Genomic DNA, 54,195 nt, shown 5'->3' on the forward strand with positions numbered 1-54,195 from the left:
GAGAAGTCCGACATCGAGGGCCGCATCTCGCAGATCAAGGCGCAGATCGAGGAGACCACCTCGGACTACGACCGCGAGAAGCTCCAGGAGCGCCTGGCCAAGCTCGCGGGCGGCGTCGCGGTGATCCGCGTCGGCGGCGCGACCGAGGTCGAGGTCAAGGAGAAGAAGGACCGCGTCGACGACGCCCTCAACGCCACCCGCGCGGCGGTCGAGGAAGGCATCGTCCCGGGCGGCGGCACCGCGCTGCTGCGCGCCACGGCAGCTGTTCGGGCTCTTTCGAACGACAACCCCGACGTGCAGGCCGGCATCAAGATCGTCCTCAAGGCTCTTGAGGCCCCGCTCCGCCAGATCGCCCAGAACGCGGGCGTCGAGGGCTCGATCGTGGTCGGCAAGATCCTGGCTGATGCCTCCTCGACCTTCGGCTTCGACGCCCAGACCGAAGCGTATGTTGATATGCTTCGGGCCGGCATCGTCGATCCGGCCAAGGTGGTCCGTGCGGCCATTCAGGGCGCGGCTTCGGTCGCCGGCCTGCTGGTGACCACCGAGGCCATGATCGCCGAGGCTCCGCGGAAGGAGGCCCCGCCGATGCCGAGCGGTGGTGGCATGGGCGGCATGGACTTCTGATCTGCCCGACTAAGTCTGGGTGATACTCGATGAGCCGGATGCCGGCTCGTCGGGGGCGCTTCACGTGGGCCGGATGAGGGGACCGGCCCCGCTCCGGTCCTGCGGGTGCACGGGATCGAGGCGTTCCCGTCTATCGGCGCTGTATCATCGAAATCGAAGCCCGCGTCTCGCGCGGTGAGGCGGCTCAAGTCGCGGGAGGCTGCGGCGGCCGATACCGAAATAAGTCTGAGGGCAACGCACATGCGCATTCTCGTCGGCTGCGAGATGACCTACGAGTTCCCGCAGCCCACCCCCATCATCGCGACGCTTAACATCCACGCATCGCGCTTCTCGGATCTCGAACGACCCGACTACTTAATCACGACCCCCGCTGTACCGGTCCAGGGCTACCGTGACAGTTTTGGGAACTGGTGCAGCCGCATGGTTGCCCCGGCTGGCCGCTTCAAGCTGCGGACCGACACGATCGTGCGGGACCCCGGCGGCGGCGACCCGGAGGTCTTCAACGCTGGGGAGACCGCCATCGAGACGTTGCCGTCGGACACGGTGCTGTTCCTCCTCGGCAGTCGGTACTGTGAGACCGATCGTCTGTCATCGATCGCCTGGGATCTGTTCGGCCACCTGCCGCCGGGCTGGGGGCGTGTGCAGGCGATCTGCGACTACGTCCATGATCGAATTACCTTCGGATACGAGCATGCGCGGGCAACGCGGACGGCCTTCGATGCATTCGAGGAGCAGCGGGGCGTCTGCCGTGATTATGCGCATCTGGCGATCGCGTTCTGCCGGTGTCTCAACATCCCGGCACGCTACTGCAACGGATATGTCAGCGACATCGGTCTGCCGCTGCCCCATGCGCCCGGCGATTTTGCCGCCTGGATGGAGGTCTTTCTCGGGGGCCGCTGGCACACATTTGATCCGCGCAACAACAGTTCACGCATCGGTCGGATTCTGATCGCCTATGGTCGGGACGCCGCGGATGTCCCGTTGACGCTGACCTTTGGCCCCAACGAACTCGTCGCGTTCCACGTGACGACGGAAGAAGCGCCTCCAATATAACCGCGGACTTCTGAATGAGGCGTTGGCTGCTTGCAGCCGTTGACCGTTTGACTACAAAAGCTATCAAGTCGCATCCAAGATACCGCGAATTCGTGTCGCGTCCTCGATGCAGGTCGATAAATGCAGCACTGATGTCTGCTTGTCGGGCGTTCTTCAAACAAGTTGAATGGCCGACTTGGGCGCAAAGCGGAACGGCCGCTTTGCGATAAGAATTTCAGGGTTGAATGTGGCACACGGCCGGTCAACCCGTGCGGAGACTTCTGACCCGTTGCGGACTCTCAGGAGGTCCGCTTCTGAGCAGGCGCCCTCGAGTTGGTGGGCGGCCTAAGACCGGCATCGCCGGGGGCGGCAACGATGACCGAGGATACGGCCGAGTTTCCCTTCGTATTCACCTTACGTTCTGCTACAACGGAGCGGCGCGAGGAGTCTCACCACCCTTGAACGGCTCGTCTAGGGCCCAACCCGGTGGTGCCGAGGTTTGGTGAATGAGTAACGCTGGAGCACGTAGGACGGCGGCACCTAGAGCCTCGGCTATGCGGACATCCTCGTCTGGCCGGCTGCGATCGCTCCTGATGGATAGCGCCGAGCCTGTTCTGCTGCTGGGTGCTGGTGCCTCGATAACATCCGGTATTCCGGCGGCCGGCAAAACGGTTGAGAAGGCAGCACGCTGGGCCTGGTGCAAGGAGAACGGCCGCAACCCAGACGACTTCACCATCCGCCGGTCCGATTACTGGCCGTGGCTCACCGCCCAGCCTTGGTACAAGCCGGAGCTCTCGCCTGCCGATCTCTATCCTGACGCTATCGACAACCTCTTGGGGGTCAAAAGCGACCGCCGCGAATTCTTCGAAAAGCTCATCAACCCGCCCGAGGTGCCGCCCTCCCGGGGCTACGTCGCCCTGACGCAGATCCTCCACCAAGGATGGATCTCGACCGTCCTGACCACCAATTTCGATCAATGCCTCGAGCGAGCCGCGATCCAGCAGAACCGGCCCCACCGTCTAGTCAGTATCAGCACGCCAGCTGACTACGTGATGTTCAATTCTGCGCCTCACGACCCGCAGCTCGTGTTCCTTCATGGGTCAGTAAAACATTACACGGACAAGAACCTGACCGATGAGGTGCAATCGCTCGATCCTCTGCTGGTCGAGCGTCTGCGGCCACTGCTCCGCGACCATCCCGTGATAGCGGTCGGCTATCGCGGCGCTGAAGCGTCCGTGATGAACGACTTGTTCTTGGCGCAGTCCCAGTCCGGCGGCTTCCTCCACGGCGTCTACTGGTGCGTCCTCGAAAACGACCTGGCCGGCCCTCACTCGGCTTGGGTCGAGCAGTTGGCGGACGCGATCGGTTCCAACTTCCAGCTCGTACCGATCCGAGGGTTCGACGACCTGTTCGAGAAGGACCTGCTGGCCAGCATGATTGCCGCTGGAGCGCGGCCGACGCGCCGGCCTTCCGGCCACAGCGTCGCCGGCATGCCTGCCGACATGCGCCCACTCGACGGCCTCGACGTCTCAGGGTTTGAGCAGCCGCTGCTGCGAGCGCGCTTGCGGCAGTATGCGGACCGGACCGACCTGTGGAGGCCGGGCGACGTTGACGCCGCCTGGGTAGAAGAGATGACTGACCGGCTCGACTTGGTGCGGCCAGTCGGCGGAAGCGTCGCCCCGACGCTCGCGGGTTGGCTGCTGTTCTCGCGCAACCCCTCGATGGAATTCCCTCAGGCCCGGGTCGAGTTCCACGCAACGGGTCCTGGCCATTGGCTCCAGAGCCGCTTCGGCGATGATGTTGAACTCGAACCGGCGGCTCGCGATGGCCAGTTCACCGTCCGACGGACCATCACCGGCAATCTTTGGAACCAACTCGACGGTCTGATCGAACTTCTGGCACTGGTGAACTTCCAGTTCCGGCTCAAGGCCGAGGTATCGCGCACGGTGAATGCATACAACGCAATCGCTATCAAGGAGATGCTCGTCAACGCTATCGTGCACCGCGACTACGACCGAGACGAGGCCGTCCGGGTCGTCGTTGAACCGAAATCAATCACGGTCATCAGCCCTGGTGGCCTTATCGAGGAAATCGCGGCCCAGGTCGGCGAACAGTCATTCCAGGACGCGATCGCGGAGCGGGCAAGCCCGATCAAGGGCTATCGTAACCCCGCCATCTCGGACCTTTTCTATGGCGGCGGCCAGATGGACCGTCGGGGATCAGGTCTCTCCGACATGGTCCTCGCGACTGTGAACAACAACGGGTCAATTAACTTTGGGCCTTCAGCCGATAACAGTCGGTTCACGGTCACCATCGAGGCTCGACCGGAAGCCGTCGATGAGATCACTAATACAGCGCTGCCGATCGCGGAGGAAACGGTCCGCTACTCGTCGAACCTGATCCCCATCGAGACCATGCCGGCGAAGGTCTGGCATGCCGCAACCAGCGCCGGGTCCAACCGAAGCTTCTATCGGGCCGCCGAGGGTCTGGCGGTTCCACCGGGTCATGTGAGCGACGGCCGATTCTACTCCTTCTACGACCTGGAGGAGCTCGCCGAGGCGATGGTCACGCCATTCGATCCCGGCGAGATCGAGGCCTTAGACTTCGACGAGCTGATCGCGTTGCCGAGCGGCGAGTCGATCGCGTTGAAGCTGCTTCATGACCTTCTTTTCGAGCACCTGAAGACTAAGGGTCTCCAGATCGAGTACGACCGCCGACGCGCCTACTTTGCGCGGGGTGACGAGCCGGAGCTTAAGGTCAGCTATCAAGGGCGCCTCCGCAAAGCGACCCGGACTGTAGTCAAGGCGCGCACCAAGCGCGAATCCGATGACATCGTCTACTACGAGCACAAGGCGGTCAGCTTCTCGGTCATGCGGTTCGGCGGGGACTGGGCTGTCGTCCTGACGCCTGGATATGCCTTTACGCGAGACGGCATGCGCAAACCGATCAGCCGGGAGCGGACCAACGCGCTCTCCACCCGCCGCGCCGCCCGCGACTTCAATCCGAGCGTTCTCCAGGACGTGTCGTTCTGGCTCGCGATCCTGTCCGGCGAGGCCGAGGGTCTTTTCGCCATCGAGCATCGCTCGGACAACGACCTCGCTCGGTTCGCTCCGTCCGTGCTCCTCTCCCACCGCACGCCGACGATCTCGTTTAATGTGTCGGCCTTCGACGAATTCGCCCAACGCGAAACGGAGATCGATGAGGATCTCCAGCAACTCGACGCCGAACTCGAAGCGCTCGCGCTGGAGCCCGACGACGAGGACGGGAAGGGGGTTGGCCGGAACAGGGAAAATGCCGGGGAAGGTGAGCCCGAAGATGCCGATTGAGCTCGCCATCGTAGAACTCGCGCCGCCGCGGCTTCAGTTCGGCGGCGCCAGCACGCACACCGATCCGAAGATCGGACTCCTTTCCGCGGGTCCGTTCGACCTGCGTTTCGGATCGGCCCGGAAGAACCATGTCCATGTCGGGATTATTGGCCCGGCCGAACAGGTGGCCGCAGCGCGGCGCTGGCTGGAGCGCTGCAGCCGGGAGGTGCCCATCCTTGGCGAACCCAGCCTGCTAAAGAAATCGTTCCCCGGCTTCGAAGAGGCGTTCCATAAGAAGCTGGTCGCTCCCGACGCGTCCTCCATCGCTCTTAACTCGGCGAACCACGACGATCTCGCTCACGCCTTGCAGGGCGACGCCTACCAGGCGTTCCAGCGCGTGGTCGATCTTTATGACAACGCGCATGCGCGGTTGGCGTCGCGCGACCTAAACCGCCCCGACATCGTGCTGATGTGCATCCCGGACGATGTCTTCAGCAAGGTCAGCTCGGTCGAGCGCAAGGCGACCGAAACAGAGCGCAAGCGCGCCAAGGAGATCCGGCGCGCCCGCCCGAGCAATCAGCTCGACCTGTTCGACACGCTCGATGAGATCGAGCAGACGCCCGAGGACTTCCTGAAGCGGGACCTCAGGCTAGCGCTCAAGGCGCGCGCCCTGCGCAACCGGCTACCAATCCAGCTGGTCACCGACGCCCTACTCAGCGACACGGCGAAAAATCAGGACCCGGCTACCCGCGCGTGGAACTTCGCGGTCGGCCTCTATTACAAGGCCGGCGGCGTCCCCTGGCGACTGCCGCCGACGGGCCCGGACACGTGCTTCGTCGGGATCAGCTTTCACCATTTCCGCACGACGCAGCGGGCCATCGTCCGGTCTAGCCTAGCTCAGGCCTTTTCGAGCGACGGTGAAGGATTCGCCATTCGCGGTGAGGGCGTTCCCGTCGAGCCTGAACAGGGTCGAAATGTCCATCTCTCCGAGCAGCAGGCGTTCGATCTCGCGCAAAACGTCCTTGCCGAATACGAGCTGCGCACGGGAGGCGCGCCTCTCCGGGTCGTGCTGCACAAGACCTCCTACTTCGATCCCGCCGAGCAGGCGGGCTTCGCCGCCGCTCTCAAGGACACGCCTATCGTGTCCATGGTCACCTTGGTGCCCAGCCTGTTCCGGCTCCTGCGGTACGGGGCCTATCCACCGAAGGTCGGGACAGTGTGCACGGTCAACAGCGATCGATCCTTCCTTTTCACGTCCGGCTTCATGCCTGAGCTCGGCACCTACCCGGGTCCGCATGTGCCTCAGCCGTTTGAGGTCCGCTGCCTCGGCGCCGAGAGCGCGGTCAGCGCCGCACAAGATGTGCTCAACCTTACCCGGATGAATTGGAACACCGCCGATATTCGAGGAAAATGGCCGGTGTCATTGTCCTTCGCTCGCAGGGTCGGTGGCATACTGGACGAGTACGGCGACGACGATCTCGCTGAAACCTCGTTTCGCTATTTTGTATAGGCGCCCCGTGTCACAACCCGGTCGGACCTTGGGCACCTCGTTGCGCTAAGCTTTGACTTGCCTCGAAATCATCAGCCGCAACGCAGAGCTTCAGACTGATCCCCTACGGCCAGATCTGGATAGGACTAGTGGTGAACGACTGTTTGGCGTCCAACTCGGTAACGAATTCGTTCCAAACGGATCGTCCAAGGCGCCGAGCACAAAACGCACCTGCCATTGTCACGAAGGCCGTTAGCACCGACGATAGGTCATCCACGTATCTGGTCAACTGCTGCGGGACCGTAGTGCCGTAACCGAGGAAGATGGCGTCCCTGTAATTGGCCTTTCCCCGGAAGCGGAAAGCTTCGTGCAAGAACCCTATGCTTCTTGCGGCGAGCCGCTTGTCCCTCAAATCGCGAGCGGCAGCCGTGCGAAAATCCGTGAAGCCGAGTTCGCGAAAGTCCTTTGCACCTTTGACGGAAGTCTCAATCCTCCACCGCCACCAGTTCACAGATCCAGAGAGGTAGGCGTGAGCGGCTGCCTCCGCTTCGTCAAGGCTGACGGGAGCGGTCTTTGACAGAGGACGCTTTTCGACGGTCAGCACGTTGAGGAGCTCTCGGTCAGCGTCCCTCTTAACCAGAGTGAAAATTAGCTTCTCGAAAGGCGCCATGACGAGCCCTCGCTCAGCGATTTGCTTATCCCATTGTGTAGCTGTCCCCGTGTGATCGTCCTGGAATGATCCGTCCTGCGCTGCAACCATTGCGGAGCCGGCCGCGTAGATGCCGTAATACCAGGCGACGATCCCAACGCGTGCGACATCAGCCTTGTTCGGCACGCCACAAAGGGCGTTCAGGGCCGAACACTGGTGCAGTGCGAATAGCAGCTGCTCAAGGACAGTGTTCTCCTGGTGGCCGTCGAGCTTCGCCTTCTGCACCCCCGAGTAGAAGGCTCGTGCGCTTAAAGCCGCGACCCCGTGATAGCCGACCAGCAATGCCAGCCGCGCATCCAGTTGATGGTCGACGGGAAAGCGAACAGGGGGTCCGGGTTTCCTTTCGGCTCCGAGATGGTACCGATCCTCGTGATCCGTGAGTAAATTGACACTGCTGACACCTGCCGAATTCGATACGCCAGATAGCTACGCTCCACGTGTAGCGGAACTTCGCCACCGGCGCAGAGGGCTGTTGAGCACACGTGGTGGTTGGAGCTACCTCGCTCTTGTTCTGGCCGGCTTGGTCTTGCCGGTCACCGTCGACATCAAGATGCCGGAGTTGATGAGGAGCGAGTGAGGGCTGAACTCAAGTGTTCTGCCCGGCTACCGGCGAGCGCGACCGATGGGGCTCGCCAGCCTGTGTGACGCCAAACTCTACCGGAGCCAGCCGCCAATCTCAGGGGCAGCTGCCATTGCGCGCTGCACCGTGGGCTGAGTGTCGGCCTTTCGGATGAGCTCGTTCAGTACGCTGGGATGGGGCATGGCGAGAATGCCCGCACGCACCTTGGCAAGTTCCTCGTCAGTCGCGCCGGCCTGCTTGTCATGCCCGTACTCAAGCAGGCTCGCGCGATAGGACTGGGGCGCCGTCGCCCGCGCCTTGCGGACAACTTCGCGATTGAGCCGAAGCACCTCAAGTGTCCACTCCCCACGCGCCTGCGCCAGGGGCGTAAGTCTTGCCCTACGGCCCAAGAAGGTGCTTAGCCGAATGGCTAGGAACTTCCGCTTTCGGGTACGCATCTCAAGTCGGCTTCTGTGAAGGTTTTCGGATGGCGGCCCCTGCGCGCGGATCGTGCCGGGCCGGGGGCCGGCGTTCGAAAACCTCCAGGGGAGGAAGCCGCGGGGGCGCAGCGACGTTGAAGGCTGGCCCGCGCGCTATGGGGAATGAAGGGTGCGACGGCTCCCTCGGCGACCATCGACGCCGCGGCCCTGGCGCGATCCCGGGGCGGGTGCTGGCCTTCGTGACCGCGCATCGCAGCTCTGATGAGAGCCGTGATCCGTGCCGGCGGGGGTGGGCCGGCCATGGCTGGGTGTCGCGGCGCAAGCGGGCCCGCGGCGGGTCGCTGGTCCCACGGTCGGTCGGCTGGCGGTGGCGGTCGGGTTCGGGGCGGCCATCATGATGTGTCGATCCCGACGGCGCTCGGGCGCAACCTCGGGGCCTCGCCGCGGCGGAAGCGCTCGACGATGATCATGCGGCCCCCGCAGCACGGGCAGGCGGGCCCCGCGGGTGGGCCGGCGACAGCGGGTTCGGGCTCGGGGTTGGCCGCGCGCGGCAACGACGAGGGTGCGAGCAGGCTCCGGATCCGGGCGAGGTTAGCCGCTCGCTTGCCGCTGGCAAACAGGCCGTAGTGGCGGATGCGGTGGAAGCCGTCGGGCAGCACGTGCAGCAGGAAGCGGCGGAGGAACTCGTCCGCCGAGAGGGTCAGGGTCTTGATCCACTCGCTGCCCTTCGCGCCGTTCCGCGCCCGGTAGTCCTTCCAGCGGAACGTGACGCCGCGCTCGTCGAGGGCCAGGAGCCGGCTGTTGGCGATGGCGACGCGGTGGGTATAGCGCGACAGGTAGGCGAGAACGGATTCTGGACCCGCGAAGGGGCGCTTGGCGTAGACCACCCATTCGGCCCGCCGCAGCGGGGCGAGGTAGGCCGCGAAGGCCCCCGCCTGGGCGAGCGTGGTCAACTCGCCATGGAAGGTGAGCCGCCCGGCGCGATGCGCCTCGGCCAGCCGGTCTAGGAACAGCCGGCGGAAGAGGCGGGAGAGCACCCGCACGGGCAGGAAGAAGCCCGGCCGACAAGCGATCCAGCGCGCGCCGTCGGGCGAGAGGCCGCCGCCGGGCACGACGATATGCACGTGCGGGTGGTGGGTCATCGCCGAGCCCCAGGTATGGAGCACGGCGGTCAGCCCGATCTTTGCCCCGAGGTGCTTCGGAACGGCGGCGATGGTCAGCAGCGTGTCGGCGGCGGTGCGGAACAGCAGGTCGTAGACCACGGCCTTGTTCTGGAAGGCCACGGCTGCGACCGCCGCCGGCAGGGTGAAGACGACGTGGTAGTATGGTACGGGCAACAGGTCGGCCTGCCGCCGCTCCAGCCACGCCCGTGCCGTCTGGCCCTGACACTTCGGGCAGTGCCGGTTGCGGCAGGAGTTGTAGGCGATCCGGCTGTGGTCGCAGCCCTCGCAGCGCGCGACGTGACCACCGAGCACCGCGGTGCGGCAGGCCCGGATCGCACCGATGACCTTGAGCTGGCCGCGGCTGAGGCGATGGCGCGCGAGGAAGGCGTCGCCGTGCCGGTTCAGGATGTCCGCGACTTCCAGGGCGGGCCGCGCCACGACGGCGCGGCCACCTACGGCGGTGGAGGCGGTGCCAGCAGCGCGAGCGGGCTTGTGACCTCGCCGATCGCCTTGAGGGCGACCCGGGTATAGACGGCGGTGGTGTCGAGCTTCCTGTGCCCGAGCAGCACCTGGATGACGCGGATGTCGGTCTTGCGCTCCAGGAGATGGGTGGCGAAGCTGTGCCGCAGGGTGTGCATCGAGACGCGCTTGTCGAGCTTCGCGGCCTCCGCAGCGGTATGGCAGGCGCGGTTGAGCTGGCGCGTGGTGATCGGCTGGGCGGGCTGCTGGCCGGGGAACAGCCAGCCGCGCGGACGCTTCACCCGCCACCATTGCCGCAGCAGGGCGAGCAGGTCGGGCGCGAGCATGACGAAGCGGTCCTTGCGGCCCTTGCCCTGCTCGACCCGGATCAGCATGCGCGCGCTGTCGATGTCGCCGACCTTGAGGTTGGCGATCTCGGATACGCGCAGGCCGCAGCCGTAGGCGACGCTGAGGGCAGCGCGGTACTTCAGGCCCGGGGCGTGCGCGAGCAGGAGGGCCACCTCCTCGGGGCTGAGCACGACGGGCAGCCGGTCGGGCGTGGGGATGCGGGCCATGCGGTCGCCGAAGCCGGTCCGGCCCAGCGTCGTATGGAAGAAGAAGCGCAGCGCCGTGCCGGCGAGGTTCATGCGGGCATAGCTCGCCCCACACGAGGCGAGATGGAGCTGATAGCGGCGCAGGTCCTCCGGCTCGGCCCGATCCGGCGAGCGGCCGAGGAAGATCGTGAACTCGCGGACCTGGCGGACGTAGTCGCTCTGGGTCTTCCCGCCGAACCGGCGGATGGTCATGTCCTCGATCATTCGCCGACGCAGCGGAGAGATGGCTTCGCAGGTCATGGTGGGCTCCCGTCTGGGGTGAGGTGAACCTCACGATCCTCAGACAGAGCGAGCGCCCCTACATCATGATCTGCGCCGCAACCGACACGCGACGCCAATGCCGCGAGAGCGGCTTAGTCCCATGACGCGATCCGGAACCGCGACGTCAACCATTGCAAATTCTGCTTCGTACATATCGTTTGAACGAGTTCCGAACATGGACCGGAGATGCGTCCGGTTATCTGAATGCGGATAAGCCAGCAATCGAGTCACGCCGGCCGGCACGTCACGAAATCATACTTTCGCGGCCGAAATCCCCTTCCAGCCCGGCCCCCCCCCAAACCAGCCTTCCATTTACACATCCATTAACATCGGCAATCCAGGCCGCCACGATGCCGATCTTGCCCGGCCCACAGGTGGCGTTGGCGACCGTGTCGTAGCTCAGGAAGCCCGCGGTCGGCTTACGTCGTTGCCGGAAACGAAGGCAAAGCCGCCCTGCTCGGCGATCGTAGTCTCCTCTTCATCGGCGCCATTTGCCGACATACTTTCTGCTCCTGCCGACAAACTTCCCGCATGCGCACAGCCTGACGGCCGGGTGCGACAAGCGCCTCGCCACCTGCCGCGACCGCTTCGCCAACGCGGTCAATTTCCAGGGCTTCCCGCACATGCCCGGCAACGACGCGGTCATGCGGGCGGTCCCCGGCTCGGACCCCATCCTCGACGGCGGGAGCCTCTTCCGATGAGCGCGATGCGGCGCGAGATCGGCCGAGAGATCGGTGTCGCGGCGCTCGGCGAGGCGCGGCTCTGGCTGGGCACGCCCTACCGCCACCAGGCGTCGCTGCGCGGCGTGGGCTGCGACTGCCTGGGCCTGCTGCGCGGGGTCTGGCGCGGGCTCTACGGCGCCGAGCCGGAGGTGCCGCCGCCCTATTCCGGCACCTGGGCGGAATCGGCCGCGCCCGGGACCGACCCGCTCACCGAGGCGGCCGCCCGCCACCTCGTGCCGGTGCCCGGACCCCTGGCGGACCTGGCGATGCGGCCGGGCGACGTCCTGCTCTTCGCCTTCCGCCGCCACCTGCCGGCCCGCCACTGCGCCATCGCCACCGGCGCCGGCGCGATGATCCACGCCCACGACGGGGCCGCCGTCACCGAGGTCGCGCTCACCGGATGGTGGCGGCGGCACGCGACGGGGGTGTTCCGGTTTCCGGCGCGCTGCGGCGCCTACGAGGAACGCGTCGATACGGTGAGCTTGACGCCGAGCACGTCCATGATCTTGCGGACCGTCTCGTAGCGGAGCTTCGAGCCCGGCGTCAGCGCCTTGTAGAGGCTCTCCCGACCGACACCCGCTTCCCGGGCGATCTGCGCCATGCCGCGTGCCTTCGCGACATCGCCCAGGGCCGCGATGAACAGCTCGGGGTCGGGGTCGTCGAGCGCCGCCGCCAGGTATTCGGCAATCGCCTCCTCACTGTCGAGGAATTCCGAGGCGTCGAACGGTGTGAAACGCATCAGGTGATTCCGTCGAGAGAGGCGGCCATGGATTTGGCCCTCTGAATGTCCCGGGTCTGGCTGGACTTATCGCCGCCGCACAGGAGCAGGTACGTTACCTCGCCGCGTCGGACATAGTAGACGCGAAAGCCCGGGCCATACGGGATCCGCATCTCGAACACACCTGCCCCGACCGGTTTGGCATCCCCGAAATTGCCGAGCCCCGCGCTGCGGATACGTGCCGCGATGCGTGCCCTGGCGCGGTGATCCTTCAGGCCCGTGAGCCAAGTCCGGACGGTGTCGGACAGCAGGATCGTCGTCACCGGGCGAGCGTATCCGATCGGATACGGACCGGCAACCCGTCCACGCGATACCGCCATCAGATCCGGAGCCCCGCCATGGCGACGCTGATCCTGTCCTCGGCCGGCGCGGCGGTCGGCACCGCCCTCGGAGGCCCGATCGGCGGCCTGGTCGGGCGCGCGCTCGGCTCCGTCGCGGGCGCGGCCCTCGGCGGCGCCCTGTCGGGGTCCGGGCGGCACGCGCGCTTCGTCGAGGGGCCGCGGCTCGCCGACGTCGCCGGGCTCACCTCCACCGAGGGCGATCCGATCCCGCGGGTCTACGGGCGGGCGCGGATCGGCGGCACCCTGATCTGGGCGACCCGTCCGCTGGAGGTCGCCAACACCACCGTCGCCCGCGCGGCCGCGCCCGCCAAGGGCCTGGGCGGGCTCGCGGGCGGCCCGAGGACCGTCACCACCCGCTACAGCTACTTCGCCAACCTCGCGGTCGGGCTGTGCGAGGGCGAGATCGCCTGCGTCCGTCGGATCTGGGCGGACGGGCGGGAGATCGACCAGGCCGGCCTGACCCTGCGGGTCCATACCGGCGGCCCCGGCCAGGAGCCGGACCCGCTGATCGTCGCCAAGGAGGGCGCCGAGAATGCGCCCGCCTATCGCGGCCTCGCCTACGCGGTGTTCGAGAACCTGGCCCTCGCGGCCTTCGGCAACCGCGTCCCGCAATTCGCCTTCGAGGTGATCCGCCCGGTCAACGGCCTGTTCGACCGCGTGCGCGCCGTCGACCTGATCCCCGGCGCCAGCGAGTTCGGCCTCGATCCGGACCGCGTCACGGTCGATCTCGGGCTCGGCCGCACCGAGGCCGCCAACCGGCACCAGCTCCAGCGCGGCACCGACGTGATCGCCTCCCTCGACGCGCTCCAGGCGCTGTGCCCGAACCTGCGCCGGGTCGCCGTGGTGGCGACGTGGTTCGGCACCGACCTGCGGGCGGGGTCCTGCCGGGTCGTGCCCAAGGTCGAGGCCGCCGACAAGCGCGCCCGGCCGGAGGATTGGCGCGTCGCCGGGATCGCCCGCGACCGGGCCGAGACGGTCTCGACCCTGCCGGACGGCAGCCCGGCCTACGGCGGCACGCCGGCGGATGCGGGCCTGACCCGGCTGGTCGCCGAGCTGGCGCGCCGGGGGCTGGCGGTGTCGCTCTACCCGTTCGTCATGATGGACGTGCCGGCCGGCAACGCGCTCCCCGATCCGCACGCCCCCGGCGCCGCGCAGCCCGCCTATCCCTGGCGCGGCCGCATCACCTGCGATCCGGCCCCGGGCCTTCCGGGGAGCCCGGACGGGACCGCCGCGGCCGACGCGCAGGTCGCGGCCTTCTTCGCAAGTGGCTACCGCGACGCGGTCCTGCACTACGCAGACCTCGCGGCCGGCTGGGCGGCCTCGGGCGCGCCCCTCGCGGCCTTCGTGATCGGCAGCGAGCTCGTCGGCCTGACCCGGGTGCGCGGCGCGGCCGGCTACCCGGCGGTGCGGGCCCTGCGCGACCTCGCCGCCGCGCTCCGCGACCGCCTCGGCCCGGCCGTCACTCTGGTCTACGCGGCGGACTGGACCGAGTACGGCGCCCATGTGGGCGACGGCGGCGCCACCGTCCGCTTCCCCCTCGACGACCTGTTCGCCGACCCGCATATCGGCGCCGTCGGGATCGACTGGTACCCGCCCGTCTCCGACTGGCGCGACGACCCGGACCACGCCGACCTCGCGGTGACGGGCGACATCGCCGACCGGGCCTATCTGAAGGCCCGGGGCGCGTCCGGCGAGGCCTTCGACTGGTACTACGCCGACGCGGCCGACCGCGCCGCCCAGGCCCGCCGGCCGATCACCGACGGCGCCGCCGGCAAGCCCTGGATCTACCGGGCCAAGGATCTCGTCGCGTGGTGGTCGAGCCCGCACGTGGAGCGCGACGGCGGCGTCGAGACCCGCACCACCGCCTGGGTGCCGGCCGGCAAGCCGATCTGGCTCACCGAGATCGGCGTTCCGGCGGTGGACAAGGGCACCAACGGCCCCAACGTCTTCCCGGACCCGAAATCGTCCGAGAGCGCCGTCCCGCCGGAATCCCGCGCCCTGCGCGACGAGCTGATCCAGCTCCGCGGGCTGGAGGCCGTGATCGCGCGGTTCGACCCGGCCGTGCCGGGCTTCCGGGAGGCCGACAACCCGGTCTCGCCGGTCTACGGCGGCCGCATGGTCGATCCCGACGGGATCTTCGTCTGGGCCTGGGACGCGCGGCCCTTCCCGGCCTTCCCGACGGTGCGGGGCGTCTGGGCCGACGCCGCCAACTGGCGGGTCGGCCACTGGATCACCGGCCGGATCGAGGGCTGCGACCTCGACCTGCTGGTCCAGCGGATCCTCGCGGATTTCGGGTTCGACGCGCCGGTCTCCGTGGAGGCCGCCGCCTATCTCGACGGCTACGTGATCGACCGGCCGCTCACGGCGCGGGGCGCCCTGGAGATCCTGGCGGAGGTCTACGGTCTCGACGTCTCGGCGGTGGCCGGGACCCTGCGGCTGCGCGGTCCCTGGCGCGACCGGCCCGTGATCCTGGCCGAGACCGACCTCGTCCGGCTGTCGGAGGAGCGGCCGGTCCTGCACCAGGTCCGGGCCGAGGAGAGCGCCGTGCCGCGCTCCGTTGACCTCGGGATCACCGATTCCGAGAGCCCGGATTACCGGCGCGCCGCGGCCTCGGCCGTGCGGCCCGCCGGCCTGCGGCGGCGCGAGACCCGGATCGAGGCGGCGATCGTCACCCGCCGGGAGACCGCCGACGGCTTGGCCGAGGCGCTGCTCGACCGGCTGATCGCGGCCCGCGACACCGCGGTGTTCACGCTGAGCCCGCGCCGGGTCGAGCTGGAGCCCGGCGACCTCCTGGCGGTCCCGGCCGACGTGCCCGGCGGCGCGGTCCTGCGCCGGATCGACCGGATCGACGACGCGCCCACGGGCCGCCGGATCGAGGCGAGCGGCGTGCCGCCCCGGGCGGGGCCCGGGCGCGGGCTGCCCCGCGCGATGGCCCGGGCCGAGGTGGCGCCGCCCGCCTTTCCCGGCCCGCCGCTCGCCCTGGCCCTCGACCTGCCGGTCGACCGCGGCGACCCCACGGTCCTTCAGTCCTGCGCGGTGGCGGCCGAGCCCTGGCCCGCCGCGGTCGCGATCTGGCGCGCCGCGGGCGACGGGCCGCTCGCCCTGCACCGCCTCGTCGACTACCCGGCCTGCCTCGGGCGCACCCTGTCGGCGCTGCCGCCCGGCCCGCTCTGGCGGATCCAGCGGGGCGCGCATCTCGACGTCGCCCTGCGGCGCGGCGCGACGCTGGCCTCGATCGGGGCGGGCGCGATGCTGGCCGGGGGCAACCTGTTCGCCCTGCTCGGCGCGGACGGGACCGTGGAGCTGCTCGGCGCCACGTCCGCGGTCCTGACCGGGCCCGACACCTACCGGCTGTCCGGCTTCCTGCGCGGGCTCGCGGGCAGCGAGGCGGTGGCGGGGCGGGTCTCCCCGGCGGGGAGCCTGATCGTGCGCCTCGACGACGGCGCCGTGACGCCCCTGGTCGACCGGCTGGACGAGGTCGGCCGCGCGTTCCGCTACCGGATCGGGCCGGCGGATCGCGACCCGGCCGACCCGGCCTTCGCCGAGATCACCGCCACGGCCGGCCTCGCGGCGCTGACGCCGCTGCGGCCGGTCCACCTGCGGGCGCGGCGCGCGGCGGACGGGGTGCGGCTCTCGTGGATCCGGCGGGCCCGCCGCGACGGCGACGCCTGGGAGCCGGCCGAGATCCCGCTCGACGAGCCGGAAACCTACGCCGTGACGGTGTTCTCGGCCGCCGGCACGGCCCTGCGCACGCTCCGGGCCGAGGCCCAGCACTGCCTCTACGCGGACGAGGCGGCCGATTTCGGCGGCGCCCAGACGCATCTCGACGTCGCGGTGGCGCAGATCGGTCTCGTCGCCGGCCCCGGACCCGCCCGCCGCGCCCGTATCCCCGTCCATTCGGCCTGACCGCTCGACCCGACCGCCCGGGAGCCGCCCCATGTCCGACACCACGCACCATCTCGGCCTGCCGCTGATCGCCGCCAGCCAGGCGCAGAAGCACGTGACCCACAACGAGGCGCTCGGCCTGCTCGACGCGCTCGTCCAGCTCGCCTGCCTGGACAAGGACCTCGCCGCACCGCCGCCGGGCCCCGCGGAGGGCGACCGCTACCTCGTGGCCTCCGCCGAGCCCGGGGGCGCCTGGGCGGGGCTCGCGGGCCAGGTGGTGCGCTACGCCGACGGGGTCTGGACCGGCGCCGCGCCGCGGGCCGGCTGGCTCGCCTGGCTGATCGACGAGGCCGACCTCTACGTCTTCGACGGCGCGGCCTGGACGAGCCTCGGCCGCGCGCTGACCGCGCTCCAGAGCGTCGGCCGCCTCGGGATCAACACGGCGGCCGACGCCACCAACCGCCTCGCGGTGAAGTCCGACTCCGCGCTCCTGACCTGGGACGACGCCACGCCGGGCACCGGCGACATGCGGGTCTTCGTCAACCGGAAATCCGCCGCCCGCGACGCCGCCCTGGTCTTCGAGACCGGCTACGCGGCGCGGGCGCTTCTGGGCACCCTCGGGAGCGACGACTTCACCCTGAAGGTCTCGCCCGACGGCGCCGCCTTCGCCACGGCGCTCACCGCCTCGGCGCGGACCGGCGGGATCGACTTCGCCTCGGCCGAGACCGCCCTCGCGGCCGCCCCCACCACCGACCTCGGCGCGGCCGGCACCCGGCGGGTGCTCGTCACCGGCGCGGCGCGGATCGCGAGCTTCGGCGCCGGCGCCGACCGTGAGCGGTTCGTGCGCTTCTCGGGCGCCGCGACCCTGGTCCACGATCCCGAGGCGCTGGTGCTGCCGACCCGCACCGATCTCGTGACGGCCGCCGACGATACCTGTATCGCCACCTCGGACGCGGCGGGCCGCTGGCGCGTGCGCCACTACCAGCGCGCCGACGGGACGCCGCTCGCGACCGGCGCGCAGGTGCTCGGCGCGAACGGGTCGGTGCGGCTCCCGGGCGGCCTGATCGCGCGATGGGGGCTCGTCACCGCCGCCGACGCGGATGTCGCGGTGGCGTTCGGCATCGCCTTCCCGGGGAGCTGCCTCGGCGTCTGGGCGCAGCCGGTCGCCGGCGCCGGCGACGCGCTCCACGCCGCGCAGGTCAGCGACGTGGCGGCCACCGGGTTCACGCTCCGCACCCGCCGCGCGACGGCCGGCGCGGTGGCGGGCGTCGGGTCGGTGCCGACCTACTGGCTGGCGCTGGGCGCGTGAGCGCCGTGGATCCGCAGGCGGCGCCCCGCGGCCGCTCTCAGTCCGGGGCCGCGCCGAGGGCCCGGAGCATCGCCGGCTCCACGGCCGCGTAGCCCGCGCCGTTGAGGTGGATGCCGTCGTCGGTGAAGTCCCGCCGGAGCGCGCCCGCCTCCGTGGCGAGCGGCGGCCCGTAATCGACGAGGTGGGCCGGGCCCGCCGCGCAGTAGGCGCGCAGCCACTCGTTCAGGGCGCGGATCCGCGCCACCGGCCGCAGCTCGGGGCGCCAGCCCCAGAAGTCGCTCGGCATCACGGTGCCGATCGTGAGCGGCAGCCCGGCCGCGAAGGCCATCCGCCCCATGGCCATGATGTTCCCGGCGATCGCCCGGTCCGGCACCGGGCCGCCGATCTCCGCGATGTCGTTGATCCCGCAGAGCAGATGCACGGCCCGGGCGCCGGCCGTGTCCCGCAGGAAGCGCGCGCGGATCTGCCCGCTCGTCTCGCCCGGGACGCCCCGGGCGACGAAGCCGTGGCGCGCGAAGGTCTCGGCCCGCACCGCGCCCCAGGCGGCGGTGATCGAGTCGCCGATGAACACGAGCGGCCGGTCCTGTCCGCGTCCCACGCTTCCCCCTCGGCGCCGCCCACGGCGCGGGCCGCCTTAGCCCGGCGCGCCCGGGGAGGCCAGTTTCCGGAGCACGCCCATGCCGCCTCCCGTTCCGGCCGCGCAGGAGCCCTTCGCCGCCGCCTGCCGTCGGCTCGGCCCGCGGCTGATGCGCGATCTCGGCCTGAGCGACGTCCAGGCCGCCGGCCTGCTCGGCAATCTCGGCCACGAGACCGGCGGGTTCCGCCACCTCCAGGAGGTCGCCCCCGCGGTGCCGGGCTCCCGCGGCGGCTGGGGGCTCGCCCAGTGGACCGGGCCCCGGCGCGTCGCCATGGAGGCGTGGTGCCGCGCGCGCGGCCGCGATCCCGCCGACCCCGAGGCGGGCTACGGCTACCTCTGCGCCGAGCTGCGCGGTCCCGAGGCGCCGGCCCTCGCGGCCCTGCGGGCCACCACCACCCTCGCTGCGGCCACCGAGGCGGTCTGGCGCCGCTACGAGCGGCCCGGCGTCGTCGCGCCCGCGCGCCGCCTCGCCTGGGCGCGCCGGGCCCTCGCCGCCCTGCGCGCCGGTCCCGCTGCGATGCCGGCTCAGCCGCCGGGCCGGCCCTGACCCGTCGTCACCCGATCCCGAGCCGGCCGGGTCCGCCGCGCGCTGAGAAGGAGTTCCACGATGATGCACCCGATCCGGGCGGCCGTCGCCCTGGCCGTCACCGGCCTGCCGCTCGCCGCCCTCGCCGCGCTGGCCGGCGGTGCCGCGCCCGCCGTTACTCCCGTCGCCGGCCTGCTGCCGTGGGGCGACTGGCTCTCCGGCCTGCTCCAGCCGGTGACGGCCGCGCTCGTTCCGCTCGCCGCCGCCGCCGTCACCGCTGGCATCGCCCGGGTCGCGCCCTGGGCCGCCTCGGTGCTCACCCGCGACCGGATCGAGGCCGCGATCCGCGCCGGGGCCGAGTTCGGCCAGAACGCCGTGGCCGGGGCCGCCCGGGGCCGGACCGTCAGCGCCGATCTCGGCGCCGCGGTGGTGGCCGCCGGCGCCCGGCACGTGCTCGCCACCGCCCCCGCGCACGTCGTGCGGAAGGCGGGCGGCCCCGAGGGCGTGGCCGCGCGGATCTTCCGGGCGCTGCCCCTCGACCCGCAGGCGAGCGCCGCCAACGTCCTCGCCCCGGCGCTCGCGCAGCTGCGCGGGGCGGACAAGCACCCGGCCTGAAGCCGGGCATCGCCGCTTCGGCGGCGCGGGGGGCCTCGAAACAGGGATCGTCACCATGAAGCCCCTCCGCACCGAGGCACGGCAATCCGCGCCCCCCCAGGACGCCGAGGGCGCGGGTGTCGCCCTCGGCGGGCGGCCCCGGACGATCCGCTTCCCGCCCGTCTGGCACGCGTGGTTCGCCCGGCAGTCCGAGCCGCGCCTCGCCGCCCTCGACGAGCTGGTCGACGCGCATCTCGAGCGCCGCGCGCTGCGCCGCTACCTGCGCCGGCTCAAGCACGCGACGGTGCTCGCCTTCGTCGCCGCGGCGGCGGCCGCGCACTGGTTCTCCGACCAGGTCGCGTGGCTCGCCGCGCATATCCCGGCCCTGCGGGCCCTCTGGAAGCTGCTGACGGGAGGGTGAGATGCGCCTGCGCTGGGACAGGGTTCTCGACCGGGCGTGGCTCGGTCTGGCGGCCGCCGCGGCGGTGACGGTCGCCGTCCACGAGGGTGCGGCGGTTGGCCGGCTTGCCTGGACGCTGGGGTCCGGCGGCGCCGCGCAGGCCGCGCCGGCGGGGACCGGCCGGGCCGGGCCGCCGGCCCGCGCCGCGGCCTGCGGTCCCGCCGCAGCGCCGCCACCGTGAGACCGGCCGCGACGCCTGTGGGAAGCGGCGCGCGGCGTGGAACCGGGCGCCGCCTCGGCCGTCATGTCCGCACGATGCCGCCCGCCACCGAATCGACCGCGAAGGGACTGTCCGGACCGCCGCCGACGACCGCCGGGGGCGACGCACGGCCACGTATTCAGGACGCATTCAGTGCCCTGGGCTCACATCGTCTGCCAATGCGCTACGCCATCGCCCTCGTCGCCATCAGCCTGACCGCCGCGGCCCTCGCCGCGGGCGGCCTCGGCTCCATGGCCGACGACGGGCCGGCCCCTCAGACGGGCGCGGTGTCGAGCCAGCCGCCGCTGCGGATCGAGAGCTGCCTGTCCCCCGCGGACCTGCGCGAGGAGGTCGGCGAGCGCCGGGTGATCCCGCCGGTCGCGGCGATCCGCGCGGCCCGGACGGTGATCCCCCGCGCCGAGATCCAGCGGGCGAGCCTCTGCCGTCACGCGGACGGCCTCGTCTACATGCTCACCGCCTTGCGCCGCGACGGGCATTTCGTGCACGTGATCGTCGACGCGCGCACCGGCACCGTGGCGGGACAGTATTGAGCGGGCGCGGGGACCGTTTCGGAGGGGAGTGAGCCGTGCGTCTGCTGGTCGTGGAGGATGACAAGGACATCAACCGGCAGGTCGTGGCCGCGCTGGAGGAGGCCGGCTACGTCGCCGACAAGGCCTATGACGGCGAGGAGGGCGGCTATCTCGGCGAGAGCGAGCCCTACGACGCCATCATCCTCGACATGGGCCTGCCCAAGGCCGACGGCGTCACGGTGCTGCAGAAGTGGCGCCGGGCGGGCGTGAAGACCCCGGTGATCATCCTCACGGCCCGGGACCGCTGGTCCGACAAGGTCGACGGCTTCGACGCCGGCGCCGACGACTACGTCACCAAGCCCTTCCACATGGAGGAGCTGATGGCCCGGGTGCGCGCCCTGCTGCGCCGCGCCGCCGGCCACGCCACCAGCCAGATCGCCTGCGGGCCGGTGACCCTCGACACCCGCTCCGGAAAGGTCTTCGTCGACGGCGCCCAGGTGAAGCTGACGAGCCACGAGTACCGGCTGCTCTCCTACCTGATGCACCATACCGGCCGGGTCGTGTCCCGCGCCGAACTCACCGAGCACCTCTACGACCAGGATTTCGACCGCGACTCGAACACGATCGAGGTGTTCGTGGGCCGCCTGCGCAAGAAGCTCGCGGTGGACCTGATCCAGACCGTCCGCGGCCTCGGCTACCTCGTGGATCCCAACCAGCCGCCGGCGCGGATGTGAGCGCGGCCGCGCGTTCCGGCACGCTGCCGGCCGTCTTCATGCGCGGCGGCACCAGCAAGGCGCTGATGCTGCACCGCCGGGACGTGCCGGGGGATCTCGCCGCCTGGGAGCCGGCCTTCCTCTCCGCCATGGACAGCCCCGACCCGTTCGGGCGGCAGCTCAACGGCATGGGCGGGGGCGTCTCGTCGGTCTCGAAGATCTGCGTGGTGGAGCGCTCCGCGCGGCCGGACGCCGACATCGACTACACCTTCGTGCAGGTCGTGGTCCGGGACGGCCGCATCGACCTCTCGGGCAATTGCGGCAACATGCTCGCCGCCGTGGGGCCGTTCGCGGTCGACGAGGGGCTCGTCGACGTCCCGGACGGCCCGGTGCGGCTGCGGATCTTCAACACCAACACGCGCAAGCTGATCGTGGCGGGCTTCGCGGCCGCGGGCGGCCGCAGCGTCTACCGCGGCGACCTCGCGATCCCCGGCGTCACCGGCACGGGCGCGCCGATCCAGCTCGACTTCCTGGATCCGGGCGGCGCCACGACCGGCCGGCTGCTCCCGACCGGCGCCGTCCGTCAGTGGCTCGACGTGCCGGGCCTTGGCGCGATCGAGGCCTCGCTGATCGACGCCGCCAACGCCTGCGTGTTCGTCCGCGCCGCCGATCTTGGCCTCGCCGGCACCGAGCTGCCCGCCGCCCTGGAGGCCGTGCCGGGCCTCCTCGACCGGCTGGCGCGGATCCGGCAGGCCGGCTCCGTGGCGATGGGCATCGCGCCCGATCTCGAGGCGGCAGCGCGCGTCGTCCACGTGCCCTTCGTCGGCCTCGTGGCGCCGCCGCAGGATTCCGGCAGCCTCTCCGGCGCCACGATCCGCGCCGCCGAGACCGACCTGACCGCCCGGGTCATCTCCAACGGCGTGCCGCACCAGGCGCTGCCGCTCACCGCCACCCTGTGCCTCGCGGTCGCCGCCCGGCTCGAAGGCAGCCTCGTCCACGAGGCTGCCCGCCCCGCCGACGCGGCCCTGCGGGTCGGCATGCCGTCGGGCATCCTCACCGCCGACGCCGCCGTGACCCGCGGGGCCGACGGCTGGCGGGCCGAGCGCGGCGCCTTCTTCCGCACGGCGCGCCCGCTGATGCGCGGCGCGGTGTTCTACGATGCGCCGCCGCCCGTCTGAGCGACCGACGCATCCATGATCGACCTCATCGGCCTCTTCTCCCTGCGCCGCCGCTCCATCGCGGTGCGGCTCGCCGTGTCGGCGTTCCTCTCGAGCTCCGCGATCCTGCTGATCGCGGCCTGGATCCTCACGACCCTCTACCGCGAGAACACCGAGCGCTCCTTCGACAGCCGGCTCCTCGTCTTCGCCAACAATCTCGCCACCGACCTCGTCTCGCCCAACGACCCCGAGAGCCGGACCTTCTCGCTCGGCGACCCGCGCTTCGACCTGCCCCTGTCCGGCTGGTACTGGCAGGTCGGCAAGCCCGACGCGAAGCCGCGCGACGTGCGCACCTCGCGCTCCCTCGTGGGCGTGCCGCTGCCGGCCGCGACCGATTCCGACGGGAAAGTCGGGGTCGGGCAGATCCGCCAGGGCTACGGCAAGGGGCAGGACGGACGCCTCCTGCGCATCATGGAGCGCGACGTCGATCTCGGCGAGGAGGGCCGCTACACGGTCCGGGTCGCGGGCCCCGCCGACGAGATCGTCAACGACGTCGACCGGTTCCGGAACTCGCTGACCATCACCTTCGGCCTGCTCGGCCTGTCGCTGGCGATCACCACGCTGCTGCAGATCCGCTTCGGCCTCGCGCCCCTCAAGAAGATGCGCGCCGCGCTCGGTGCCGTCCGCCGGGGCGAGGCCGACCGCATCACCGGCACCTATCCCCGCGACATCGCGCCGCTCACCGGCGAGGTAAACCTCCTGATCGAGACCAACCGCGAGATCCTGGAGCGCGCCCGCACCCAGGTGGGCAACCTCGCCCACGCCCTGAAGACGCCGCTCTCGATCATCGTCAACGAGGTCGGGGCCTCCGACGCCCCCGAGGAACTCGCGCAGAAGATCCGCGAGCAGGCCGCGGTGATGCGCGATCAGGTCAACTACCACCTCGACCGGGCCCGCGCCGCGGCGCTCGCCGGCACGCTCGGCACCTCCACAGAGGTCGAGCCGGCGCTCGCCGGCCTCGTGCGCACCTTCGGGAAGATCTACCGGGACAAGGACATCGCCTACGACGTCCACGTCCCGCCGGGCCTGCGCTTCCGCGGCGAGCGCCAGGATTTCGAGGAGATGGTCGGCAACCTCGTCGACAACGCGTCCAAGTGGGCCCACGGGCGGGTGGCGATCCGGGCCGAGGCGGTGAGCAAGGACGATTATCCCCACCTCGTCGTCGCCATCGAGGATGACGGTCCGGGCCTGCCGCCGGAGGCCCGGCAGGCCGTGCTCGGCCGGGGGCGCCGCCTCGACGAATCGAAGCCCGGCTCGGGACTCGGCCTGTCGATCGTGGCCGACCTCGCCGCCCTGTACCGGGGGCGCTTCACCCTGGAGCAGGCGGCGCTCGGCGGCCTGCGCGCGGTGCTGGAGGTGCCGGGGGACCTGCCGGTCGGCACGGCCGCCCACTGAGGCCGTCGGACGCGCCCGGGCACGTCCGGCCGCGTCCGGCCGCGTCCGGGTACGGGCCGGGAGGCGGCGCGCGGCCTCATGGCTCCCGCCCGGGGCCTTGTCATCGCAACAGAGTTGCGTGACACCGAGCCGCCGCCGGGAGGCGTCGTGGCATCACGCCGCCGGCTCCACAGGGCGTGGGGAGGGGCGGGCCGGTGCGGCCCGTTGGCGATAAGGTCCATGACGGCGATCTGGTTCATCCTGGCGGCCATGACCGCGGCGGCCGTGCTCGGCCTGCTCTGGCCGATGTCGCGGCGCGCCGCCGTGCCGACCGGCGAGGCCGGCGGCAGCGGGCTCGCCACCGAGACGGCGTTCTACGAGGATCAGATCGCCGAGATCGACCGCGACCTCGAGCGCGGCCTGATCGCCCCCGACGAGGCCGAGACCGCCAAGGCCGAGGCGGCGCGCCGCCTGCTCCGGTCGAGCCGCGAGGCGCAGCGCGACGCCGAGGATTCCGGCATCGCGGAGGCCGCGCGCCCGGCCGAGCCGCGCCTGCGCCGCCGGCGCGCCGCCTCGGCCTTCGCGCTCTCCACCATCCCCCTCGTGGCGCTCATCGCCTACGGGCTCTACGGCTCGCCCGAGGTGCCGGCGCAGACCGAGGCCGACCGGCAGGCCGCCCGCGGCGGCGCCGACGAGCTGATGAAGGCGGTCGGGCAGATCGAGGCGCGCCTTGCCCGGGACCCGAACGATGCGCGCGGCTGGGCCGTGCTCGCCCCGGTCTACATGCGCACCGGCCGATTCGACGATGCCGCCCGCGCCTACGGCCACCTCGCGCGGATCAAGGGCGAGACCGCCGACCTCCTGGCCGACCAGGGCGAGGCCCTCACGGCGGCCGGCGACGGCACCGTGTCGCCCGAGGCCAAGGCGCTGTTCGAGAAGGCGCAGGCCAAGGAGCCGAACGCGCCCAAGCCGCGCTTCTACCTCGCCCGCGCGGCCGAGCAGGCCGGCGACACCGGCGAGGCGATCCGCCAGCTCACCGAGCTCGAGGCCAGCAGCCCGCCGAACGCCCCGTGGCTCGGGATCGTCAAGCAGAGCCTCGCCCGCCTCAAGGGCGAGCCGCCCCCGCCCGCGACGCCCCAGGCCGCCCCCGAGATCCCGGCCGAGCAGCAGGCGGCGATTCGCGGCATGGTCGACGGGCTCGACACCCGCCTCAAGAGCGGCGGCGGCACCCCCGACGAGTGGCTGCGGCTCGTCCGGTCCCGGATGGTCCTCGGCGAGCGCGCGCAGGCGACCGACGCCCTGGCCCGGGCGCGCACGGCCCTCGCGGGCGACCCGCAGGGTCTCGCCCAGGTCGAGCAGGGCGCCCGCGCCGTGGGTCTCGGCGCAGAGGGCGCGGCGCCCGCGCCGGCCGAATCGGGCCGGGCGGGACCGGGCGTCCAGGCCGAGAAGGAGGCCGCGATGGCGGCCGTGCGCGCCATGCCGCAGGCGGAGCAGCAGGCGGCGATTCGCGGGATGGTCGAGGGTCTCGACCGGCGCCTCGCCGCGCGGGGCGGCACGCCGGACGAGTGGATGCGGCTCGTGCGCTCCTACAGCGCGCTGGGCGAGCGCGACCAGGCGGTGAAGGCCCTCGACCGCGCCCGCATGGCGCTGGCCGCCAACAGCGAGGCGGTGGCGCGGCTCGACGGTCTCGCCCGGGAACTGGAGCTTCCTGCCAAGCCGAACCCCTGACGCACCGAACCCCTGACGCACCGAACCCCTGGCGCGCCCGTTCCCCGGCGCCACGAAATCGCGAGCCCGCCTCCGCGGAGCGGTCCGTACGACAATCGGTCCCGACGCCCGCCCTTGACCCGCGGGCGCCTGGAGCCGACACCCTCAAGACTAGAATGAGAACGGTTCCGGTCGAGGCGGGTCTCCGCGCGCCGGACCGCGGGGTGGAAGTATCGTGACGCGTAAGAAACGCCGCCTGATCCTGATCGCCGCCTGCGGCAGCGTCCTGGCGCTCGCCGTGGGGCTGATGCTGTACGCCATGAGCGGCTCGATCGTGTTCTTCCGCTCGCCCACCGACATCGCCAAGCAGGCCATCGCCCCGGGCACGCGCCTGCGGCTCGGCGGGCTGGTGAAGGACGGCTCGCTCAGGCGCGGCCCCGACCAGACGGTCGATTTCGCCGTCACCGACACGAACGAGACCGTCGAGGTCCACTACAAGGGCTTGCTGCCGGACCTGTTCCGGGAAGGGCAGGGCGTGGTCGCCGAGGGCGTGCTGGAGCCGGGCGGGCAGTTCCGCGCCGACACGGTGCTGGCCAAGCACGACGAATCCTACATGCCCCGCGAGGTGGCCGACGCGCTGAAGGCGCAGGGGCGCTGGCAGGAGGGCGGCCCGAACAAGGGCGGCCCGGCGCCGAAGCCCGCCACCGCGGCGGCGGACAGCACCCTCGGTCCCCGCAGCGAGCGGTGAGGGAACCCGCATGATCGTCGAGACCGGCCACTTCGCCCTCGCGCTCGCGCTGGCGATCTCCCTCGTCCAGGTGGTGATGCCGATCTGGGCCGCCCGCTCGGGCGATCCGGCCCTGCGCCAGACCGCCTCGCAGGCGGCGCTCGGCGCCTTCGCCTGCGTGCTCTTCGCCTTCGCGGCGCTCACCTACGCGCACGTCACCTCGGACTTCTCGGTCCAGAACGTCGTCGAGAACTCGCACACGCAGAAGCCGCTGATCTACAAGATCTCCGGCGTCTGGGGGAACCACGAGGGCTCGATGCTCCTCTGGGTCCTGATCCTCACCCTGTTCGGCGCCTGCGTGGTGGCGGCCAAGAACTCGGTGCCGCCGCGGCTGCGGGCCAACACCCTGGCCGTGCAGGGGCTGATCACCTTCGTGTTCGTGCTGTTCATCATCACGACCTCGAACCCGTTCACCCGGGTGATCCCGGCCCCGCTCGAGGGCAACGACCTCAACCCGCTGCTGCAGGATCCGGGTCTCGCGGTCCACCCGCCGCTCCTCTACGTCGGCTATGTCGGCTTCTCGATCAGCTTCGCCTTCGCGGTGGCCGCGCTGATCGACGGGCGGATCGACGCTGTCTGGGCGCGGGCGGTGCGGCCCTGGACCCTCGCCGCGTGGTGCTTCCTGACGCTCGGGATCGCGATGGGCTCCTACTGGGCCTACTACGAGCTGGGCTGGGGCGGCTGGTGGTTCTGGGACCCGGTGGAGAACGCCTCCCTGATGCCGTGGATCGCCGGCACGGCGCTGCTGCACTCCACCGTGGTGATGGAGAAGCGCGACGCCCTGAAGGTCTGGACTGTGCTGCTCGCCATCCTGACCTTCTCGCTCTCGCTGATCGGCACCTTCCTGGTCCGCTCGGGCGTGATCACCTCGGTGCATTCCTTCGCCACCGACCCGACCCGCGGCGTCTTCATCCTGGCGATCTTGATCCTGTTCATCGGCGGCTCGCTGACGCTGTTCGCGTGGCGGGCGCCGCTGCTGCGGCAGGGGGGCTTGTTCGCGCCGATCTCCCGCGAGGGCTCGCTCGTCCTCAACAACCTGTTCCTGGTGGCGGCCTGCGCCACCGTGCTGGTCGGCACGCTCTACCCGCTGGTGCTCGAGATGCTGACGGGCGAGAAGATCACGGTCGGGCCGCCCTTCTTCAATTCCACCTTCGTGCCGCTGGCGATCCCGCTGCTGCTGATCGTGCCCATGGGCCAGGCGCTGGCCTGGAAGCGCGGCGACGTGCTCGCCGCCGCCCAGCGCCTGTTCGCCGCGCTGGCGGTCGCCCTGGTGGTCGGCTTCGCGGTGCTGGCGCTGACCTGGGGCGGGCCGGTGCTGGCGCCGGTCGGGATCGGCCTCGGCGCCTACCTGCTGATCGGGTCCGCCCTGGAGATCGTCACCCGCGCCCGCGGCTACGGGGCGAGCCGCGCCCGGTCCCTCGGACAGATCGGCCGCCGCGCCGTCGGCCTGCCGCGCTCGGCCTGGGGCACCGCCATCGCCCATGCCGGGGTCGGCGTGGTGGTGCTGGGCATCGCCGCGCAGGGCTGGGCCACCGAGGGGCTGGCGACCCTCAAGCCCGGGGAGAGCCTGGCGACGGGGCCCTACGTGGCGACCCTGGACCGGGTCGCGCCGCGCAAGGGACCGAACTACGAGGAGGCCACCGCCTACCTGACGATCCGCACCCGCGGGGGCGACGAGGTCGGGAAGGTCGAGACCGGCAAGCGCTTCTACCCGAGCCGCAAGATGGCGGTGACGGAATCGGGGCTGCTGACCAACGGTGTCAGCCAGGTCTACGCGAGCCTCGGGGAGATCGGGCAGGACGGCGGCGTCGGCCTGCGCCTCTACTACAAGCCGCTGGTCCTGCTGATCTGGCTCGGGGCGGTGGTGATGGCGCTGGGCGGCGGCCTGTCGCTCACGGACCGGCGGATGCGCGTGGGCGTCCCCGCCAAGGCGAAGGCGCGGCCGCTCCCGGTCGCGGTGCCGGCCGAGTGATGGCGCGCCGTTCGCTCCGCCCGGCGCTGGCCGCGCTCGCCCTGCTGGCGTCACTGCCGGCCCTGGCGGTGCAGCCCGACGAGGTGCTGAAGGATCCCGCGCTGGAGCACCGCGCCCGGGAGATCTCGGCCGAACTGCGCTGCCTCGTCTGCCAGAACCAGTCCATCGACGATTCCGACGCGCCGCTCGCCAAGGACCTGCGCCTGATCGTCCGCGAGCGGCTGGAGAAGGGCGACAGCGACACGGCGGTGCTCGACTACGTCGTGGCCCGCTACGGCGAGTTCGTGCTGCTGCGCCCGGTCTTCGCGCTGCACACCCTGCTACTGTGGCTGACCCCGGTGCTCGCGGTCCTGCTCGGCGGGCTCGGCATCTGGCGCCTCGCGCGCCGCCGTCCGCCCGCGCCGGCCCGGAACCTGTCGGCCGCCGAGCAGGCGGAGGTCGCGGCGCTGCTGCGACGGGAGTAGAATCGCCGCCGGAAGCGATTCGCCCGCCCCGTTCGGCACGAGTCTTGGATCGGGCCTCGCAGACCGCACGATCGGCGACGCGCCCGGGGCAGGACGATGACGGCCGCTACGCTCACCATCTCGAGCCGCAACTACTCCTCGTGGTCCCTGCGGGGCTGGCTGATCTGCCGGATGGCCGGGCTCGACTTCCGGACGGAGGTCCTGTCCGGAACCGACGCCACCACCCGGGCGGAGCTGCTGCACCTGTCGCCCTCGTTCCTGGTGCCCCGCCTGCGCCACGGCGACGTGGTCGTCTGGGACACGCTGGCGATCGCCGAGTATCTCGCCGAGACCTTCCCGGAGGCCGGCTTCCTGCCCGGCAACGTGGCGGAGCGCGCCCATTGCCGGTCGATCTCGGGGGAGATGCATTCCGGCTTCGTCAATCTGCGCTCGGCGCTGCCGATGAACCTGCGCGCCTTCCACCCCGATTTCCGCGTGTTCAACGGTGCCAAAGCCGATATCGAGCGCATCGTCACGATCTTCGACGATTGCCTGGACCGCTACGAGGGTCCGTACCTGTTCGGCGCGCGGCCGTGCCTCGCCGACGCGATGTTCGCCCCGGTCTGCACCCGCTTCCGCACCTACGACGTCGCGCTGCCGCCCCGCGCCGCCGCCTACCGCGACACGATCCTGCACTGGCCGCTGATGGTCGAGTGGGCGGAAGCCGCCGCCGACGAGCCGGACGAGATCGAGGAACTCGAGATGGAGTTCTGACGCGGCCGAGGCTGCCGTCTTGGAGCCCGCCACCGTCCTTGCGAGCGAAGCAATCCAGTCGCGCCACGCTTGCCGAGGTCGCGCTGCCCTGGACTGCTTCGCTCCGCCTGCAAGGACGGAGGGCTCTGAGCGGATGTTCCGGACCCGACGTGGCGGAATGCAATTTCTTGCAGGGCACAAATTTATGTTGCGACGCACGCGACAAATCCTGACTGCCGATCGGATTTGAAAAATCGCGCTGTGGCAACAGGTTAACGAAATGGCTCCGCTCCTCAGGCCTGCGCGTTACAGCTCGACAAACGTCCTTTGTCGCCCGACCGGACAGCGCGATTGATGCCATTCGGCATTTCTGTTCCTCTTCGCATTAGAACAGGAACAGACTGGGCTGGAAACCATGTCGCGTCACGAGCCCTGGAGCGCGGAGCGCGCATCCGGGATCATCGCCGAGCACACCCATCTCGAGGGGGCCACGCTGCCGATCCTGCACGCGCTGCAGGAAACCTTCGGCTACGTGGATTCCGGTGCCGTGCCGCTGATCGCGGACGCGCTGAACCTGTCGCGCGCTGAAGTCCATGGCTGCATCACCTTCTACCACGACTTCCGGGCGCACCCCGCCGGCCGCCACGAGGTGAAGCTGTGCCGGGCCGAGGCCTGCCAGGCCATGGGCTCAGACAAGCTGCACCGCGAGATCCTGGGCCGCCTCGGCTGCGGCTGGCACGAGACCACCGCCGACGGCAGCGCCACGGTTGAGCCGGTCTACTGCCTCGGCCTCTGCGCCAACGGCCCCGCCGCGCTGGTGGACGGTGAGCCCGTCGCGCACCTGACCGCCGACGCCCTCGAAGCTGCCCTGACGGAGGTGCGCCAGTGAGCGTCACGCTCTACGTTCCGCGCGACGCCGTCGCCCTCGGGCTCGGCGCCAACAAGGTTGCCCGCGCCCTCTTCGCCGGCGCCGAGCGCCGCGGCCTGGACGTCACCATCGTCCGCACCGGCTCCCGCGGCCTGTTCTGGCTGGAGCCGATGGTCGAGGTCGGCACCCCCGAGGGGCGCGTCGCCTACGGGCCGGTGACGGTCAAGGACGTCGATGCCCTGCTGGATGCCGGCCTGACCACGGGCGGCGACCACGCCCTGCGCCTCGGCGATCCGGAGAAGATCCCCTACCTCGCCCGGCAGCAGCGCCTGACCTTCCACCGCTGCGGCGTGGTCGACCCGGTCTCCGTGGACGATTACCGGGCCCATGGCGGCTACCGCGGCCTCGAGGCCGCCCTGAAGCTCGATGCCGAAGGCATCGTGGCGGCGGTGCGCGATTCCGGCCTGCGCGGCCGGGGCGGTGCCGGCTTCCCGGCCGGCATCAAGTGGAACACCGTGATGCTCGCCAAGGCGGACCAGAAATACGTGGTCTGCAACGCCGACGAGGGCGATTCCGGCACCTTCGCCGACCGGATGATGATGGAGGGCGACCCCTTCAACCTCATCGAGGGCATGACCATCGCGGGCGTCGCGACCGGCGCCACCCGCGGCTACATCTACCTGCGCTCCGAGTACCCGCAGGCCTTCGCCACCCTCAAGGAGGCGATCGCCAACGGCATCCAGGCCGGTGTGCTCGGCGACAACATCCTCGGTTCGGGCAAGACCTTCCACCTGGAAGTGCGCCTCGGCGCCGGCGCCTACATCTGCGGCGAGGAGACCTCGCTGCTGGAGAGCCTGGAGGGCAAGCGCGGCATCGTGCGGGCGAAGCCTCCGATCCCGGCGCTCAAGGGCTTCCTCGGCAAGCCGACGCTGGTCAACAACGTCATGACCTTCACGGCCGTGCCGTGGATCCTGGAGAACGGCGCCAGGGCCTACGCCGATTACGGCATGGGGCGGTCGCTCGGCACCCTGCCGATCCAGCTTGCCGGCAACGTCAAGCACGGCGGCCTGATCGAGATGGCCTTCGGCATCACTCTCCGGCAGGTGATCGAGGATTTCGGCGGCGGCACCCGTTCGGGCCGGCCGGTCCGGGCCGTGCAGGTCGGCGGGCCGCTCGGGGCCTACTTCCCCGACCATCTCCTCGACACGCCCCTCGACTACGAGGCGATGGCGGCCAAGAAGGGCCTCGTCGGCCACGGCGGCATCGTGGTGTTCGACGACACCGTCGACATGGCCTCCCAGGCCCGCTTCGCCTTCGAGTTCTGCGCCACCGAGTCGTGCGGCAAGTGCACCCCCTGCCGCATCGGCGCGACCCGCGGCGTCGAGACCATGGACAAGGTGATCGCCGGCATCCGGCCGGACGCGAATCTCAAGCTGGTCGAGGATCTCTGCGAGGTCATGACCGACGGATCGCTCTGCGCCATGGGCGGGCTGACGCCCATGCCGGTGATGAGCGCGATCACCCATTTCCCCGAGGATTTCAGGCGCGCCGGCGATCTGCCGGCCGCGGCCGAGTGAGGAGACGTCGATGGGCCTGATCAAGGAGATCGACTACGGCACGCCGATCCGCGTCAGCGAGCAGACGGTGACGCTGACGATCGACGGCATGTCGGTGACGGTGCCGGCCGGTACCTCGGTGATGGCGGCGGCGATGCAGGCCGGCACGCAGATCCCGAAGCTCTGCGCCACCGACTCGCTGGAGCCGTTCGGCTCCTGCCGCCTGTGCCTCGTGGAGATCGAGGGGCGGCGCGGCACCCCGGCCTCCTGCACGACCCCGGCCGAGAACGGCATGGTGGTTCACACGCAGAACGAGAAGCTCGCCAAGCTCCGCAAGGGCGTGATGGAGCTCTACATCTCCGACCATCCCCTCGACTGCCTGACCTGCGCGGCGAACGGCGACTGCGAGCTGCAGACCCAGGCGGGCGTCGTCGGCCTGCGCGACGTGCGCTACGGCTACGAGGGCGACAACCACGTCCGGCCGAGCTCCGAGAAGTACCTGCCGAAGGACGAGTCGAACCCGTACTTCACCTACGACCCGTCGAAGTGCATCGTCTGCAACCGCTGCGTCCGCGCCTGCGAGGAGGTGCAGGGCACCTTCGCGCTGACCATCGCGGGCCGCGGCTTCGACAGCCGCGTGGCCGCCGGCCCGACCAATTTCTTCGAGTCCGAGTGCGTTTCCTGCGGCGCCTGCGTCCAGGCCTGCCCGACCGCGACGCTCCAGGAAAAGTCGATCCACGCGTACGGCCAGCCCGAGCACGCGGAGGTGACGACCTGCGCGTATTGCGGTGTCGGCTGCTCGTTCAAGGCCGAGATGCAGGGCGAGCGCGTCGTCCGCATGGTCCCCTACAAGGGCGGCAAGGCCAACGAGGGCCATAGCTGCGTGAAGGGCCGCTTCGCCTACGGCTACGCCACCCACAAGGACCGCATCACCAAGCCGATGATCCGCGAGAAGATCACGGATCCGTGGCGCGAGGTGTCCTGGGAGGAGGCGATCGACCGCGCGGCTTCCGAGTTCAAGCGGATCCAGGCCAAGTACGGCAAGGACTCGGTCGGCGGCATCACCTCGTCGCGCTGCACCAACGAGGAGGCCTACCTCGTCCAGAAGCTCGTGCGCGCCGCCTTCGGCAACAACAACGTCGACACCTGCGCCCGCGTCTGCCACTCGCCGACCGGCTACGGCCTGATGTCGACGCTCGGCACCTCGGCCGGCACCCAGGACTTCAAGTCGGTCGAGAAGTCCGACGTGATCCTGGTGATCGGCGCCAACCCGACCGACGGCCACCCGGTCTTCGGCTCGCGGATGAAGAAGCGGCTGCGCGAGGGCGCCAAGCTGATCGTCGCCGATCCGCGCAAGATCGACCTCGTGAAGTCGCCCCACATCAAAGCCGACTATCATCTGCCGCTGAAGCCCGGCTCCAACGTCGCCTTCATCAACTCGCTGGCGCACGTGATCGTCACCGAGGGGCTGATCGACGAGGCCTATGTCCGCGAGCGCTGCGACCTCGCCGAGTTCGAGTCCTGGGCCCGGTTCATCGCCGACGAGCGCCACTCCCCGGAGAGCCAGCAGTCCTTCACCGGCCTCGACCCGGCGGAGGTCCGCGGGGCGGCCCGGCTCTACGCCAAGGGCGGCGCGGCGGGCATCTACTACGGGCTGGGCGTCACCGAGCACAGCCAGGGCTCGACGATGGTCATGGGCATGGCCAACATCGCCATGGCCACCGGCAACATCGGCAAGCTCGGCGCCGGCGTGAACCCGCTGCGCGGCCAGAACAACGTGCAGGGCTCCTGCGACATGGGCTCGTTCCCGCACGAGCTCACCGGCTACCGCCACGTCTCCGACGACGCGACCCGCGAGAGCTTCGAGGCCCTCTGGGGCGCCAAGCTCGACAACGCGCCGGGCCTGCGCATCACCAACATGCTGGACGAGGCCGTCGAAGGCACGTTCAAGGGCATGTACATCCAGGGCGAGGACATCGCCCAGTCGGATCCCGACACGCACCACGTGACCTCGGGCCTGATGGCAATGGAGTGCATCGTCGTCCAGGACCTGTTCCTGAACGAGACCGCCAAGTACGCCCACGTCTTCCTGCCGGGCGCCTCGTTCCTCGAGAAGGACGGGACCTTCACCAACGCCGAGCGCCGCATCTCGCGGGTCCGCAAGGTCATGGCCCCGATGGGCGGCTACGGCGACTGGGAGGGCACGGTGCTGCTCTCCAATGCCCTCGGCTACCCCATGAACTACAATCACCCGTCCGAAATCATGGACGAGATCGCCTCGCTCACCCCGAGCTTCACCGGCGTGTCCTACGCCAAGCTCGACGAGCTCGGCTCGGTGCAGTGGCCCTGCAACGAGAAGGCGCCGCTCGGCACGCCGATGATGCACGTGGACCGGTTCGTCCGCGGCAAGGGCCGGTTCATGATCACCGAGTTCGTGGCCACCGAGGAGCGGACGGGCGCGAAGTTCCCGCTGATCCTGACCACGGGCCGGATCCTGTCCCAGTACAATGTCGGCGCGCAGACCCGGCGCACCGAGAACTCGCGCTGGCACGAGGAGGACGTGCTGGAGATCCACCCGTTCGACGCGGAGCTGCGCGGCATCGTCGACGGCGACCTCGTCGCCCTGGAGAGCCGCTCCGGCGACATCGCCCTGAAGGCCAAGATCTCGGAGCGGATGCAGCCCGGCGTGGTCTACACGACCTTCCACCACGCCAAGACCGGCGCCAACGTCATCACCACCGACTACTCGGACTGGGCGACCAACTGCCCCGAGTACAAGGTGACGGCGGTGCAGGTCCGGCGGACCAACCGGCCCTCCGACTGGCAGGCGAAGTTCTACGAGGAGGACTTCTCCCTGACCCGGATCGCCCAGACCCTCGACGCGGCAGAGTAAGAGTAACCGATGAGCGCCGTGACGCAGGCGGACAAGCTCGTCCGCATGGCCAACCAGATCGCCACCTTCTTCCGGTCCTACCCGGAGGAGGAGGCGGTCGCCGGGATCCAGAAGCACATCAAGGCGTTCTGGACGCCCAAGATGATCGCGCATCTCGAGGCCGCCCTGCCGGAGCAGGGCGACCGGGTAGACGGCTACGTGCGGCGGGCGCTGCGGGGCGAGGAACCGGCGGCCGACAGCCCGGTGCGGCCCGCGACCCGGAATCCGCAACTCGCGGGCGCGGGCGCCAGCGACGCCGGCTGATCCGCCCGAGGCCGGGCTGGACCCTCAGCCCGCGCCACGCCTGGCCGGCAGGCGATCACGCGAAGCACCCCTGTCCCGACTGGGAGCGGGGGTGCCTGGCGTTCGATGCGGTTTCCGGGTCACCGACCGGTTCCGCCGTCCTCGCGAGCGGAGCGAAGCAATCCAACAGCGCCCCGCTCTCCACGATGGCGCGACCCTGGGTCACTTCGCTGCGCTCGCGACGACGGAGCGCGCCGTCTGAACCGAGAACCGCCTGCGCCGATGTGGAAAGGCGTTGGGCGGCGGCACTGCGGGACGGTCGGGTGCCCGGCCGTCTCCCACCCGGCGGACCCGGCGACGCCGGCCGCCGGGCCCCGAGACGTCAGTTCTTCAGGGCGACGGTGAAGTCGGCCTCGGTCTTGCCGCGGATCTCGTCCTCGGTGACGCCGTCGGCGAGCTCGATGAGTCTCATGCCGCCGTCGCCCTTCTTGTCGATCTCGAACACGCCGAGATCGGTGATCACCAGGTCGACCACCTGCGTGCCGGTGAGCGGCAGGTCGCAGGCCTTGAGCAGCTTCGGGCTCTCGGTGCCGTCCTTGTTCTTGGCGACGTGCTCCATCACCACGACCACGCGCTTCACGCCGGCCACGAGGTCCATGGCGCCGCCCATCCCCTTCACCATCTTGCCGGGGATCATCCAGTTGGCGAGGTCGCCGTTGCCGGCCACCTGCATGGCGCCGAGGATCGACAGGTTGATGTGCCCGCCGCGGATCATCCCGAAGGAATCCGCCGAGGAGAAGTAGCTCGTCGTCGGCAGAGCGGTGATCGTCTGCTTGCCGGCGTTGATCAGGTCCGGGTCCTCCTCACCCTCGTAGGGGAAGGGGCCCATGCCCAGCATGCCGTTCTCCGACTGGAGCTGCACCGACATGCCCTCGGGGATGTAGTTCGACACCAGCGTCGGGATGCCGATGCCGAGGTTCACGTAGAAGCCGTCCTCCAGCTCCTTGGCGGCGCGCGCCGCCATCTGCTCGCGGGTCCAGGCCATCGTTCTCGCTCCCTTCCCGTCCGATCAGTGCGTGCCGCCGCCGGCCGCCGCGGCCGGGGTGCTGTCGCCGCGCTTGCGCGTGGTGCGCTGCTCGATGCGCTTGTCGCGCTGCCCGACGTCGATGATGCGCTTCACGAAGATGCCGGGCGTGTGGATCGTGTCCGGATCGATCTCGCCCGGCTTCACGAGGTGCTCGACCTGCGCCACGGTCATCTTGGCGGCGGTGGCCATCATCGGGTTGAAGTTGCGCGCGGTCATCCGGTAGCGCAGGTTCCCCTCGGTGTCGCCCGTGTGGGCGTGGACCAGGGCGAGGTCGGCGAACAGGCCGCGCTCCATGACGTATTGCTCGCCGTCGAACTCGCGGACTTCCTTGCCCTCGGCGACCTTGGTGCCGACGCCGGTCTTGGTGAAGAAGGCCGGGATGCCGGCGCCGCCGGCGCGGATCCGCTCGGCCAGCGTGCCCTGCGGGTTGAACTCGATCTCCAGCTCACCGCCGAGGTACTGCCGGGCGAACTCCTTGTTCTCGCCCACGTAGGACGAGATCATCTTGGCGACCTGGCGGGTGTCCAGGAGCTTGCCGAGACCGACCCCGTCGATGCCGGCATTGTTCGACACGACGGTGAGGCCCTTGACGCCGGAGAGGCGCACCGCCTCGATCAGCTCGTCGGGGATGCCGCAGAGGCCGAAGCCGCCGCACATCACCATCATGTCGTCGCGCAGGAGGCCGGCCAGGGCCGCGGCGGCATCCGTGTAGACCTTCTTCATCGAACCGTCCTTTTCCCGCCGGACCCGACCGGCCGAAACCTCGGGACGCGCGTGTCCTCGCGCCTGCTCTTCCCGATTCCGCGCGCGAAATCCAGTGGTGCACCGCACCGGCCGGCGCGGTCCCGGGCGATCCGTAACCGGCACTGCGCTGGGGAGGGCAGGGCGGCCCTGCGCGGGCGCGGCAGACAAAACCGGCCGGGGACGCTAAGTTGCCCACTCGACGTGCAGACCCTGCCGGGCCGTGGCAGCCCGAGGGGCCGGCGCGGCGCCCGGCTTCCGGCCACAGCCGCCGCCCTCTCGGAGCATGATGTCGCTGCGCCGCCCGATCTTCATCCTCGCTCTCGGGAGCCTGATCGCGGCCGGCCTCGGCCTGCGCGACTGGCCCCTGGAGGATGGCCGGGCCACGGCCTTCGCCCGCCGCGCCTTCGACGCCTACGGACTCGGGCTGACGCTGCGGGGGCCCGCGCGCCTCGCGGTGCTGCCCTGGCCGCGACTGACCCTCGACCGCGTCCGGCTCGCTGCCGGTTCCGACGGCCCGGTCCTGGCGGATGAGGGCCGTCTGACCATCGATCTCGACCCGCTGAGCCTCCTCGGCGGCCGCGCCGCGGTGAGCGGCCTCCGCCTGGATGGCGCTCGGCTGTCGGACGACCCCGCCGGCTGGGACGCCCCCCTCGCGCGCCTCGCCGAGCAGGCCCGGTCCGGCGAGACGGCCCGGCCGCGCCGGATCGTCGTGCGCGACGCGCGCCTCGCCGCCGGCGACACGGCCCGGGACATCGACCTCGACATCGCGTGGCCGCTCTGGGGCAAGGCCGCCGAGGGCCGCGCCAGCCTCATCTGGCGCGGCGTTCCGACCCGGATCGCCCTCAGCCACCTGCGTCCGGCCGAGATGGCCCAGCGCCGCGGGAGCCCGTTCACCGTGGAGATCACGTGGCCGGACGGCCGCCTCGCGGCGGACGGAACGGTGGCGCCGCCGGCGGAGGGGAGCGCGCTGCCCGTCATGTCCGGGCAGGTCCGGTTCGAGACGCGATCCCTGCCGGAGAGCTTGGCCTGGATCGGCCGCGATGTGCCGCTGGCGCCGCTCGCCGGCGCCTTCTCAGTCGACGGCCGGTTCGAGACGGGCGAGCGGTCCGTCTCCTGGCCGAGCCTGCGCATCGGCCTGGGTCAGAACGTGCTCGAGGGGGCCGGCGCCGTCGCGTTCGGGCCCGGCAAGGCGCCGCGCCTCTCGGTGCAGGCGACCCTGGCGGCCGAGACGCTCGATCTCACGCCTCTCGTCGCGGATCTGTCGCGGCTCCTCGACCCCGCGCCCGCGTCGATCGCCCTGGCGCCCTTCACGCGCGGCGACCTCGACCTTCGCCTGTCGGCGGCCGAGGGGCGCGCCGGCGCCGTCCGGGTGCAGGATCTGGCGGCGAGCGTCCTGGTGCGGGAGGCCGCCCTGGAGGTCGCGGTGAACCGGGCCCGGATCCAGGACGGCACGTTCAAGGGGCGCGTCAACCTGACGAGCGGGTCCGATCCGGCCGCGACCGAACTGCGCACGCAGGGAAGCCTCGACCGCGTCGACCTCGGCGCGCTGCTCGGCGAGATCGGCGCGGCCCGCTGGGTGGTGGGGCCCGTGCAGGGGCATTTCGCCCTCGAATCCAGGGCCCGGGACACGGTCGGATTGCTGGCGCACCTGAATGGCCGGGCCACGCTCGCCATGGACGGTGGTGCCATCGCGGGCCTCGACCTCGCCGACGTCATCCACCGCAACGGCGCGGTGGCGTCCGGCGCCCTGGCGCGCCGCAACGGCCGGACGGCCTTCGAGCGGGCCGTGGTGACGCTGCGCTTCGCCGACGGCGTGGGCGAGATCGCCGAGTCGGGTCTCCTGGGGCCGAGCGTCGGGGCGACCCTGCACGGCCAAGTCTCGCTGCCGGAGCGTCGGCTCGATGCCAAGGGCGACCTCGTCCTGCGTCCGCCCGGCGATTCCTCCCGCGGGATCCTGTTCGCGGTGACTGGGCCCTGGAGCGCCCTGACGGCTCAGACGGTCGCGCACAGCGAGATCCCCGACCCGGTCGGCCGGTACGGGGGCGCGATGCTCCCCGACCCGCTCAAACTGCCCGCCACGCTCGGCCTGCCCGGCAACGCCCGCGCGTACGCGCCGTGACCGCGGCGCCATGGCGCCGGCTCCGGCCAAGCTCTAAGATCGGGCCTCGAACGCCTTCATGATCCCCATGCGCCGCCTGCTCATCGAGGAACCCGTGACCCGCGCGGGGCCGCTGGCCCGGCGGCTCGCCGTGTTCTCCGTCATCGCCACCGGGATCGCCCTGGTCCTCGTCCGGGATCCGCGCTCCGACACGGACGCCGCCCTCGTGGCGCTCGTGGCCGGGCTCGGCGTCGCGCTGCTGGCGGCTGCGGCCGCGATCTTCGCCTTCGTGCGGGTCTGGCGCGAGGGCGCCCGCGGTCTCGGGGCCGCCCTCGCCGGATTGATCCTGGCGCTGGCGGTTCTCGGCTACCCCGCCTTCCTGGGCCTGCGCGGCCTGCGTCTTCCCGCCCTCTCGGACATCACCACCGACATCGACAATCCGCCGGCCTTCTCGCGCTCGCGGGCGGCCTTCGCGGCCCGCGGCGGGCGCTACCCGGCGGACCCGAGCCCGGCTGCGCGCGAGAGCCAGCGCGGCGCCTACCCGCAGATCGCGCCGCTGACCCTCGATATCGGCGCCGACGAGGCCTTCGAACTCGCCCGGCAGGCTGCCCTGAAGCGGCACTGGCAGATCGTCGAGGCGATCCGGCCGGGCGGCCGGACCGGGAACGGCCGGATCGAGGCCGTGGCGCGGGGGCTGGTCCTCAACCTGCCGGACGATGTCACCGTGCGCATCCGCCCCCGCGCCGACGGGGCGCGGATCGACGTGCGCTCGGCCTCGCGGCTCGGCGGCCGCGATTTCGGCAGCAATGCCGACCGGATCCGGGCCTATCTCGACGACGTCGCCAACCTCGCTCTCGCGGTGAAGTGAGCCGCCGCGCCTCTCAGGCCGGCGCGTAGGTGCCGTCGAGGCGGGGGGCGCCGTCGCAGGACGCGAGCCCACGTCCGACCAGATCCTCCAGGTGGGCGAAGACCGACAGCGCCGCCGCGCCGCGGAGCCGGGGATCGAGCCCCTGGTAGATCGCAGCGACGATGTCGGCGATTCGCCCGTCGCCGGCGGCCAGCCGCGCGCGGATCGCCGCCTCGCGCTGGCGGCGATGCCCGGCGAGCCCGCGGAGGAACCGGGCGGGCTCGCGCACCGGTCCGCCATGGCCCGGCCAGTAGACCGTCTCGTCGCGCCCGCGCAGCTTGTCGAGGGAGTCCATGTAGGCCCGCATCGCGCCGTCGGGCGGCGCCACGATCGTGGTCGACCACGCCATGACGTGGTCGCCCGAGAACAGCACCCGCGCCTCCGGCAGCGCGAAGGCGAGATGGTTCATCGTGTGCCCGGGGGTCTCGACGGCCACGAGGGTCCAGCCCGGGCCGGACACGGCGTCGCCCTCCACCATGATCCGTTCCGGCGCGTGCGCCCGGTCGGCGCTCGCGTCGAGCATCGGGGTCTCCGCTTCCGACAGGGCCCGCGCGGCCCTGTGCGGCGCGCATCCGACGATCGGCGCGCCGGTGCGCGCGGCGAGCAGCCTTGCTCCGGGCGAGTGATCCCGATGGGTGTGGGTGACCACGATGGCCTCGACCCGCTCGGTGCCGAGATCCCGAAGCAGCGCCTCGACATGGGCCGGATCGTCCGGGCCCGGATCGATCACCGCGACGCGATCCTGGCCCACCACGTAGGTGCAGGTGCCGCTCGCCGTGAACGGGCCTCCGTTCGGCGCGACCCGCCGGCGGATCAGTGGCGCGACCCGGTCCAGCCGGCCGGCCGGAGGCATCGACGGATCGAAGGTCAGGGTGGTCTCGTCGGTGTCCGCCATCGCGATCCCGTGCGATCGATACGGCGGTTCCTTGGACGGTTCGCGGCCGCGTGGCAATCGCCCTCAAGGCCTAGGGGATGCGAGGCCGCGGTGCGAGGCATTCTGGGGTGGCGGCAGGACCTGCCCGCTGTCCTGCCGGTGATCCTGACGCAGGGGTGATGCTGTCCGGCGCCTGTGAGGGACGCGGACGGGGTCGCGTCCGCTCCGGGGTCGCGCGCGTCCCGCGATCAGTCCTGCCGGCGCGGTCCGCGTGCGCGCACGCGGACCGGTACGGGCGCCGGTGCCGGCATGAGACCGAGCGCGGCCGCGCGCAGGGCGTCGCCGGCCCTGTCGACGATCTCGGTCACCCGCGCCGCCATCGCGGCGGCCTTCGATCGAACGGCACTCTTGGCAGATTGCAGCATCGCAAATCCCGGATCGAGCCTTAAGACCTATCTTCGAACGCTAACGCCCCTGTCTCGTTCCGTCACCCCATGTCGCGGCCGGCGCTCGCGCCCGCGGGGACTCACAGGACTTCGCGATGGGGGCGGAACCGGAGCGAAACCTTGGCGTTTTCGTGTTCAGAACGACGCGGCCCGCCCGCGTTGGTACTTTCTAAGGATACGAACCATGCTCGGTTGGGCCGTAACTTTTCTCGTCGTCGCTCTCGTGGCCGCTCTGCTTGGGTTCGGCGGCATCGCCGGAACCGCCATGGAGGCGGCCAAGCTGGTCTTCTTCGTAGCGATCGTCCTGTTCGCCATCTCGGCCGTCGTCGGCCTGATGCGGGGCCGTTCGCCGACACTTTGACCGAGGGCCGGAGCGGCCGGCCCCGTTCAGCGGGCCGGCGCACGGACCCACGGAAGAGCCGTCGCCGCAGGGCGGCGGCTTTTTCCATCGCGACGCTGCCATCGCGCCGTTGCAGGGGTAGATTGTCCCGGTCACGGGACGAGCGGTTTCAGGCCTTGCGGTCGGCGCTGTCGAGCTTGGCGATCAGTTCGGCGAAGCGGTCGGGTACGGGTTGCTGCGTGACCGTGTCGTACATCGCGCGCAGCTGCGCGGCGATGCGGTTCCGGGTCTGATCGCTGAGGCCGCCCTTGCTCCTGGAGCGGTCGGACGGGTCGGAGGCGGCCGTACCGCCGGAGCTGTTCTCGGACTCCGACAAGCGATCCGAAGCGGTCTCGACGTGCGGATCGCGCGCGCGAAGACCGGCCTCCTTTCCCTGGTCCACCATCAACACGCCCCTTGTTGCCGAAGTCGGCCCGGCCGCATTGTGCTGCGGCTCGACATACGCCATGGCTGCGCCGGCAACGCCTGCGCGCCGGCATCGGTTCCGCTGGGGGGTGGAACGGAGTGCGGGCCTCCGCGTTGGGCGGTAGGCTGCGCAGGACAGAAAGCCGGCCCCGGCAGGCCCTCGGTGACGGATCGAGGCGTTCGCGGCCGGGCAACACGGCGAGGCACAGGGGATCGAATGTCGACATCGCAACTCGTGGTACAGCACCTGCCGTACCTGCGCCGCTACGCGCGCGCGCTCACGGGTAGCCAAGTGGCGGGTGACGCGTACGTCGCCGCCACCCTGGAGACCCTCGTCAACGAGCCGGACACGCTCGGTCGCAGCACCAACATCAAGGCCGACCTGTTCCGCGTCTTCACGCGGATCTGGAACTCGCTCTCGGTCAACGGCCGCAGCGAGCAGGTCCAGCACGACCTGCCGGCGGAGGTCCGCCTCGGCCAGATCACCCCGCTGCCGCGCCAGGCCTTCCTGCTCTCCTGCCTCGAGGGCTTCTCCGAGGAGGACGCGGCGATCATTCTGGGCGTCGACGTGTCCGAGGTTCGCGACCTCGTGGACGAGGCTGGTCGCGAGCTCGCCGCCGACATGGCGACCGAGATCCTCATCATCGAGGATGAGCCCCTGATCGCGATGGATCTGGAGGCGCTGGTCGAGGGTCTCGGCCACAACGTCATCGGTGTCGCCCGCACCCGCACCGAAGCGATCAAGATCGCCGGCGAGGGCAAGCGCCCCGGCCTGATCCTGGCCGACATCCAGCTCGCCGACGGCTCCTCCGGTCTCGACGCCGTGAACGACCTCCTGAAATCCTTCGAGGTGCCGGTGATCTTCATCACCGCCTATCCCGAGCGCTTCCTCACCGGTGAGCGGCCCGAGCCGGCGTTCCTGATCGCCAAGCCGTTCCAGCCCGCCAACGTCTCGGCGGTGATCAGCCAGGCGCTGTTCTTCCAGCAGACCGCTCGTCGGCGGGAAGCCAAGACGGCCTGAGCTGACGGCCTGAGATCCGGCCTGAGGTCAGGCTTGGCGGTTCGCCCCGGGAGTGACCCGGGGCGTCCGCGACCGAGAGTGGCGACAACGAAAAAGCCCCGGCTCACGCCGGGGCTTTTTCGTTGTCGGTCCGCACGCCCTCGTCGGTCGCCGCGCACAAAAAAACGGGCCGGAGAGAGCTCCAGCCCGTCGCGAAGGTTCCGGCCGATGCACAAGGGGAATGCGGGGAGGACCAGGTGGCCGGGTGCACAGAGAACGGGTGCCGGCGCGGGAGGTTCCAGAATGGGCGCTTTTTCGTGAGGCGTGCTTTTTCTGCAACGAACCGGGGCTGTGGATAGCGGGCGTGCGCCGCCGCACCAACAGCCGAGCTGCGTTCGAATACTCAGGCTTCGTAGACACGAGACAGTCTAGGAACCTGCGATTGCAGGGCGCGTTGTACGAACATCCTGTCAAGCTCTCGCAATGAGGTCGGGGCGATGCTGCGGTCTGGTTTCATCCTGGGCGTGAGTGCTCCTGCGGCTCTTCTCACCGTTCTGGTCCAGCCGGTGGTTCGCGAAACGGCGGATCGGTGGACGATGCCGGTCCCGACCGCGCAGACCATTTCGGTGCCGCTGCCCGGGATGCGACCTGTGTCGCTGTCGATCAGCCCGACGCGGGTGGCGGGGGTGCAGCGCCTCGACAGCCGGAACGCCCCGGTTGCCGGCGAGGCGCAGGATCTGGAGATCAAGCCGATCCTGCGGCAGCCGCCGCGGCGCATGCGCGAGGGGTGCGAAGCGGCGCTGAGCTCCCTGGTCGGTCCCGAGGCGCGCCGCATGACCCCCGGCCGCTGCATTTCCTGATCGGCGCCGACAAGGACTGGAAATCAGAAGGCCCCGCCGTCTCGGCGGGGCCTTCTGCTGTGTGGATCGGCCCTGGATCGCGATCCGCGGCCTAAACTTGAAACGAAAACGGCGCCCGTCCCGAGGGACGCGGCGCCGCTACGCGGTACGGAACGGCAGCGGCCTCACTCGGCCCGGCCGGTCCCCGTGGACTGACCGCCCTTGCGGCCGGCGGACGAGGCGAGCTCACGGTCCTGCGAGAAGGAGCGCTTCTCGGCCGGAACGCTGCGGCCGCCCTTGCTGGCGATCTCGCGCTGCCGCTCCAGGTCCATCGAGGCAAAGCCTCGCTTCGAGGTCGAATTTCCGGACGCCATCAGTTCCTCCTCAGGCTTCGCTTCACCCCGCAACAACCTTCAGCAATAACCAAGGTTCCTGTCCCGAGACCTGCTCAAGCTTCCGACAGCTAAGCTTGGCAGCAACCCCGACTTGTGTGCCGCGTTGGTCGACATTCGACCTTGGTTGAAGTCCGCGTCGGGTCCGACAGGCCCGGAGGCCCGGCGACTCGTCCCGGGCGGACGGCGCGGCCTCACGACACGAGAGAAGGGTTTTCGCGCATGACGAACCGCAACATGGTCAAGGATGCCGCTCCGGGGGCACAGGCCACGCAGCCCAACACGCCGCCGCTGCCGCCGATGCCGGCGCCGGAAGATTCCGCCACCCCGACCACCCGCGAGGAGCCGACGGATTCGCCGCACCTGAATGCCAGTCTCAAGCGCGACGCGCCCCCTCCCGGGGGACAGGGGCTCTCGACGAAGCGCTGAGCCGGGCGAGGGCGTTCTCAGGTCCGGCGCCGGTGCGCGAGGCGCGTCAGGCCCGCGACGAGAAGGGCGATCGCCAGGATCGTGACGATCCCGGCCACCGTCAGGATCCTCTGGATGAGGGGCGTGTAGACGCCGCGCGCGGCATCGTAGCCGTAGCAGAGCAGGGTGAGCCGGTCGGCGATGCTGCCGACCCGGCCCTCGCCGGCTTCCGTGAGGGCGAGGCGCAGGTCGCGCCCGGTCAGCGCCAGGGGCGACAGCGCACGGGCTACCCGGCCGTCGGCGGTTAGAAGAAGCGCCGCCGCGGGATGCGCGAAGCTGTCGGTTCCGGCATCGTAGGCAGCTTCGTAGCCCAGCGCGCCGGTGAGGCGCGCGAGCGCGGCGTCCGACACGATGAGCGCCCGGGGCCGGACGGATCCCGCCCGATCCCCGAGCGTCTCCGCCAGCATGCGCCGGGCGGCCGCGGCGTCGTCGCGGGGATCGATCCCGACCAGCACGAGGGCGTAGTCGTCGATCGGCAGGCCGGTGGCCGCCAGCGCGTCCACCGACAGGGACAGCATGGGGTCGCAGACATTCCCGCAGGTGTAATCCACCGGCAGCAGAAGGGCCGCGCGGCCGCCCAGGGCCTGCCCGAGGGTGGTCGGCCGGTCGGTGCGCGCGTCGGTGGCGGCGAGGTCGAGCGGGGCCCGGGCACCCGGGGGCGGCGCGACCGCGACGCGGGCGAGGTCGGCCTGGACGAGGCGGGCCGCTGCCGGCTCCGGTGACAGGACGAGGCACAGTGCCAGGAGGGCGCCGAGACCACACCGACAGGTTGCGTAAGGCGCGGGGCTGGACAAGTGCCTGACGAACCGCATGGATAAGCGGGCCCGTCCGGCCCCGCCGTCCTGGGCGTGAGACCCGTCGCGGAGCCCCCGAATGACCCTCGACACCGAGGTTTCCTCCCTGAAGCAGGTGCCGCTGTTCCGCGAGGTGGAACCGGCGCGCCTGAAGCTCCTGGCCTTCACCAGCGAGCGGGTGCATTTCGAGCCGGGGCAACGCTTCTTCGCCCGCGGCGACGTCGCGGATGCGGCCTACGTGATCCTCTCGGGTACGGCGGACGTCAGCATCGACGGTCCCGCCGGCCCGGTGCGGCTGGCGCTGCTCGGCCAGGACGCCCTCGTCGGTGAGATGGGCATCCTGGCCGAGCAGCCCCGCTCCGCCACCGTGACGGCGCAATCCGCGGTGACCGCCCTGCGTATCGACCGCGGGGTGTTCCTGGAACTGCTGGCCCAGTTTCCACAGATCAGCATCGCCCTGATGCGCGTGCTGGCGCTGCGGCTGGAGCAGACCAATCAGGCGCTGGCCGAGAGCCGGGGCTGATCATCCCGCGTAGGTGATGAATTCCAGGAGCGAGCCGTCGGGATCCCGGAAGTAGACGCTGATCCCCGCGCCCGCGGCGCCGTGCCGCTCCACCGGGCCGAGTTCCACCGGGACCCCGGCGGCCTCGAGATGCGCGATGGCGGTCTCGATCGCGCCCGACCAGCGGAAGCACAGGTCGCTGTTGCCCGGCTGGACGGGTTTCGCCGCGACCGGTACCGGCTCGACGCCCGGCCCGTGGCAATTGAGCTGGACGCCGCCGAACCGGTAGGCGAAGCCGGGACCGCGCTCGAGGATCTCGGCACCCACCACGTCGCGGTAGAAGGCGTTCGAGCGTGCCCAGTCGCTCACGTGGATCACGCAGTGATCGAGGTGTATCGCTGGGCTGAGCGGGACATCGGGAGCGACCGTCGCCTCGGTGGGAAGAGTTTCGGTCTCGGCCATCATTCACCTCCGCTCCGGGCGCAGTAGAGCACCGCTGCGATTCAGAATTAGGGCACAACCGTGGCCGTGGGAGCGGCCCGCGCACGGCCGGCTGCGGCGCAAAAGCTACATCGTCACAGGCGCAGAGGCGGTAGGCATGGCGCGACGACCGTATCCCGCACGACAGGACCTATGATCGCCACGCTTCCCTCGGCCTGGAGCCGCCTGCGCCGGATCGTTCTCTCGCGAATCCTCCTCGCCGTCGTGGCGATCGCGCCCCTCGCGGCCTGCCAGACCCGTCCGGTCCAGGTCGCCCAGGACGACGAGGCGGCGTGGTACGTCGGCAGCAAGCCCGACAAGCCCTTCGACATTCCGCTGGTCGACACCCAGCGCCTCGATCCGAAGTACCGCCGCCAGCAGGTGAGCTACAACGGCCCCGAGCAGCCGGGGACGATCGTGGTCGACATCGACAAGCGGCAGCTCGTCCTGGTCCAGGCCGACGGCACGGCGATGCAGTACGGTGTCGGCGTCGGCAAGGCCGGCTTCTCCTGGAAGGGCGAGGCTCGGGTCGGGCGCAAGGGCGTCTGGCCGGACTGGAGCCCGACCGTCACGATGGTCTCGTTGCATCCCGATCTGCCGCGCACCCGCAAGGGCGGCCTCGACAATCCCCTCGGCGCGCGCGCCCTCTACCTCTACCAGGGCAACCGCGACATCCTGTTCCGCATCCACGGCACCAACGAGCCCTGGAGCATCGGCGAGCAGATGTCGTCAGGCTGTGTCCGGATGCTGAACGAGGATATCGCCGACCTGTACGAGCGCGTTCCGGTGGGCACCCGCGTGCTCATCAAGCGCAACGGCAAGTACCGGACCTGAGCGGGCGAGGCGCGGATTCCTGACCGGTCAGCCGGCCGGCGTCCCCGCGACGGACGCGTCGCGGACCTCGCCGGAGACCCGCTTGGCGAGCCGGTCCAGAGCCGCTCGATCCAGATCACCCCGATCTGGGCCGCCGGGGGCCGCAGCCGGCTCGCCCGGTCGACCGTCCGGCCCCATGCCGTCGCTGGCCAGCACCGCGGCGGTGGTCAGGCCCGGACTGGTCCGGTCCGTCGGCCGCTCCGGGCCGATCGAGAGGCCGGCCCAGACGAGGAGAGCCGCGCACAGGGCCAGGCTGGCCAGCAGGGTCTTGAGAAAGGTCATGTTTCATAACGAGCGGCTCCGGGCCGTCGTTCCGTTGCCAAGCTTCGCTCCGACGGGCGGAACGCTTTGGCAACCACGGCGGTCGAAACTCGGCATCGCGCTCGCGAGGCCGATTCGGTCACCCGGCAAATTCGCCACATTGGCCGGGCACCGTCGCGGCCTCGACGCCCCCGTCACCAGCTGACTCGCCACGCGCGTGGACATTCCCGCTATGATCAGACCGATGCTCGCCCTGCTCCTCCTCTGCGGCCCCGCGGCCGCGGCCGGGACGGTCAGCGGCCCCGCGACCGTGATCGACGGTGACACGATCGAGGTGCAGGGCACGCGTATCAACCTCTACGGTATCGACGCTCCCGAGACCGCGCAGCGCTGCGAGACCGCCAATGGCCAGGAGTATCGCTGCGGCAGCAAGGCCGCGCAGGCCCTGCGCGCGCGGATCGGCGGCGGCGCGGTCACGTGCGAGCGGCGGGAGGGCGGCGTGCCCGGTCGCGTCACCGGGATCTGCCACGTCCACGGCGAGGACCTGTCCGCCTGGATGGTTGGACAGGGCCTGGCGCTGGCCAACCGTCAAGTGACGGCTCCCTATATCCGCCAGGAGGGCCACGCCTGGGCGACCCGCCGCGGCATCTGGGCCGGTACCTTCGAGAAGCCGGCCGACTGGCGCCAGGACCGGCGCCGAGTCGAGGCCGCGGCCGGCACGAGCGCGGCCGACTAGCCGCTCCGGCGGCTCAGGCCGTCGCGTCCTGTCCCTCGGTGAATTCCCGCCAGAGGAGGACCAGGGCGGCCATCACGGCCGGCCCGAGGAACAGGCCGAGGAGCCCGAAGGTCTCGACGCCGCCGAGGATGCCGAGGAGCACCCACAGGAAGGGCAGCTTGGTCGTGCCGCCGATCAGCGCCGGGCGGATGAAGTGGTCGGCCACGAAAGTCACGACGAGGCCCGCCGCCGCCACCACGAGAGCCGCTGTCACCGACCCGGCCGCCACCAGGAGGAGCGCCGCGATCGCGATGGCCACGGCGGCGCCGAACGGGATCATCGCCGCCACCGCCGTGAAGGCGCCGAGCAGGACCGGGTGGGGCACGCCCGCGAAGTGGTAGACGATCCCGAGCACGAAGCCCTCGCCGAGGCCGACCAGCACCAGCCCGTCGACCGTGCCGTGCACGGAGGCCACCATCTGGCGGGCGACGCGCTCGCCGCGCGGCCCGAACAGCCGGTGGCAGGCGGTGAGCGACTGGTCCCGCACCGTCCGCCAGTCGCGGAACAGGAAGAACAGCGCCACGAGGCTGAAGCCGAACAGGACGATGCGGTGCAGCACCTCGCGGCCGACATTGCGGGAGGCCCCGAGCACCGAGTGGTTCTCGAACCGGCGCAGCAGGTCGGAGCCCGCCTGCGCATGGCCGAGATTTTCGTTCCACCACGCGGTCGCCTGCGCGGCGCCGTAGGGCAGGTGCTGCAGGAATTCCGGCGCCGGCACCCCGTTCGCCTCGGCGTTCCGAACGAACTCGGCCACGTCGTGGGCCTCGCGGGCGGCCTGGATGCCGAGGATCGCGAGCGGCGCCAGGAAGACCAGCGCCACGGCCGCGGTCATCAGCGTGGGCAGGAGGATGTTGTGCTTGCCCGGCGGGAAACGATGCTCGAGCCGCTGGTAGACAGGCCAGAGGGCGATCGCCAGGACCACCGCCCAGGCGAGCGCCGGCAGGAACTCGTGCAGGATCCAGAGGCCGAGCGCCGTCAGGGTCAGGACCAGCAGGACCCGGGCCGCTTCCTGGGAGCGCGCGCGCTCCTGCGGCGGCAGGGGCGGCGTCTCGACGCGCGCCGGCGGGGCGGCGGGCTTGGTGATCGGTGGCATCCGTCTGGTCTCCTGAGGACGCGCCTCGTCTCGCCGTCAAGCTAGGGCCGGCGCGTCCGGAGCGTACGCGCGTTCCCGCACCCGGCGGCGCACGCCTGTGGACAGGCGCTGAAACGCCGGGGAAGCGCCGCGGTTGCCGCTTCTGACACCCTCGTGTAGAGGTCGCCGCCATTCGACCGGGCCGCGTTCCAGGCCCCGTCCACGCGTCGGGCGGCCGCCCGGGCGGCGAGGGGGCTCCCGCACGACCGATCCGGAACTCGAACAGCCCGCGAGAAGACATGTCCGACGAGCCCGCCCACGGCAGCGCCACCTTCGAGCGCGTGGCCGACATCATTGCCGAGACCGCCGACATCCCGCGGGACAAGATCACGCCCGAGAGTCACGCCATCGACGACCTCGGCATCGACAGCCTCGCCTTCCTCGACATCGCCTTCGCGGTCGACAAGGCCTTCGGCATCAAGCTGCCACTCGAGCGGTGGACCCAGGAGGTCAACGAGGGCAAGGTCCCGGCCGAGGAGTACTTCGTTCTCAAGAACCTGTGCGCGCGCATCGACGGCCTCGTGGCCGAGAAGGCCGCCAAGGTCTGAACCGAGGCCGATCCGACCCGTCATGCGCCTCGAATACTTCGAGATGATCGACTCCGTGCGGCTCCTCGACAGGGCCGCCGGCCGCATCGAGGCGCTCGCCCGGGTGCCGATGGCGAGCCCGGTCTTCGAGGGCCACTTCCCCGGCCACCCCCTCGTGCCGGGTGTGCTCCTGACCGAGACGATGGCCCAGGCCTCCGGGTACCTCGTGCTCGCCCATCTCGACTTCGCCCGGATGCCGTTCCTTACCGGGGTCGACAAGGCGCGCTTCCGGTCCTTCGTCGGGCCCGGCGCGGACCTCCTCGTCACGGCCACCCTCGAGCACGACGGCTCGGGCTACGCGGTGACCAGGGCGGCGATCAGTCACGACGGCAAGGCGCTGTGCGACGCGGAACTCCGCTTCCGCACCATGCCGTTCCCGGACGGACTCGACGCGCCGATGCGCGAGCGCGCGCGGACCATCGGCCTGTTCCCCGATCCGGCTCCGGCCGAACGCGAGCCCTGAGCCAGCCATGAGCCGCCCCGTCGTCGTCACCGGCCTCGGCCTCGTCTCCTGCGCGGGCGAGGGCGTCGACGCCCACCTGGCCGCCCTCGCCGGGGAGGCGGCCCCGCGCACCGACAGCGAGACCTTCGCGCCCTATCCGGTCCATCCGGCCCCGGCGATCGTCTGGGACGGCCAGATCCCCAAGCGCAGCGACCAGCGCCAGATGGAGGCGTGGCAGCGGCTCGGCGTCTACGCCGCCGGCCTCGCGCTCGACGCAGCGGGCGTGAAGGACGACGCCGCCTTCAAGCAGGCGCTTCACCTCGTCGTGGCCGCGGGCGGCGGCGAGCGCGACTACGCGGCGGACGGAGCGATCCTGACCGGCCTGCGCGACGCCGCCGATCCGGGCGCCTACCTGAACGAGCGGCTCCAGAACGATCTCCGCCCGACCCTGTTCCTCGCCCAGCTCTCGAACCTGCTCGCCGGCAACATCGCCATCGTACACGGGGTGACGGGCGCCTCGCGCACGTTCATGGGCGAGGAATCCGCCGGGGTCGACGCCCTGCGGATCGCCCAGGCGCGGGTGGCGTCGGGCCAGATCGACGCGATCCTGGTCGGCGGCTCCTACAGCGCCGAGCGGCCGGACGTTCTGGTGATCCACGAGATGGGCGGCTACCTCGCCCGCGACGCCTACCGCCCGGTCTTCGCGCGGGGCGAGTCCGGTGGCGGGGCGGGCGGGTTCATCCTCGGGAGTTGCGCGGCCTTCCTGATGCTCGAATCCGCCGCCCACGCCGCGGCGCGCGGCGCCCGCGCCCTGGCCCGGCTGGAGCCAGTGGCGAGCGATCGGACCCGGCGCGCGCCGGGCAGTGTCGCCGGCAGCCTCGAGACGCTCTGGCGGCAGGCCGGCCTCTCAGCTCCCGACACCGTCCTCTCCGGCGCTACCGGGGTGGCCCCGATCACCGCGGAGGAGCGCGACGCGCTGGCGCGGCTCGCACCGGGCGCGCGCCTGCGCGCCCTCGGGGACGTGATCGGGCACGGACTCGAAGTGGCGGCGCCGTTCGGGGCGGCCCTCGCCGCCGCCCTCGTCGCCGCCGGCGGTGCGCGCGAGGTCGCCGTGACGGCCGTCGGCCACCGGCGCGGCGAAGGGATCCTGCGCCTCGTCCCGGCCTGAGCGAACCCGCGTCACGGGGCCCATGTCGGCCGCGTCCGATCGTCCGGTCGGCAGCACAGCTTTCGCGCGGATGCGCCGTATTGAAATCCCTTATCCCGTTGTTCAAGCGACCGTTCCGGCGCCGCTCAACCGGGATTTCCGGAAAGAGTTTCCCGCATCGCTGCGGCGCTGGCCGAGGGAAATATTTCTCTGCGCTTGCCAAAGAACCGCCGGCGGTCTACTTCTACCGCATCGGCACGTGTCCGGATATCTTGGACCGTTACGCCTTCGCAGGGCGGTTCTGACTTTCCTATCGCTATCGGTCGATGCCGGCGCCCCCTCGTTCGGGCGGGTGCCATCTCTCACTATGCCTGCGAAGATCAAGGACTTCCATGAGCACCGGAACCGTCAAGTGGTTCAACGAGACCAAGGGCTACGGCTTCATCCAGCCGGATGACGGCGGCAAGGACGTGTTCGTCCACATCTCGGCCGTCGAGCGCGCCGGCCTGCGCGGCCTGAACGAGGGCCAGAAGGTCACGTACGAGCTGGAGACCGACCGTCGCAGCGGCAAGCAGTCCGCCGGTCAGCTCCAGACGGCCTGATCGCCGTCCTCAGCGTTTCTCCGGAAGCCGCTCCTCTGGGAGCGGCTTCTTCGTATCTGCCATCGTGTTTCTAACCCCCCCCCTCTGCGGGTGACGGCCTTCGCCGCACCCGATCCAGGAGTGTCTGTGAGCTTTTTGAACAAGCAGGGTGTCGCCGATCGCCTCGAGACCGCCGCCAAGGCGCGCTCCGAGATGCTGGCCCGGTTCCGGGCCCGCCCGTCCGCCGACGACCCGGCCGTCCTCGCCCGCCAATCCGCCCGCCGCGCTGTGGTCGATGCCCGCGAAGTCCGCGCTGCCGAGCGCGCCGCCCAGCGTCAGGCCGAGATCGAGCGCGCCGCCGCCCTCGCCGAGGCGGAACGCCTCGCCGAGATCGAGCGCAAGCACGCCGAGCAGCTGGCCGCCCAGGAGCGCGCCAAGGCCCTGCAGGCCGAGCAGAAGGCCCAGCGCGACGCGCGCTATCTCGCCCGCAAGGCGAAGGCTCAGAAGAAGCGCTGAGGCGCGTTCCGCAGCGATGCCCGTCCAGGAGCTCGGCATGTCCCACAAGTTCAAGGTCGGCGAGCGCGTCTGCCGGTCCCGCCTGGGCATCCCGGGCGAGACGGGCGAGGCCGAGGTGTTCGAGATCCTGCGGCTCATGCCGGCGGATCAGACCGGCGAGCCGAGCTATCGGATCCGGACGAAGACCGGCGAGCGGGCGATCCGCGAGGGTGACCTCGTCGCGGCCCCGCAGGCCTGATCCGGGCGCCTCAGAGCGTCCGGAACATCACCAGCGCGTCGACCGGCCCGAGCGTCGGGTGCCGGAAGGCGCCCGGCAGCCGGCCGACCACGTCGAAGCCGAAGCGCTCCCAGAGCCGGACGGCCCGGGCGTTGGTGCTCACCACGAAGTTGAACTGCATCGCCGCGAAGCCCCGCGCCCGCGCCCGGTCGAGGGCGTGCGCGCACATGGCCCGCGCGACCCCGCGGCCGAGGGCGGCCGCTCCCGTCATGAAGCCGCAATTGGCGACATGGGCGCCCCCGCCAGCCTGGTTCGCGCGCAGGTAGTACGTGCCGAGCACCGTCCCTGCCTCCTCGGCCACGAAGGTCTCGCGGTCAGGGCCGGTCCAGTATGCGAGGGCCTCGGCCTCGCCGAGGTCGCGGTCCAGCGCGTAGGTCTCACCGGCCCGGATGGTCGGCACGATGATGCCGGTGATGGCCGCGTAGTCGGCCGCCTGCGCGGCCCGGATGTGCAGACTCACCCGAATTGCTCCCGCAGGATGCGCTCGTCGAGGCTGTGGCCGGGATCGTGCAGCAGCACCAGCTCGGTGGCGCGGTCGAGGGAGGTCTCCACCGTGCAGACCCGGCGGAACTCCGTGTGGTCGGCCACCGCCGCGACCGGGCGGTGGGGGGCGTCGAGGACGTCGATCCGGATCCGGGCGTAGTCCGGCAGAAGTGCGCCGCGCCAGCGCCGGGGGCGGAAGGCCGAGATCGGTGTCAGCGCCAGAAGCTTGGCGTCGAGCGGTAGGATCGGTCCCCCGACCGACAGGTTGTAGGCCGTGGAGCCCGCCGCGGTGGCGACGAGCACGCCGTCGGCGATCAGCAGGTCGAGCCGGACATTGCCGTCGACGGCGATCTTCAGCTTGGCGGTCTGGTGGGTCTGGCGCAGCAGGTAGACCTCGTTGATCGCCCGCGCCCGGTGGGATCGGCCCTCCGTGTCGAGCACGTCCATCACGAGCGGGTGGATGACGCTGCGCTGGGCGTTCTCC

58 protein-coding genes and 2 pseudogenes (1 of these 60 only partly in view) are annotated in these 54,195 nt (G+C 71.0%); 40 read left to right on the forward strand and 20 right to left on the reverse strand.

All coding sequences use genetic code 11. From position 1 onward, the window contains the following. The 4 genes from BM314_RS17465 to BM314_RS17480 form a co-directional block, all read left to right on the forward strand. On the forward strand, positions 1 to 624 hold a 624-nt coding region (locus tag BM314_RS17465), incomplete at its 5' end, for a TCP-1/cpn60 chaperonin family protein (protein ID WP_280142564.1). Between the two features lie 240 nt (positions 625 to 864). After that, positions 865 to 1,677, forward strand: a complete 813-nt coding sequence (locus BM314_RS17470; protein WP_091928774.1) for a transglutaminase-like domain-containing protein — start codon at positions 865 to 867, stop codon at positions 1,675 to 1,677. Between the two features lie 572 nt (positions 1,678 to 2,249). After that, positions 2,250 to 4,982: an SIR2 family protein gene (locus BM314_RS17475; RefSeq protein ID WP_210187350.1), complete on the forward strand. Its 2,733-nt coding sequence runs from the start codon at positions 2,250 to 2,252 to the stop codon at positions 4,980 to 4,982. Further along, positions 4,972 to 6,471, forward strand: coding sequence for an argonaute/piwi family protein (locus BM314_RS17480; RefSeq protein WP_091979398.1), 1,500 nt, complete (start codon positions 4,972 to 4,974; stop codon positions 6,469 to 6,471). The genes BM314_RS17475 and BM314_RS17480 overlap by 11 nt, the downstream gene beginning before the upstream one ends. A 103-nt stretch (positions 6,472 to 6,574) precedes the next feature. Here BM314_RS17480 and BM314_RS17485 read toward each other — a convergent pair whose 3' ends face one another. From BM314_RS17485 to BM314_RS31030, 5 genes and pseudogenes are all read right to left on the reverse strand, one after another. Continuing rightward, on the reverse strand, positions 6,575 to 7,441 hold the full coding sequence (locus BM314_RS17485) for a hypothetical protein (protein WP_139237838.1): 867 nt from the start codon (positions 7,439 to 7,441) through the stop codon (positions 6,575 to 6,577). 372 nt (positions 7,442 to 7,813) lie between these two features. After that, positions 7,814 to 8,068 (reverse strand): hypothetical protein, encoded by a 255-nt coding sequence (locus tag BM314_RS17490; RefSeq protein ID WP_091979226.1) that lies wholly within the window; start codon positions 8,066 to 8,068, stop codon positions 7,814 to 7,816. Positions 8,069 to 8,550: 482 nt separating this feature from the next. Further along, the gene (locus tag BM314_RS17495; protein WP_091979227.1) at positions 8,551 to 9,759 is read right to left on the reverse strand and encodes an IS91 family transposase; all 1,209 of its coding nucleotides are present in this window, start codon (positions 9,757 to 9,759) and stop codon (positions 8,551 to 8,553) included. Between the two features lie 14 nt (positions 9,760 to 9,773). After that, entirely contained in the window at positions 9,774 to 10,634 is an 861-nt protein-coding gene (locus tag BM314_RS17500) for a tyrosine-type recombinase/integrase (RefSeq protein WP_091979229.1), read from the reverse strand. Between the two features lie 364 nt (positions 10,635 to 10,998). Further along, a pseudogene (locus BM314_RS31030) lies at positions 10,999 to 11,141 on the reverse strand (phage major capsid protein); the annotation flags it as partial. Positions 11,142 to 11,194: 53 nt separating this feature from the next. Between BM314_RS31030 and BM314_RS17505 the strand changes: the two are divergent. Then, positions 11,195 to 11,356 (forward strand): annotated as a pseudogene (locus BM314_RS17505) (phage BR0599 family protein); the annotation flags it as partial. Next, positions 11,353 to 11,901, forward strand: a complete 549-nt coding sequence (locus BM314_RS17510; protein WP_091979231.1) for an NlpC/P60 family protein — start codon at positions 11,353 to 11,355, stop codon at positions 11,899 to 11,901. The pseudogene BM314_RS17505 and the gene BM314_RS17510, both read left to right, overlap by 4 nt. On the opposite strand, the gene BM314_RS17515 is transcribed toward BM314_RS17510, so the two are convergent. Beyond that, complete coding sequence (locus BM314_RS17515) at positions 11,832 to 12,116, reverse strand: addiction module antidote protein (protein WP_056527585.1); 285 nt, start codon at positions 12,114 to 12,116, stop codon at positions 11,832 to 11,834. The two genes, BM314_RS17510 and BM314_RS17515, sit on opposite strands and share 70 nt — an antisense overlap. After that, complete coding sequence (locus BM314_RS17520) at positions 12,116 to 12,418, reverse strand: type II toxin-antitoxin system RelE/ParE family toxin (RefSeq protein ID WP_091979233.1); 303 nt, start codon at positions 12,416 to 12,418, stop codon at positions 12,116 to 12,118. Before BM314_RS17520 ends, BM314_RS17515 begins: the two co-directional genes overlap by 1 nt. Positions 12,419 to 12,493: 75 nt before the next feature. Between BM314_RS17520 and BM314_RS17525 the strand changes: the two genes are divergently transcribed. After that, positions 12,494 to 16,402, forward strand: a complete 3,909-nt coding sequence (locus BM314_RS17525; RefSeq protein WP_091979235.1) for a baseplate multidomain protein megatron — start codon at positions 12,494 to 12,496, stop codon at positions 16,400 to 16,402. 31 nt (positions 16,403 to 16,433) lie between these two features. Continuing rightward, positions 16,434 to 17,690, forward strand: a complete 1,257-nt coding sequence (locus tag BM314_RS17530; protein ID WP_091979237.1) for a DUF2793 domain-containing protein — start codon at positions 16,434 to 16,436, stop codon at positions 17,688 to 17,690. A gap of 37 nt (positions 17,691 to 17,727) precedes the next feature. Here the strand turns inward: BM314_RS17530 and BM314_RS17535 are convergent, their stop codons facing one another. Next, positions 17,728 to 18,288 carry a GDSL-type esterase/lipase family protein gene (locus BM314_RS17535; RefSeq protein ID WP_244539968.1) on the reverse strand — a complete coding sequence of 187 codons (561 nt, stop codon included), beginning with the start codon at positions 18,286 to 18,288 and terminating at the stop codon, positions 17,728 to 17,730. A gap of 79 nt (positions 18,289 to 18,367) precedes the next feature. On the opposite strand from BM314_RS17535, the gene BM314_RS17540 reads away from it, so the two are divergent. The 17 genes from BM314_RS17540 (at position 18,368) to BM314_RS17620 (ending at position 35,222) form a co-directional block, all read left to right on the forward strand. Then, positions 18,368 to 18,874 carry a phage tail tip lysozyme gene (locus tag BM314_RS17540; RefSeq protein ID WP_091979241.1) on the forward strand — a complete coding sequence of 169 codons (507 nt, stop codon included), beginning with the start codon at positions 18,368 to 18,370 and terminating at the stop codon, positions 18,872 to 18,874. 60 nt (positions 18,875 to 18,934) lie between these two features. After that, positions 18,935 to 19,468, forward strand: a complete 534-nt coding sequence (locus BM314_RS17545; RefSeq protein ID WP_091979243.1) for a hypothetical protein — start codon at positions 18,935 to 18,937, stop codon at positions 19,466 to 19,468. Between the two features lie 55 nt (positions 19,469 to 19,523). Continuing rightward, a complete protein-coding gene (locus tag BM314_RS17550; protein ID WP_091979245.1) occupies positions 19,524 to 19,868 on the forward strand; it encodes a hypothetical protein in 345 nt (114 codons plus the stop codon). A gap of 1 nt (position 19,869) precedes the next feature. Beyond that, positions 19,870 to 20,088 carry a hypothetical protein gene (locus BM314_RS17555; protein ID WP_091979247.1) on the forward strand — a complete coding sequence of 73 codons (219 nt, stop codon included), beginning with the start codon at positions 19,870 to 19,872 and terminating at the stop codon, positions 20,086 to 20,088. Positions 20,089 to 20,285: 197 nt separating this feature from the next. Continuing rightward, complete coding sequence (locus tag BM314_RS17560; protein WP_020090901.1) at positions 20,286 to 20,657, forward strand: PepSY domain-containing protein; 372 nt, start codon at positions 20,286 to 20,288, stop codon at positions 20,655 to 20,657. 35 nt (positions 20,658 to 20,692) lie between these two features. Further along, entirely contained in the window at positions 20,693 to 21,370 is a 678-nt protein-coding gene (locus tag BM314_RS17565) for a response regulator transcription factor (protein ID WP_012321897.1), read from the forward strand. After that, positions 21,367 to 22,527, forward strand: coding sequence for a 2-methylaconitate cis-trans isomerase PrpF family protein (locus tag BM314_RS17570; protein WP_091979248.1), 1,161 nt, complete (start codon positions 21,367 to 21,369; stop codon positions 22,525 to 22,527). Before BM314_RS17565 ends, BM314_RS17570 begins: the two co-directional genes overlap by 4 nt. A 15-nt stretch (positions 22,528 to 22,542) precedes the next feature. Beyond that, positions 22,543 to 23,961 (forward strand): ATP-binding protein, encoded by a 1,419-nt coding sequence (locus BM314_RS17575; protein WP_020090899.1) that lies wholly within the window; start codon positions 22,543 to 22,545, stop codon positions 23,959 to 23,961. A 219-nt stretch (positions 23,962 to 24,180) separates the two neighbouring features. After that, positions 24,181 to 25,668 carry a c-type cytochrome biogenesis protein CcmI gene (ccmI, locus tag BM314_RS17580; protein WP_091979250.1) on the forward strand — a complete coding sequence of 496 codons (1,488 nt, stop codon included), beginning with the start codon at positions 24,181 to 24,183 and terminating at the stop codon, positions 25,666 to 25,668. Positions 25,669 to 25,882: 214 nt separating this feature from the next. Continuing rightward, positions 25,883 to 26,395, forward strand: coding sequence for a cytochrome c maturation protein CcmE (gene ccmE / locus BM314_RS17585; protein WP_020090897.1), 513 nt, complete (start codon positions 25,883 to 25,885; stop codon positions 26,393 to 26,395). Positions 26,396 to 26,405: 10 nt separating this feature from the next. Further along, positions 26,406 to 28,406, forward strand: a complete 2,001-nt coding sequence (locus tag BM314_RS17590; RefSeq protein ID WP_091979252.1) for a heme lyase CcmF/NrfE family subunit — start codon at positions 26,406 to 26,408, stop codon at positions 28,404 to 28,406. Continuing rightward, positions 28,406 to 28,870, forward strand: a complete 465-nt coding sequence (locus BM314_RS17595) for a cytochrome c-type biogenesis protein (protein ID WP_020090895.1) — start codon at positions 28,406 to 28,408, stop codon at positions 28,868 to 28,870. The genes BM314_RS17590 and BM314_RS17595 overlap by 1 nt, the downstream gene beginning before the upstream one ends. A 96-nt stretch (positions 28,871 to 28,966) precedes the next feature. Continuing rightward, positions 28,967 to 29,623, forward strand: coding sequence for a glutathione S-transferase family protein (locus BM314_RS17600; protein WP_020090894.1), 657 nt, complete (start codon positions 28,967 to 28,969; stop codon positions 29,621 to 29,623). A gap of 394 nt (positions 29,624 to 30,017) precedes the next feature. Then, positions 30,018 to 30,491: a formate dehydrogenase subunit gamma gene (locus tag BM314_RS17605; RefSeq protein WP_091979255.1), complete on the forward strand. Its 474-nt coding sequence runs from the start codon at positions 30,018 to 30,020 to the stop codon at positions 30,489 to 30,491. Then, positions 30,488 to 32,047 (forward strand): formate dehydrogenase beta subunit, encoded by a 1,560-nt coding sequence (locus BM314_RS17610; protein WP_091979257.1) that lies wholly within the window; start codon positions 30,488 to 30,490, stop codon positions 32,045 to 32,047. The genes BM314_RS17605 and BM314_RS17610 overlap by 4 nt, the downstream gene beginning before the upstream one ends. Positions 32,048 to 32,057: 10 nt before the next feature. Continuing rightward, positions 32,058 to 34,919, forward strand: a complete 2,862-nt coding sequence (gene fdhF, locus BM314_RS17615; protein ID WP_091979259.1) for a formate dehydrogenase subunit alpha — start codon at positions 32,058 to 32,060, stop codon at positions 34,917 to 34,919. A gap of 9 nt (positions 34,920 to 34,928) precedes the next feature. After that, entirely contained in the window at positions 34,929 to 35,222 is a 294-nt protein-coding gene (locus BM314_RS17620) for a formate dehydrogenase subunit delta (RefSeq protein WP_056527622.1), read from the forward strand. A gap of 361 nt (positions 35,223 to 35,583) precedes the next feature. Here the strand turns inward: BM314_RS17620 and BM314_RS17625 are convergent, their stop codons facing one another. Together BM314_RS17625 and BM314_RS17630 are read right to left on the reverse strand one after the other, a co-directional pair. Beyond that, positions 35,584 to 36,246, reverse strand: a complete 663-nt coding sequence (locus tag BM314_RS17625; protein ID WP_042671934.1) for a 3-oxoacid CoA-transferase subunit B — start codon at positions 36,244 to 36,246, stop codon at positions 35,584 to 35,586. Between the two features lie 24 nt (positions 36,247 to 36,270). Continuing rightward, positions 36,271 to 37,011 carry a CoA transferase subunit A gene (locus BM314_RS17630; protein WP_020090888.1) on the reverse strand — a complete coding sequence of 247 codons (741 nt, stop codon included), beginning with the start codon at positions 37,009 to 37,011 and terminating at the stop codon, positions 36,271 to 36,273. A 307-nt stretch (positions 37,012 to 37,318) separates the two neighbouring features. Here BM314_RS17630 and BM314_RS17635 point away from each other — a divergent pair, with 307 nt between their 5' ends. Together BM314_RS17635 and BM314_RS17640 are read left to right on the forward strand one after the other, a co-directional pair. Continuing rightward, on the forward strand, positions 37,319 to 39,151 hold the full coding sequence (locus BM314_RS17635) for an AsmA family protein (RefSeq protein WP_091979400.1): 1,833 nt from the start codon (positions 37,319 to 37,321) through the stop codon (positions 39,149 to 39,151). Positions 39,152 to 39,218: 67 nt separating this feature from the next. Then, positions 39,219 to 39,998, forward strand: a complete 780-nt coding sequence (locus BM314_RS17640; protein ID WP_026604580.1) for a DUF1499 domain-containing protein — start codon at positions 39,219 to 39,221, stop codon at positions 39,996 to 39,998. Positions 39,999 to 40,011: 13 nt separating this feature from the next. Here the strand turns inward: BM314_RS17640 and BM314_RS17645 are convergent, their stop codons facing one another. Together BM314_RS17645 and BM314_RS30645 are read right to left on the reverse strand one after the other, a co-directional pair. After that, on the reverse strand, positions 40,012 to 40,932 hold the full coding sequence (locus tag BM314_RS17645; protein WP_020090885.1) for an MBL fold metallo-hydrolase: 921 nt from the start codon (positions 40,930 to 40,932) through the stop codon (positions 40,012 to 40,014). A gap of 227 nt (positions 40,933 to 41,159) precedes the next feature. Next, positions 41,160 to 41,336, reverse strand: coding sequence for a hypothetical protein (locus tag BM314_RS30645; protein ID WP_020090884.1), 177 nt, complete (start codon positions 41,334 to 41,336; stop codon positions 41,160 to 41,162). Positions 41,337 to 41,541: 205 nt separating this feature from the next. On the opposite strand from BM314_RS30645, the gene BM314_RS17650 reads away from it, so the two are divergent. After that, positions 41,542 to 41,718 carry a DUF1328 domain-containing protein gene (locus tag BM314_RS17650; protein ID WP_007568853.1) on the forward strand — a complete coding sequence of 59 codons (177 nt, stop codon included), beginning with the start codon at positions 41,542 to 41,544 and terminating at the stop codon, positions 41,716 to 41,718. Between the two features lie 148 nt (positions 41,719 to 41,866). Here BM314_RS17650 and BM314_RS17655 read toward each other — a convergent pair whose 3' ends face one another. Then, positions 41,867 to 42,205 (reverse strand): NepR family anti-sigma factor, encoded by a 339-nt coding sequence (locus BM314_RS17655; protein WP_234081943.1) that lies wholly within the window; start codon positions 42,203 to 42,205, stop codon positions 41,867 to 41,869. A 174-nt stretch (positions 42,206 to 42,379) separates the two neighbouring features. Between BM314_RS17655 and BM314_RS17660 the strand changes: the two genes are divergently transcribed. Both BM314_RS17660 and BM314_RS17665 read left to right on the forward strand, forming a co-directional pair. Continuing rightward, positions 42,380 to 43,183: a response regulator gene (locus tag BM314_RS17660; protein WP_012321915.1), complete on the forward strand. Its 804-nt coding sequence runs from the start codon at positions 42,380 to 42,382 to the stop codon at positions 43,181 to 43,183. A 476-nt stretch (positions 43,184 to 43,659) separates the two neighbouring features. After that, a complete protein-coding gene (locus BM314_RS17665) occupies positions 43,660 to 44,022 on the forward strand; it encodes a hypothetical protein (RefSeq protein WP_091979261.1) in 363 nt (120 codons plus the stop codon). A gap of 164 nt (positions 44,023 to 44,186) precedes the next feature. Here BM314_RS17665 and BM314_RS17670 read toward each other — a convergent pair whose 3' ends face one another. After that, complete coding sequence (locus BM314_RS17670) at positions 44,187 to 44,375, reverse strand: con-10 family general stress protein (protein WP_010683678.1); 189 nt, start codon at positions 44,373 to 44,375, stop codon at positions 44,187 to 44,189. Between the two features lie 240 nt (positions 44,376 to 44,615). Between BM314_RS17670 and BM314_RS17675 the strand changes: the two genes are divergently transcribed. Further along, positions 44,616 to 44,822 (forward strand): hypothetical protein, encoded by a 207-nt coding sequence (locus tag BM314_RS17675; protein ID WP_020090880.1) that lies wholly within the window; start codon positions 44,616 to 44,618, stop codon positions 44,820 to 44,822. A gap of 17 nt (positions 44,823 to 44,839) precedes the next feature. On the opposite strand, the gene BM314_RS17680 is transcribed toward BM314_RS17675, so the two are convergent. Beyond that, positions 44,840 to 45,655 (reverse strand): thioredoxin domain-containing protein, encoded by an 816-nt coding sequence (locus tag BM314_RS17680; RefSeq protein ID WP_244539969.1) that lies wholly within the window; start codon positions 45,653 to 45,655, stop codon positions 44,840 to 44,842. A gap of 79 nt (positions 45,656 to 45,734) precedes the next feature. Between BM314_RS17680 and BM314_RS17685 the strand changes: the two genes are divergently transcribed. Further along, entirely contained in the window at positions 45,735 to 46,178 is a 444-nt protein-coding gene (locus tag BM314_RS17685) for a cyclic nucleotide-binding domain-containing protein (RefSeq protein WP_020090878.1), read from the forward strand. Here BM314_RS17685 and BM314_RS17690 read toward each other — a convergent pair whose 3' ends face one another. Then, positions 46,179 to 46,619, reverse strand: a complete 441-nt coding sequence (locus BM314_RS17690; protein ID WP_020090877.1) for a VOC family protein — start codon at positions 46,617 to 46,619, stop codon at positions 46,179 to 46,181. A gap of 171 nt (positions 46,620 to 46,790) precedes the next feature. Here BM314_RS17690 and BM314_RS17695 point away from each other — a divergent pair, with 171 nt between their 5' ends. Further along, entirely contained in the window at positions 46,791 to 47,471 is a 681-nt protein-coding gene (locus tag BM314_RS17695; RefSeq protein ID WP_020090876.1) for a L,D-transpeptidase, read from the forward strand. A gap of 27 nt (positions 47,472 to 47,498) precedes the next feature. Here BM314_RS17695 and BM314_RS17700 read toward each other — a convergent pair whose 3' ends face one another. Then, on the reverse strand, positions 47,499 to 47,792 hold the full coding sequence (locus BM314_RS17700; protein ID WP_091979263.1) for a hypothetical protein: 294 nt from the start codon (positions 47,790 to 47,792) through the stop codon (positions 47,499 to 47,501). Between the two features lie 211 nt (positions 47,793 to 48,003). Between BM314_RS17700 and BM314_RS17705 the strand changes: the two genes are divergently transcribed. After that, complete coding sequence (locus tag BM314_RS17705; RefSeq protein ID WP_026604576.1) at positions 48,004 to 48,507, forward strand: thermonuclease family protein; 504 nt, start codon at positions 48,004 to 48,006, stop codon at positions 48,505 to 48,507. Between the two features lie 13 nt (positions 48,508 to 48,520). On the opposite strand, the gene BM314_RS17710 is transcribed toward BM314_RS17705, so the two are convergent. Continuing rightward, entirely contained in the window at positions 48,521 to 49,639 is a 1,119-nt protein-coding gene (locus tag BM314_RS17710; RefSeq protein WP_091979265.1) for an AI-2E family transporter, read from the reverse strand. Positions 49,640 to 49,917: 278 nt separating this feature from the next. Between BM314_RS17710 and BM314_RS17715 the strand changes: the two genes are divergently transcribed. From BM314_RS17715 to BM314_RS17740, 6 genes are all read left to right on the forward strand, one after another. Beyond that, positions 49,918 to 50,226, forward strand: a complete 309-nt coding sequence (locus BM314_RS17715; RefSeq protein WP_010683687.1) for an acyl carrier protein — start codon at positions 49,918 to 49,920, stop codon at positions 50,224 to 50,226. Between the two features lie 22 nt (positions 50,227 to 50,248). Next, positions 50,249 to 50,728 carry a 3-hydroxyacyl-ACP dehydratase FabZ family protein gene (locus tag BM314_RS17720; RefSeq protein ID WP_091979267.1) on the forward strand — a complete coding sequence of 160 codons (480 nt, stop codon included), beginning with the start codon at positions 50,249 to 50,251 and terminating at the stop codon, positions 50,726 to 50,728. A gap of 7 nt (positions 50,729 to 50,735) precedes the next feature. Continuing rightward, a complete protein-coding gene (locus tag BM314_RS17725; RefSeq protein ID WP_091979269.1) occupies positions 50,736 to 51,875 on the forward strand; it encodes a beta-ketoacyl-ACP synthase in 1,140 nt (379 codons plus the stop codon). A gap of 371 nt (positions 51,876 to 52,246) precedes the next feature. Continuing rightward, positions 52,247 to 52,456 carry a cold-shock protein gene (locus tag BM314_RS17730; RefSeq protein WP_020090869.1) on the forward strand — a complete coding sequence of 70 codons (210 nt, stop codon included), beginning with the start codon at positions 52,247 to 52,249 and terminating at the stop codon, positions 52,454 to 52,456. Positions 52,457 to 52,582: 126 nt separating this feature from the next. Further along, positions 52,583 to 52,951, forward strand: coding sequence for a DUF6481 family protein (locus tag BM314_RS17735; RefSeq protein ID WP_026604575.1), 369 nt, complete (start codon positions 52,583 to 52,585; stop codon positions 52,949 to 52,951). A gap of 37 nt (positions 52,952 to 52,988) precedes the next feature. Next, positions 52,989 to 53,189, forward strand: a complete 201-nt coding sequence (locus tag BM314_RS17740; RefSeq protein ID WP_026604574.1) for a hypothetical protein — start codon at positions 52,989 to 52,991, stop codon at positions 53,187 to 53,189. 10 nt (positions 53,190 to 53,199) lie between these two features. Here BM314_RS17740 and BM314_RS17745 read toward each other — a convergent pair whose 3' ends face one another. Continuing rightward, positions 53,200 to 53,688: a GNAT family N-acetyltransferase gene (locus BM314_RS17745; protein ID WP_091979271.1), complete on the reverse strand. Its 489-nt coding sequence runs from the start codon at positions 53,686 to 53,688 to the stop codon at positions 53,200 to 53,202. Continuing rightward, positions 53,685 to 54,195: the 3' portion of an NAD kinase gene (locus BM314_RS17750; RefSeq protein WP_020090865.1), read on the reverse strand. It continues 257 nt past the right edge of the window; the window shows 511 of its 768 coding nt (coding positions 258-768); its start codon lies beyond the right edge, outside the window — the gene reads right to left on this strand; the stop codon is at positions 53,685 to 53,687. Before BM314_RS17750 ends, BM314_RS17745 begins: the two co-directional genes overlap by 4 nt.

Origin of the sequence: Methylobacterium sp. 13MFTsu3.1M2, assembly GCF_900112625.1 — a bacterium.
Lineage (GTDB): Bacteria > Pseudomonadota > Alphaproteobacteria > Rhizobiales > Beijerinckiaceae > Methylobacterium.

What these genes read in the sequence shown, in the direction of transcription:
- BM314_RS17740 (WP_026604574.1), top strand. Translation starts at nt 52,989, where the DNA reads ATGTCCCACAAGTTCAAGGTCGGCGAGCGCGTCTGCCGGTCCCGCCTG.
- BM314_RS17500 (WP_091979229.1), bottom strand. Translation starts at nt 10,634, where the DNA reads ATGACCTGCGAAGCCATCTCTCCGCTGCGTCGGCGAATGATCGAGGAC.
- BM314_RS17530 (WP_091979237.1), top strand. Translation starts at nt 16,434, where the DNA reads ATGTCCGACACCACGCACCATCTCGGCCTGCCGCTGATCGCCGCCAGC.
- BM314_RS17670 (WP_010683678.1), bottom strand. Translation starts at nt 44,375, where the DNA reads ATGGCGTCCGGAAATTCGACCTCGAAGCGAGGCTTTGCCTCGATGGAC.
- BM314_RS17510 (WP_091979231.1), top strand. Translation starts at nt 11,353, where the DNA reads ATGAGCGCGATGCGGCGCGAGATCGGCCGAGAGATCGGTGTCGCGGCG.
- BM314_RS17665 (WP_091979261.1), top strand. Translation starts at nt 43,660, where the DNA reads ATGCTGCGGTCTGGTTTCATCCTGGGCGTGAGTGCTCCTGCGGCTCTT.
- BM314_RS17720 (WP_091979267.1), top strand. Translation starts at nt 50,249, where the DNA reads ATGCGCCTCGAATACTTCGAGATGATCGACTCCGTGCGGCTCCTCGAC.
- BM314_RS17590 (WP_091979252.1), top strand. Translation starts at nt 26,406, where the DNA reads ATGATCGTCGAGACCGGCCACTTCGCCCTCGCGCTCGCGCTGGCGATC.
- BM314_RS17635 (WP_091979400.1), top strand. Translation starts at nt 37,319, where the DNA reads ATGTCGCTGCGCCGCCCGATCTTCATCCTCGCTCTCGGGAGCCTGATC.
- BM314_RS17715 (WP_010683687.1), top strand. Translation starts at nt 49,918, where the DNA reads ATGTCCGACGAGCCCGCCCACGGCAGCGCCACCTTCGAGCGCGTGGCC.
- BM314_RS17710 (WP_091979265.1), bottom strand. Translation starts at nt 49,639, where the DNA reads ATGCCACCGATCACCAAGCCCGCCGCCCCGCCGGCGCGCGTCGAGACG.
- fdhF (WP_091979259.1), top strand. Translation starts at nt 32,058, where the DNA reads ATGGGCCTGATCAAGGAGATCGACTACGGCACGCCGATCCGCGTCAGC.
- BM314_RS17540 (WP_091979241.1), top strand. Translation starts at nt 18,368, where the DNA reads ATGCCGCCTCCCGTTCCGGCCGCGCAGGAGCCCTTCGCCGCCGCCTGC.
- BM314_RS17705 (WP_026604576.1), top strand. Translation starts at nt 48,004, where the DNA reads ATGATCAGACCGATGCTCGCCCTGCTCCTCCTCTGCGGCCCCGCGGCC.
- BM314_RS17475 (WP_210187350.1), top strand. Translation starts at nt 2,250, where the DNA reads ATGGATAGCGCCGAGCCTGTTCTGCTGCTGGGTGCTGGTGCCTCGATA.
- BM314_RS17650 (WP_007568853.1), top strand. Translation starts at nt 41,542, where the DNA reads ATGCTCGGTTGGGCCGTAACTTTTCTCGTCGTCGCTCTCGTGGCCGCT.
- BM314_RS17685 (WP_020090878.1), top strand. Translation starts at nt 45,735, where the DNA reads ATGACCCTCGACACCGAGGTTTCCTCCCTGAAGCAGGTGCCGCTGTTC.
- BM314_RS17515 (WP_056527585.1), bottom strand. Translation starts at nt 12,116, where the DNA reads ATGCGTTTCACACCGTTCGACGCCTCGGAATTCCTCGACAGTGAGGAG.
- BM314_RS17695 (WP_020090876.1), top strand. Translation starts at nt 46,791, where the DNA reads ATGATCGCCACGCTTCCCTCGGCCTGGAGCCGCCTGCGCCGGATCGTT.
- BM314_RS17690 (WP_020090877.1), bottom strand. Translation starts at nt 46,619, where the DNA reads ATGGCCGAGACCGAAACTCTTCCCACCGAGGCGACGGTCGCTCCCGAT.
- BM314_RS17675 (WP_020090880.1), top strand. Translation starts at nt 44,616, where the DNA reads ATGACGAACCGCAACATGGTCAAGGATGCCGCTCCGGGGGCACAGGCC.
- BM314_RS17730 (WP_020090869.1), top strand. Translation starts at nt 52,247, where the DNA reads ATGAGCACCGGAACCGTCAAGTGGTTCAACGAGACCAAGGGCTACGGC.
- BM314_RS17725 (WP_091979269.1), top strand. Translation starts at nt 50,736, where the DNA reads ATGAGCCGCCCCGTCGTCGTCACCGGCCTCGGCCTCGTCTCCTGCGCG.
- BM314_RS17645 (WP_020090885.1), bottom strand. Translation starts at nt 40,932, where the DNA reads ATGGCGGACACCGACGAGACCACCCTGACCTTCGATCCGTCGATGCCT.
- BM314_RS17700 (WP_091979263.1), bottom strand. Translation starts at nt 47,792, where the DNA reads ATGACCTTTCTCAAGACCCTGCTGGCCAGCCTGGCCCTGTGCGCGGCT.
- BM314_RS30645 (WP_020090884.1), bottom strand. Translation starts at nt 41,336, where the DNA reads ATGCTGCAATCTGCCAAGAGTGCCGTTCGATCGAAGGCCGCCGCGATG.
- BM314_RS17600 (WP_020090894.1), top strand. Translation starts at nt 28,967, where the DNA reads ATGACGGCCGCTACGCTCACCATCTCGAGCCGCAACTACTCCTCGTGG.
- BM314_RS17625 (WP_042671934.1), bottom strand. Translation starts at nt 36,246, where the DNA reads ATGGCCTGGACCCGCGAGCAGATGGCGGCGCGCGCCGCCAAGGAGCTG.
- BM314_RS17470 (WP_091928774.1), top strand. Translation starts at nt 865, where the DNA reads ATGCGCATTCTCGTCGGCTGCGAGATGACCTACGAGTTCCCGCAGCCC.
- BM314_RS17655 (WP_234081943.1), bottom strand. Translation starts at nt 42,205, where the DNA reads ATGGCGTATGTCGAGCCGCAGCACAATGCGGCCGGGCCGACTTCGGCA.
- BM314_RS17550 (WP_091979245.1), top strand. Translation starts at nt 19,524, where the DNA reads ATGAAGCCCCTCCGCACCGAGGCACGGCAATCCGCGCCCCCCCAGGAC.
- BM314_RS17640 (WP_026604580.1), top strand. Translation starts at nt 39,219, where the DNA reads ATGCGCCGCCTGCTCATCGAGGAACCCGTGACCCGCGCGGGGCCGCTG.
- BM314_RS17595 (WP_020090895.1), top strand. Translation starts at nt 28,406, where the DNA reads ATGGCGCGCCGTTCGCTCCGCCCGGCGCTGGCCGCGCTCGCCCTGCTG.
- BM314_RS17605 (WP_091979255.1), top strand. Translation starts at nt 30,018, where the DNA reads ATGTCGCGTCACGAGCCCTGGAGCGCGGAGCGCGCATCCGGGATCATC.
- BM314_RS17555 (WP_091979247.1), top strand. Translation starts at nt 19,870, where the DNA reads ATGCGCCTGCGCTGGGACAGGGTTCTCGACCGGGCGTGGCTCGGTCTG.
- BM314_RS17525 (WP_091979235.1), top strand. Translation starts at nt 12,494, where the DNA reads ATGGCGACGCTGATCCTGTCCTCGGCCGGCGCGGCGGTCGGCACCGCC.
- BM314_RS17560 (WP_020090901.1), top strand. Translation starts at nt 20,286, where the DNA reads ATGCGCTACGCCATCGCCCTCGTCGCCATCAGCCTGACCGCCGCGGCC.
- BM314_RS17620 (WP_056527622.1), top strand. Translation starts at nt 34,929, where the DNA reads ATGAGCGCCGTGACGCAGGCGGACAAGCTCGTCCGCATGGCCAACCAG.
- BM314_RS17660 (WP_012321915.1), top strand. Translation starts at nt 42,380, where the DNA reads ATGTCGACATCGCAACTCGTGGTACAGCACCTGCCGTACCTGCGCCGC.
- ccmI (WP_091979250.1), top strand. Translation starts at nt 24,181, where the DNA reads ATGACGGCGATCTGGTTCATCCTGGCGGCCATGACCGCGGCGGCCGTG.
- BM314_RS17545 (WP_091979243.1), top strand. Translation starts at nt 18,935, where the DNA reads ATGATGCACCCGATCCGGGCGGCCGTCGCCCTGGCCGTCACCGGCCTG.
- BM314_RS17575 (WP_020090899.1), top strand. Translation starts at nt 22,543, where the DNA reads ATGATCGACCTCATCGGCCTCTTCTCCCTGCGCCGCCGCTCCATCGCG.
- BM314_RS17480 (WP_091979398.1), top strand. Translation starts at nt 4,972, where the DNA reads ATGCCGATTGAGCTCGCCATCGTAGAACTCGCGCCGCCGCGGCTTCAG.
- BM314_RS17630 (WP_020090888.1), bottom strand. Translation starts at nt 37,011, where the DNA reads ATGAAGAAGGTCTACACGGATGCCGCCGCGGCCCTGGCCGGCCTCCTG.